This window comes from Hymenobacter cavernae (assembly GCF_014641455.1).
Lineage (GTDB): Bacteria > Bacteroidota > Bacteroidia > Cytophagales > Hymenobacteraceae > Hymenobacter > Hymenobacter cavernae.
The window spans coordinates 410470-468140 of sequence record NZ_BMHT01000003.1 but is presented as its reverse complement, the minus strand read 5'-3'; the positions used below and the strand labels follow the sequence as shown (position 1 = coordinate 468140).

The following is a 57671-nucleotide window of genomic DNA, read 5'->3' as shown; positions in this document are numbered from 1 at the left end:
GGGATGGCTGGGAAGCTAACCTCGCTGCCGTGCGCCAGGTGCTGGAACGACACAATTGTCCGGCTGAGCTGTGGATTACGGCCGCTGGTTTCTCGACTTGGCAACACGACGAATTCAAGCAGTTGCAGGAGTTCAGAAGCGTGCTCAGGGCGGAGGCTAGCCGAGTATATTGGCACAGCGCCTATGACCTAGCTCAACCTACAACAGGCGGTGTTGATGAGCGAGCTTATCATTTTGGCTTGAAGCACACTGATGGCACTTCCAAGCTGCTGTATCGGCTGTGGGCGCAACACGGCATTGCCGGACTTTACAACCCAAGCTACATTAAGCAGGACTTTTCTTTTGGTAGTGAGCCTTATACCCTGATAACCGGCGGTGCTGGCTTTGTGGGCACCAACCTAGCCAAGCGGCTGCTAGAAAGTGGCAAGCGGGTGCTGGTGTTCGATAGCCTAGTGCGGGAAGGAGTGGAGCGGAACCTGAAGTGGCTGCACGACACCTACGGCGACCGGCTGGAAGTATACGTGGGCGATATCCGCGACTTGCAAACGGTGAAGCGCGTGATGCACAACGCCGAAGCCGTGTTCCACTTCGCCGCGCAGGTGGCCGTTACGACTTCGTTGGACCTGCCAATCAACGACTTCGAAATAAACGCGCGCGGCATTATCAACGTGCTGGAAGCTATTCGGGCGCAGGATAACCCGCCGCCGTTGGTATTTACCTCCACCAATAAGGTGTATGGCGGCCTCGAAGATTTGCACTTTGTGCCAAACGGCTCGCGCTATCACCCAACTGATAAGAACATCAAAGCCAACGGTATCAGCGAGCAGCGGCCGCTGGACTTTCATAGCCCGTATGGGTGCTCGAAAGGCACAGCTGACCAGTATGTTATTGATTATGCTAGGTCGTATGGATTGCCGGCTGTGGTATTCCGGATGAGCTGCATCTACGGGCCGCACCAATACGGCAACGAAGATCAGGGCTGGGTGGCGCACTTCGCTATCCGTGCCATTGAAGACAAGCCCATCAACATCTACGGCGACGGCAAGCAGGTGCGCGACATCCTGTTTGTTGAGGACTTGGTTGACGCTTTCTTGCTCGCTCAGCAGTACATGCCACAGCTTTCGGGGCAGGCTTTCAACATTGGCGGTGGTGTTACAAATACCGTCAGCTTGCTGGAGTTGCTGGATACCATCGGCGAATACAAGGGCGAAAAGATTCCGCTCTCCTTTGGCGATTGGCGCACCGGTGACCAGCACTATTACGTGTCAGACATTCGCAAGTTCCGACAGGCCACCGGCTGGTACCCTAGGCACAACGTGCAGCAGGGCGTTGCCAAGCTTTACACATGGCTGTGCGAAAGCCGCGGCCTGGAAGCACCTAGGTTGCTGCCAGTGGAGATGATAGAAGAGAAGAAGGAAACAACCCAAAAAGTAGCCATAGTCTAATGCAAAGTACCCCCTCTGCGGCGCAGAATACGACAGCTGAAATAGGAGCAACTACGAGTCGAGCGGCTGTTATTACGTCGCCGCAACACGTTGATATAAAAGAAGTGACGTTGCCGGTGCCACAAGCCAGCCAAGTGCGTTTGCGCCTAGAAGGCTGCGGCTTGTGCGCCTCCAATATTCCGGTGTGGGAAGGGCGCGAGTGGTTCTCTTACCCCATCGAAGCCGGAAACCCAGGCCACGAAGGTTGGGGCGTTGTGGATGCGGTAGGCGAGGGCGTAACCGACCTAGCTGTTGGCGACCGAGTCGCCGCACTTTCCTACCACGCCTACGCTGAATACGACCTAGCCGACGCCGATAAGGTAGTGAAGTTGCCATCCGAGCTAGCCAATCAGCCTTTCCCCGGTGAGCCCTTGGGCTGTGCGATGAACATCTTTCGGCGGAGCAACATCGAGGCGGGTCAAGCGGTGGCTATCCTTGGTATCGGCTTTTTGGGTGCATTGCTCGTGCAGCTTGCCAAGCATGCCGGCGCCCGAGTCATTGCCGTTTCGCAACGCGAGTATTCGCTCGACATCGCCAAGAAATGCGGCGCTGACGAAGTGGTAAAAATGGATGACCACTATCAGATCATCGAGAAAGTAAAAACCCTCACCGACGGTACGTTCTGCGAGCGGGTCATCGAATGCACCGGTAAAGAGTGGCCGCTGAACCTAGCCGGCGAACTTACGGCGGAGCGCGGGCGCCTCATCATTGCGGGTTTTCACCAGGATGGTATGCGCCAAGTGAATATCCAGCTTTGGAACTGGCGCGGCCTCGACGTCATCAACGCCCACGAGCGCGACGCCCAGGAGTACGTGAAGGGCATTCGGGACGCGGTGGAGGCAGTCACTCAAGGCGTGCTGAAACCTAGCCTGCTATACACGCACACCTATCCGCTCAGTGACCTCAAGCAAGCTTTTGAGGACCTGACGGGTCGCCCCGATGGTTTTGTGAAAGCTCTTATTACGTTCTAATTGTGTCTGATTCTCCTTCTAACCTAGCGCAGCATACCACTGCCGCTTCCGTTACCAAGCCCAAGCTAGGTTTTCTAGGTGTGGGCTGGATTGGCCGTAGCCGCCTGGAAGCCATTACCAAACAAGGCTTAGCCGAGGTAGCCTACGTGGCCGACCCGGTACCGCAAAACACGGAGGCTGCTATCCAGAGTGCGCCCGCCGCCGTGGAAGTTGATTCACTGGACGCCATCTTGGCGCAGCCAGAGCTAGCCGGGGTTGTAATTGCTACGCCGAGTGCGCTGCACGCTGAACAAAGCATACAGGCATTACAAGCCGGCAAATCGGTTTTTTGCCAGAAGCCTCTAGGGCGTACCGCTGCCGAAACTCGCCAAGTTGTCGCTGCCGCTCGCGCCGCCAATAAGCTGCTTGGGGTAGACCTTTCGTACCGCTACATCCGAGCGATGCAGGAGGTTTGCCGCGTGGTGCAATCGGGTGAGCTAGGCACCGTATATGCGGTGGAGTTGGTATTTCACAACGCTTATGGCCCTGATAAGCCGTGGTTTTACGACCCCAAGCTTTCGGGTGGTGGCTGCGTGGTGGACCTAGGGGTGCACTTAGTGGACCTAGCTTTGTGGTCACTAAACTTCCCGCAGGTGCAAAGTGTAACAAGTGCACTTTTCTCCAAAGGCCAACCGCTAACGAATCCGGCGGAGCAGGTAGAAGATTATGCTACCGCTAGCATCGCCCTAGCCAGCGGTGCCCACGTGCAGCTGACTTGCTCTTGGAACTTGCCGGCCGGGCAGGAAGCCATTATTGGCGCTACGTTCTATGGGACGCAAGGCGGTGTTGCGTTCCGCAACCTCAACGGCTCCTTCTATGATTTTGCGGCGGAGCGCTACTATGGCACCCGTACCGAGCGCCTCAGCTCGCCGCCCGATGAATGGTCGGGGCGAGCTGGCGCGGTGTGGGCGGAGAGGCTAGCTCAGGGCGAGAGCTATAGCGAAGAAGCGGAAGAGTTTGTGCGCGTCGCTGAGGTGTTGGATAAGATCTACGGGCGGGCCTAGCATGAGCGCCGCGCTGCCCCGAAGCATCTTGATGACCGCTGATACGGTTGGCGGTGTGTGGACGTATGCCTTGGAGTTGATCAGAGGGCTGGCACCCTACGGAACGCACGTTGCTCTCGCCACGATGGGCGCTCCGCTCAGCGAAGCCCAACGTCAGCAGGTTGCCACCATCGAAAACCTGACCCTCTACGAAAGCACCTACCAGCTGGAGTGGATGGACAACCCTTGGGACGACGTGAGCCGCGCCGGGCAATGGCTACTCGACCTAGCCTCCAAGCTAAGTCCTGACTTGATTCATCTCAATGGCATGGCCCACGGCAGCCTAGCTTGGGGTAAGCCGGTGTTAGTGGTCGTGCATTCGTGCGTGCTGTCGTGGTGGCGGGCGGTGCTCGGCGAGGATGCGCCTATTAGTTGGGATACGTACCGGGAGTGGGTCAGCCGGGGCCTACGCGCTGCTAATCGAGTTGTGGCACCTACCGAAGCCCTACTTACCGAAGTAGAGAAGTTGTATGGCCCATTTCGTGCGTCATCAGTTGTCTACAATGGTTGCGACCCACAACACTTCCGCCCCAGCGCGAAGGAGCCGTTTATCCTGAGCATGGGGCGGGTATGGGACGAAGCCAAGAACATTTCCTTGTTAGCGAGCATCGCCGCTAACCTGCCCTGGCCCGTGTACATCGCCGGCGATGCTACACACCCTACTACGGGTGAAACACTCGCGCTGCCAAACGTACATGTCCTAGGTAAGCTCTCAGCCACCGAAGCCGCAGCGTGGCTTAGTCGCGCCGCTATCTACGTGATGCCCGCCAAGTACGAGCCTTTCGGGCTGACGCTGCTGGAAGCGGCTTTGTCGGGCTGCGCGTTAGTCGCTGGGCGGATCGGTACCCTGACCGAAGTGTGGGACGACGCAGCTGCTTACGCGAATCCGCAGGATGCGCAGGCGCTCCAAACGGTGCTGCTACATCTTATTGAGGATGATGCCTATAGAAAGAAGCTAGCAGACCTAGCTGCGAAGCGTGCCCAACGCTACACTGCTGCGCACATGGTGCAGGCGTATCATCACCTTTACCAGCAGTTGCTAGCTGGTGAAGCAACACCTGACTTTACAGAACCTAGCTTTTTGGCGCCACCCACGGTGTTCTAAACTGGAACTCAGTGAGGTTCAACTTTCTACTTCTTCCCCCATGAACATAACCCTATTCTACCACTCTATTCTTTCGGATTGGAACCACGGCAACGCTCACTTCCTGCGCGGCATCGTGCACGAGCTACAAAAGCGTGGTCACCAAGTGAAAGTGTACGAGCCGCAGGGCGGCTGGAGCTTGCAAAACCTGATTGAAGGCTACGGCGAGGAAAAGCTGGACGAACTCAAGCAGTATTACCCTAACATCAGCACCAACTTCTACACACTCGACACGCTCGACCTGGATGAAGTGCTGCATGGTGCTGACCTAGTGCTGGTGCACGAATGGAACGACCACGAGTTGGTACGGCACGTAGGCGAGCACCGCACCTCCCACAACTACCAGTTGCTTTTCCACGACACGCACCACCGCGCCGTGACCGAACGCGAAAGTATGGCCAAGTACGACCTCTCGCACTACGATGGTGTGCTAGCCTTCGGCAACGTAATTCGGGAGCTGTACCTGCGCGAAGGCTGGACGCAACGCGCCTGGACCTGGCACGAAGCCGCCGACACCAGCGTGTTCTACCCCCACGAGCGCCAGGGCGACTACGCCGGCGACCTAGTATGGGTTGGCAACTGGGGCGACGAGGAGCGCACTGCCGAGCTGCACGAATTCTTGATCAACCCGGTGAAGGAGCTAGGTTTGAAAGCCAAGATCTTCGGCGTACGCTACCCTGAGCACGCCCTCAAAGCCTTGGCTGATGCCGGCATCGAATACGGCGGCTGGCTACCCAACTACAAGGCGCCCGAAGAATTTGCCAAGTACAAAGTGACCGTGCACGTGCCACGCCGGCCCTACGTGGAGGCCCTACCGGGCATCCCGACCATCCGGCCGTTTGAGGCTCTGGCTTGCGGCATTTCGCTCATAACTTCGCCCTGGGATGATGCCGAACACCTGTTCGCGCCCGGCGAAGACTTTCTAGTGGTGCGCTCCGGCGCCGAAATGAAGGAGCAGTTGCAAAGCCTGCTCTCTGACCCGGAGAAAGCCGCCACGCTGGCGCAACACGGCTTGCAAACTATTCTAGGCCACCACACCTGCGCGCACCGCGTGAACGAGCTGGAAAGAATCTGCCTGGAGCTAGGTATCGACCAAGCCAAAGTTATCCTTCAAACCCCCGCTGTGGTATGAACTCCCGTAAACTGAACATTGCCTTTTTTGGCTCCAGCTTAGTATCGGCTTACTGGAATGGTGCCGCTACGTATTACCGCGGCATCGTGCGCGCTTTGCACGAGCGCGGCCACCAAATAACCTTCTACGAGCCCGACGCTTACGACCGGCAGCAAAACCGCGATATCCCCGACCCGGAGTACGCTAAAGTAGTAGTATACGAAGCCACGGAAGAAGCTGCGCACCGCTGCTTGACCCAAGCCGAAGCCGCCGACCTTGTGGTGAAAGCCAGCGGCGTAGGCGTGTTTGATGAGCTGCTAGAGCGTGAAGTGCTGAAGCTCAAAACTGATGAGCGGATGGTCATCTTCTGGGACGTCGATGCGCCGGCTACCCTCGACCGGGTGCACCACAACGCGCAAGACCCCTTCCTGCCGCTCATTCCGCAGTACGACCTCATCCTGACCTACGGCGGTGGCGACCCGGTTATTCAGGCCTACGAAGCTCTAGGTGCTCAGCGTTGCGTACCCATCTACAACGCCCTCGATACCACTACGCACCACCCTGTAGCACCTGAGCCGCGCTTCGCCTGCGATCTAGCTTTCCTTGGCAACCGCCTGCCCGACCGCGAAGTGCGGGTGGAGGAGTTCTTCCTGAACCCCGCTGCCGCCACGCCCGACAAGCGCTTTATCATCGGCGGGAGCGGCTGGGGCGATAAGCCGATGTCGTCCAACGTGACCTACATTGGCCACGTGTACACCAAAGACCACAACGCCTTCAACTGCACGCCTAAAGCGGTACTCAACATCAGCCGCGAGAGTATGGCGCGCTATGGCTTCTCGCCGGCTACGCGCGTATTCGAAGCGGCCGGTGCCGGCGCTTGCATCATCACCGATTATTGGGAAGGTATCGACTTCTTCTTTGAGCCTGAGCAGGAAATCTTGGTGGCAAAGAGTGGGACAGAGGTAGCCTCAATCCTAGCTGGTCTGACTGACGAACAAGCGAAGGCTATTGGACAGGCTGCTTACCAAAAAGTGCTGTCGGCACACACGTATAATCACCGCGCCGAGCAGCTGGAGCAGCTCCTATACACCAAAGTAAACCAGCAAGCCCTGGCTTTAAGCGGAGCTTCGGTAACTGACAAGTAGATGGTTAGTAGTGAGGGGTATACGTTCTTGGTCTTTATCAAGATATAAGCCCTTACTGCTAGATTCTAAGCTCTTTCTAAAGCATGAATATTGTAATCTTAGGCTTGTCGATTACCTCTAGTTGGGGCAATGGGCACGCGACTACTTTTCGGGGCTTGGTGCGCGAGTTGACCCGTAGCGGGCACGACGTTTTGTTCTTGGAACGCGACGTGCCGTGGTACGCCAGTAACCGCGACCTGCCCAACCCCGACTACTGCCAAATGGAGCTGTACGCCTCGTTCGATGACCTGAAAGCTAGGTTCACCGAGCCAGTGCGCGAAGCCGATATGGTTATCGTCGGCTCCTACGTGCCGGAGGGCGTACCCGTGGGTGAGTGGGTCGTGCAAACGGCGCAAGGCATCAAGGCGTTCTACGACATCGACACGCCCGTGACCCTAGCCAAGCTGGAGCGCGGCGACTTCGAGTACCTGCACCCTAGCCTTATTCCAAAGTACGACCTTTACCTGTCGTTCACTGGCGGCCCCACGCTCGACTTGCTGGAGCAGAAGTACGGCTCGCCTATGGCCCGTGCCTTCTACTGCTCCTTCGACCCGGCGCTGTACTTCCCCGAGCCGCAAGAAACCAAGTGGGACATAGGCTACCTCGGCACCTACTCCGACGACCGCCAGCCGCCCCTCGAAAAGCTCATGCTCGACGCCGCCCGGCAGTGGCCGGAAGGCCGCTTCGTGGTAGCCGGGCCGCAGTACCCCGCCTCGGTACAGTGGCCCGCCAATACCGAGTACATCAGCCACCTGCCCCCGGCTGAGCACCGCGCATTCTACAACGCTCAGCGTTTTACCCAAAATATCACCCGGGCCGACATGATCCGGGCTGGCTACTCGCCCAGCGTGCGTCTGTTCGAAGCGGCCGCGTGCGGCACGCCCATCATCTCCGATTATTGGGACGGGCTAGATTCGCTGTTTGCGTTCGATACTGAAATCCTGGTTGCCTACTCCGCCGCCGACACCCTTCGCTACCTGCGCGAAATGAGTGAGACGGAGCGGCAAGCCATGGGCAAACGAGCTCGGCAAAAGGTGCTGGCGCAGCACACGGCCGCGCACCGGGCACAAGAGCTAATCCAATATGCCCGCGAACTAATGACCGTATAAAGGTCAGAGTCAATCTAAAACGTCATGCTGAGCTTGCCGAAGCATCTCGCGTGCAGTGGTAATCTTAACCGCTTACACGAGCGAGATGCTTCAGCAAGCTCAGCATGACGTTCTAACAATACTACACTACCATGAACATTCAAGAAGAGATACAGCAGCTAGGTCCGTGGTTTCACAACCTGCACTTGCCCGGCGGCATGCAGACTGCACCCAACCACGCTCTAGGTAATTTTCCGGCTTTTAAGTGGCGGGATCTGGAAAACAGCATCCCCGCTGACCTTACCGGCTGGAACGTGCTGGATGTAGGTTGCAATGCCGGCTATTATTCCTTGGAGCTAGCCAAGCGCGGCGCCAACGTGCTCGGCATCGACGTAGACCCGCACTACCTGCGCCAAGCCGAATGGGCGGCCCGACAGCTAGGTCTGGAAGACCGCATTACGTTGCGCCAGATGCAGGTCTACGATGTGGCGCGCCTTGACCAGCAATTCGATCTTGTTTGGTACATGGGCGTGCTCTACCACCTGCGCTACCCGTTGCTTTCACTCGATATTCTGTCGCAGAAGACGCGCCGCATGATGGTCTTCCAAACGCTGACCATGCCCGGCACGGAAAGCGAGGAAGCGCCCGAAGACTTCGACTTAGATGATCGGGCCCGTATGCAAGCGCCCGCTTGGCCTAAAATGGCCTTTATCGAAAAACGAATGGCTGGTGACCGCACCAACTGGTGGGCACCCAACCACGCCTGCATCGAAGCAATGTTGCGCACTTGCGGCCTGCGCGTGACGCAGCGCCCCGGTCACGAGATGTACATCTGCGAGGTAGACGAACCGTTGCGCCAGTCGCAGCAGTGGAACGAGTCGGAATACCTATCGGCAGTAGGACTGGATTGGCATAACGCCGTGCAGGAAAAGGTAAAGAACAAAAATCTGTATATGGGAGGCTAGAATTTGGCGGCTGGCGAACAGCTACCTAGGTTGTTATCGGAAAAGCGCTGATGCTAATAAGACGTTGCCCCGTATTGGTGAACCAGGTGGTTCAGCCAGCACGGGGCAACGGATTTTAAATGCAAATAGGAGTGAGATTGGGTCGTCAGGCAGGCGCAACCCAGTAAGAGGTTTGCCGCAAGCGCTGACGGATGATGACGGACTTACGTCTTAGAAGATAAACCAGCGGTGCTTTTTAGCGGTCTTGTCTTTGGCACGGGGCACGAGGGTCATGTTTTCGGTAGTGCCGCCTTTTACTTGCACTTCCTCGTCGGTGTAGCCCCCGTAGCCGTATTGCAGCGTAACAGGCTGATTAGCTGGTACGCGCAGCAGGTATTCGCCCTTCGAATCGGTGCTCACGCCGTAGAAGCTGCCTTTTTGTAGTATAGTGGCGCCAACGAGTGGTTTGCCTTCTTCGTCGAGAATGCGGCCGCGCACCGTGGCTACGCGCAGCAAGCTGGCCGAGCTTTCCGTTTCAGCGGCTGCCATAGGTGCCGACGATTCGGCGGTGGGGCGGCTGGAACCGGCGAACACGGCGCTGCCTACGAGAGCGGCACCTACGATCATCGTAGCGGCGCGCTGACGGAAACGCTGCGGCTCGGTACGAATCAGGTCGAACTGGCGCTGCACCCAACCTACGGGTCTCACATCGTGACCTAGGTTCTTCATTTCGTGGAAGCGACGCAGTGTAGCATCGGCTTGCTGGCTGTTGGCTTTGATGTAAGCATCAACCAGCTCCGTGTTCTTGCTGGAGAGGTCGCCGCGCAAGTATGCGTCGCGGTAAGCAGGTAGAAGTTGGCCAGTAGTAGCGTGGAAGGGGGAAGCGTTGAGTTTCATTTTGGGAAAGTGCAAATAGAGTATGAAGAGAAGAGAAGGCAAACTAGTGAGAAGCAGTAAGTAGAAAGCTGCTGTTGTTATTATGATGATTCAAAGGTACTAAAAGTAATATTAAGCTGTATTTATATTCGACAAACTCTTGACTATTCCAGATGAGTGTACTCGTAATGCAGTTAAAGGCATGACGTATGATGGTTTAATTTCTTAAAAATAGAAAGTTTTTCTCTCAATGGGAATGTATATACGAAGAGATATATGGATCGGTTTTTTGTATAAAGAAAATAATTTAACAAAATGAATATTTAGACATAAGCATAAGCAACTGCCATTTTTTATTTCCAGAAGACTTATAGTTTATATTAGAAAAATCATAATAAGTAAACCTCTGGGCTGCTTGCTATGTTCTTTGGCGCCTCGTTTATAGCTGGCCGCTCTTATCTTAGTAGTACTACCAAATGCTCTTACTCTCATGTCAACGGACATTGCGCGTTGGAAAACGCTTAAATCGGATATCGTTTTTGACCATAAATGGTACACGCTGCGGCGCGACCATGTGGAACTTCCTACTGGGCAGGTGCTTGATGATTACTTCGTTAGTGTGCGGCGCAATGTAGCCCTGACCTTCGCCGTGACTGACGATAACCATGTATTGCTCGTGCGCCAATACAAGCATGCGGCCGGCGAAATTCTAATCGAGTTGCCTGGTGGCGTTATCGACGAAGGCGAAAAATTGCCCATTGAAGCTGCCAAACGCGAGCTGCTGGAGGAAACTGGCTACGCTCCCGAGAGCATTGAGTTGCTGCTGGAAGTGATGGACAACCCCACCAAAGACACCAACCGCATCTACTTCTTCCTGGCGCGCAACGCCCACCAAGTGGCTGGCCAGGATCTTGATGAAACGGAGAACATCGAAGTATTGCGCGTGCCGCTGGCTGAGGTAGAAGGAATGGTGCTCGGCGGGCAGATTCGGGTTGCAGGTTCGGTGGCGCTATGCCTGCTCGCGCTGCGCAAGCTACAAGGCTAGTTGCCTGATCCTGGGTTTTGGGTCGAAGAGGGGCCAAGAAGCTCCACGGCTAGGTCCCTCTTCACGTTTGAGCTTGTTTATTGCTCATAATTTAGTGAGTAACTGTTCGCGGTAATGAGCGTTGAAGACCTAGATATGCTGGCGCGGAAACTCTGCCGGAACCAGCTCACCTCTTACGTCTACGCCAATGCCACCTAAATTAAAACCACTTGATCAGCAAACGATTGTCATAACTGGTGCCACGAGCGGTATCGGGCTGGCCACGGCCAAAGGAGCCGCCGCAAAAGGAGCGAAGGTTGTGCTGGCTGCGCGCAGCGAACAGGAGCTTAGTCAGGCTGCCGAAGAAATCCGCAGCAAGGGCGGCCAGGTAGCCACCGTGGTAGCCGATGTGGCCGATAAAGCCGACATCGAGCGTATTGCTCAAGTTGCCAAGACGCAGTTTGGCGGCTTTGATACGTGGGTTAATAACGCCGCCGCTTCCATCTGGGGCCGCCTGGAGGAAATCAGCAGTGAGGATAGCCACCGGATGTTCGACACCAATTTCTGGGGCGTCGTGAATGGCTCCCTGGAGGCTGTAAAATACCTGAAGCAGCACGGCGGCGCCCTCATCAACCTAGGTAGTGTGGCTTCCGATATTGCCTTTCCGCTGCAAGGCATGTATTCGGCCAGCAAGCACGCCATCAAGGGCTTTACTGATGCGCTACGCATCGAGCTGGAAGAAGAAAACGCGCCCATCTCGGTGACGCTCATCAAGCCATCGGCCATCAACACGCCCTTTCCACAACACGCCAAAAACTACATGGACAAGGAGCCGAAGCTGCCACCGCCCGTGTACGAACCTGAGGAAGTGGCTGTGGCCATTCTGCACGCCGCAGCCCACCCCGAGCGCGACATCTACATTGGTGGGGGCGGGAAGATGATGAGCACTCTTAATAAGAATTTGCCCAGCCTCATGGACTTCGTGAACAAAAAGGTGACTATGAAGCTCCAGGCCCGCGACGAGCCGCCTCGCAACCCGTCCGGTTCGCTGCACCAGCCCAGCAACGATGGTAAAGTGCACGGCGACCATCCTGGCTACGTAATGAAGAAAAGCCTGTATACCCGCGCTACCATTCACCCGGTTTTGGCTGGTGTGGCCATGGCGGCGGTGCTCGGTACTACGGTGCTGGCCTTGCAGAACAACAAGGATAACAAGAGTGAGTAGCTGCTGGCCGGCCACTCGAAAATGAAAACGGCTGTCGTTCCAGATTTGGAGTGACAGCCGTTTTTTGTTGAAAGCATCTCTGAGCAACGCGTCCCACACGTTTTATGCTCTGACAATTGCCAAAGCTAGGTCGGCCCCGACAGCGGGCAACCCGATCATGAGGGCACCACCGGTAGCCTGCTGGTGTAGCTGACCTAGGTTTTGCCCCGCCAGCGTATCCCATAAATAGACAGTGTAGCCGCCGTCTTGCAGGCCTGGAACGGTTAGATGTACTGCCAAGGGCTTGACGTTCTTTTTGATAGTGCCGGGCCGCTTAGTGGTGCTGTCCTGGCGCAGCAGCCACACGACGGCTTGCTCGGCGTCGCCGCAGGCAAACTTGGCGAAGGCCGGCGAGGAAAGCTGTACTTCGTGGTTCAGGTTGCGGCGCCGAAACCTGGCCCAGTCGATCAGGTTCACAAAGCCGGCGAGGCTGCGCTGGGCGGCCCGCATGCCGTGGGTCAGCACGTGCGGGTGGCGGTTGGGCCAGCGCATGCCGCCGCCGGCTGCGCCCGAAGCTAGGTGCGACCACTGAATGTGCCGGAAATACTCATCGTCGAAGGCCTCAGAAAGGGTGCGGCGGCGGTCCTTGAAAGTGTGAATCGGGCCATGCTCACTATCGAAGAACGGCCTAGGTACGTGCAAGTGCTCCAAGGCTTCCCGCACCAAGACGCCCGTGCAAAGGGCTGAGCCAACTGTGTCTTTGGGGTTGTCGATGGTGGCCGCGTCGTAGAAGTGAGTCGAGGCAAAATCCAGCTGTGGGTGGCGGAAGATGACGTCGGCTACGGCTGGATGGTCGCGCAGCACGGGGCCGAACAGCGACACGGTTTGCGGGTGTGTGCGGCCGTAGCACCTCATCTCCACCGCACGCAAATGGCTGCTGATTTCGCTGACGAAGTCATAAAAGGCCGCAGTGCTGTTGCCAGCATGGGCCGGGTGAATCTCGTTCCACAAATCCCAGGCAAACAGCGCCCCGCTGCCACCCCAGCGCTCCGCCGCGAAAGTCAGGCGGTTCTTGATGGCCGCGAGCATATCAGGACTCAGCAGCCACTGCATGCGGTCGGCGCAGGGCCCACCATTAAGTTGATTATAAGGATGTTTGTGCCAGCGAATCCACATCCAGAACGTGTCGTAGGGGGTGAGCAGCACGCGCATGCCGTACTTTTCGCACAAGGCAAACAGATCGTCCCAGAGGCGCACCATGTTCGGCTGAAACTGCCCCACCGGCCGCTCGATGTAGCGGTTTTCGGTCTGGCAATACTCCAGCATGAAACGCAGGCAGTTTACCCCATGACGCGCCAGCCAAGCTAGGTGCCCCTCTACAGCCGCTAGGTTTTTGCGGCGAAACAAGCCCGCAAAGTCCGGCCACGTGATGGCATCGTTCTGCCCGATAGGCGTCCAGTTCTGGCCTTCTTCCGTGATGAAGTAGGGCGCGTTGGGGGCAACCTGAATCCAGGGTAAGCTAGCTTTTGGGAGTGGTTCTTTAGGTGCTGGAGCTTTAATGGCGCTAAGCTGCATCATTTAAAGGAGAGTGTTGAAGAGAAAGTAGCGCGAAGCTCCAGCTTGCGCATCGTTGAACGATAATTAACCGTGACGTTCTGACGATTGTCGTTCAACGATGCGCGAAGCTGGAGCTTCGCGCTACATGCTTACGCCTATTGCTTCCGTCGGCCTGCCAGGATGCGGAAGAAGGAGCGGGTATTGATTTCCTCCTTGCTGAGGCCCGTGGCTACAATTTCTTCCTCCGTGATGGCGCCGCAGTTCAGGGCTTTCAGGAAGAAGTTGAGCAAGCCCTGGCCCGTAGCCGCGTCGTCGAAAATGTCGCCGGTGAGAGTGGAAATGGCGGCGCGCTCCACGAAGGTTTTGAGGCGAAATACGGCGTCGTCGTAGCTGCTGAGGAAGAAGTTGTAGGTAGCGGCGTAGCGCATGGGCAGCTGCGCCGGATTCAGGTCCCAGCCTTGGTAGAGGCCGTTGATGAGCGAGTGGGTGGTGTGGTGAAAACCCTGGCGCCAGGCGTTGTGCACCGAGTCGCGGTTTTCCTTCTGCTGCTCAAAGCTCAGGTTTTCGCCCCGGTGCGGACCGATGGGCATCACATTAGTAGCCCCATCGGAGAGGAAGATGCCGGTGCCGCCGAGGGCCACTTTGGTCATGTGGTGGGCAAAATCGCAGACGGGGTGGGCCATAGTCTGATACTTGGCCGTGATGCCTGCCGACGCGGTGTAGTCGTAGGTGCCGAAGTGCGCGGCAACGCACCGGCCTTCGCTCGCCCGAACGATGCGCATCAGCGGATTGCGGCCTTCCTCGTCCATGATGATCTGGGTGGCTTCTACCATTGTCTCCATGCGTAAGGTGCCGGGAGCTAGGTTATTGGCTTTTTCCAGCAGCTCAAACAAACGCACCATCGTAGTCATCTGCTCGGGGATGGTCACCTTGGGCAGCATCACCACGAAGTTGGCGGGCAGCTTGCCGCCGGTTTTCTCTAGCAGCGTGGTCAGGAAGATGTCGAGCGTACGCACGCCGCGGTACTTTAAATCTTCCGTAAATGGCTTGATGCGAATGCCGATGAAAGGCGACAGGGTGCCGTTTTGCATGCCCACGGCAACTTCGTTGGCTGCTTGCACAGCGGTGGCGTCTTCCTCCGCGTCGGGGCGGTTGCCGAAACCGTCTTCGAAGTCAATCCGAAAATCCTCGACGGGCTCCGTCCGGAGCTTCTTCACAATCTTGTTATAGACCGAATAAGCCAGCCAAGCATGTTCTTTTTTGCGCTCCGCTTCGCTGATAGTATCTAGGCGGGAAGTCAGCTCAGCAATGTCTTTTTCCAGCGTGGGCAGGTGCTCGTAGTTCTTCAGCTGCAGCACTTTAGCTAGCTCTACGAAGTTGGGGGCGTACGTTTTGAGATTATTTAGGGCAATGTCGCCCATGCGCACGCACGTATCCGCCTTGAACAGGTTGGCACCGCCGTACACCGTATGCACCGGCTGACGGTCGGGCTTGTCGCCGGGGTAGGTTTGCTGAAACTTGAGGTTGGCAACGCCTAACTGATTAAGTAATTGCTCTTTATCAGAATCTTGTATGCTGAGCTTCATGGGAGGGAGAAATGTAGAGACGCTATACTTTGCGTCTTTTCGTTGCTGATGTTGTTTGCCTAGGTCACTCTAGGTCGAGTTGTTCAACGTAGAGACTTCAATTGTTACGCCTCTACATCGTTCAGGAGCCACGGTAAGTGGAATAGCCGAAGGGGTTCAAGAGCAACGGCACATGGTAATGCTCCTGCGTCTGAACCGAAAAAACGATTTCCACAAAGGGGTAAAAGGTAGTCGTGCCTAGCTGGTCGAAATACGCTTGGGTGAGAAACTTCAGCTTGTAAGTCCCAAAAGCTAGGAGCTCGTCCTTGGGCAACAGGTCCGTGATGCGACCATCCTGGTTCGTGGTGCCACGGGCTAGCTCTTGCCAGGTGTCTTCGGGTTGGCTGTATAGAATGATGGAAATGCCTTGGGCTGGTTTGCCGCGGGTCGTGTCCAAGATGTGGGTCGTGAGTTGGCTCATGCGGCTAACAGCTTTTCGAGGCGAATCTGGGTAATTTTAGCTTGCTCGCCCATGGCAATCTTGATTTCATCCGCAGGCAAATTCGGGAGCCTAGCTTGGAGCAGCGCCAGCATTTCCGCCGCCGATTTGCCCGTGGCACACACAATAAAGATGTAGCCGAACTTCTCCTCGTAGCCCCGGTTGCCTTCGGCCAGCGCCGCTAGCACTTCCTGCGACGCTTGCTTCACGGCACCTTGCTCGCCAGCGGCCCAGGTGCTGGTGCTGGCAAACTTCTCTTTCAATGAGTTGATGTCGCCAATTTTGGGGTGATGCATGAAGGCTTCGAACCAGTCGCTTTCGGCTAAGTTGTACCAGATTTCGCGGGCTTTATTGAACAGCGCTTGTTCGTCAGATACAGGAAAGAGCTGGCACATATCTTCTATCCAGGCCGTGGCGCCGCAGCACTTGCCGAGTGTAAGAGCTAGGGTGGGCCTGTCGAGTTGGTTGAGTTCGGCGAGAGTCATAGGTCTTCGGTTACACCACCGTCGGGAAGCGGTTGACGTTCTTGTAGTAGATGTACACCGAAGGCTCCTTGCCCATCGTCGTGGCCCACTGTTGGCAGTAGGGCGCCATCCAGATCGAGTCGCCTTTCTTCACCGGATACCACTCCTGATCAAGCATATACACGGCCTGGCCTTGCAGGTAAAGCAGGCCGTGCTCCATGATGTGGGTTTCAACCATCGGCAGGTGCCCACCTAGGTCGTAGGTGAAGATGTTCACGGCCATGTCGAAACCTGGTTCATTGGGCAGCAGCTCCTGAATGCGCAAGGCCTCATCGTTCATATAGATAGGCGCTTTCGAGTCGTCCTTCTCGCCGAAGAAAACGCCCGGTACCGCGTAGCCCTCCAGCGGCTCATATACTTTGTGGAAAGTCAGAATCTGAGTGCCTTCCGTCGGGTTCTGAAAAAGGTATTCTTTGCCAATTGGCACGTACAAGAACTGGTTCTGGGTCAGAGTCTTCGTCTCGCCCGATACACTGACTTCAAGCTGGCCCTCTACCACGTAGAAGAAGATTTGCGAAGCCAGGGTTTTGCCCTCCAATCGGCCGCCAGCACGCAGGCTGATGATAGTTTGGCACAGACGGGCGCCCATCTGCTCGTTGATGATGACGTTGACCGTGCAGTTGGTCCAGCCCGGCACGTTGCTGTTGATATAACCGTCGGGACTGATAACGGCGTGGTTGCGCTTGACGACGGAGCGGGTCAGGGCGGAAATTTCCATAGGGTAGGAGAGTGGGAGATTATCAGTCCAAGCAGAGTCGCGGAATCGGGGTTACCAACCTAGGTGATTGTTTCAGATTTCCCGCTCAACTCGGACTGACAAGTAAGAGGAAATGAGTGAGGAAAGAAAACGGTCGGTGACGTGCAGCGCGGCGGCCAGGTCGCGCTCCTCCACGTTTTCCAGCGGATTATGGCTGATGCCCTTGAAGCAGCGCACAAATAGCATCGTGGCCGGCGCAACCGCTGAGATGGGCACTGCATCGTGGCCGGCGCCGCTCACCAAGGACACGACTTCGTAGCCGGCTTCGGTAATGGCCTGAGCCAGCAGGTTGTTCATTTCCGCATTGCAGGCCACGGGGGCGGTTTGCTGAACGAGGTTCCAGACTAGACCTAGGGTGCGGCGCTGCGCAATGGCTTCGGCGTGCGTGCGTAGCGCTTCGTAGGCGCTGGTTAAGCGCATGGCGTCGGGGCTGCGCAGGTCCAGGCTGCACGTTACGTCGCCGGGAATGACGTTGCTGGCGGCGTTGCGCACGTCGAGCTTGCCCACCGTCGCGACGATGTGCTCTTGGCGGGCGAGGCCAAACTGCTCAACGGCCAGCACGAACTCCGCCGCGCCGGCCAACGCATCCTGGCGCATGTTCATGGGCACCGTGCCCGCGTGGCCGGCCATACCGCGGAAGGTGACTTCCACGCGCTGCTGCCCGGCAATGGCCGTAACTACCGCCACCGGAATATCCCGCTCCCATAGCACCGGCCCTTGCTCGATGTGCGCCTCAAAGTACCCGAGCCAGTCGGCCGCCGGAATAGCATCGAAAGCTAGCTGCTCCACGTTGCCGCCCATTGTGGTGATGGCATCGGTGAGCGTAATGCCTTTATTGTCTTGCTTTTGTAGTAAACTTTGATCGAATGAGCCGGCCACCACTTTGCTACCTAGGTAGGTGGTGTGATAGCGCACGCCTTCCTCGTCGCTGAAGGCAATCAGCTCGATGTGGAACGGCAGCTGCACTTGCTGCTGCACGAGTTGCTCCAGCATATCCAACCCGAGTAGCACGCCAAGCGGACCATCGAATTTGCCGGCATTCACCACCGTATCGATGTGCGAAGCCAGCACGAAAGTTTTGGCCGCTGGGTTCTGGCTCACGAGTCGGGCGCGCAGGTTGCCGATGCTATCCACGCGCACGGCCAAGCTGGCGCCTTCCATCCAACTTTGCACCAAGGCACGACCCGTCAGAAACGCCGGTGTGCCGAACCTGCGCGTTATACCCTGCGTGTCTTCGCTGATAGTAGCCAGCTCCTGAATGCGCCGCATGATGCGGGTGGCGCGGGTGGTGTAGGTATCCACTTAGTGCTTGATTGTGCAGACGTTGGTTCGCGCAGAAGGCGCGGAAGATGTTCTAGAACGACTCAGCGCCCTCCGCGAAATCACTGCGCCCTCTGCGGGAACCAACGTCTGCCTTTTAAATACGGGTGATGATTTCGCCCTGGTTAAGCTGCAAGAACGTCGGACGGTGGTACACAAGTTGGCCTTTCAGAAAGGTTTGCTCCACTACGCCGCGCAGCTGCTGACCAATATAAGGCGACACGTTGTGTTTATGGTGAATCATGTCGGCCGTAACTTGAAAGGATTGCTCGACATCCAGCACAACGAAGTCAGCATCATAGCCTTTCGCGATTCTGCCTTTGCGGTGTGCCTGCCCAATGAGCTTCGCGGGGTTTTTGCTCAGCCACCGAGCTAGGTCGGGGAGCGTAGCGCCACGCTTTTGGGCCGCAGTCCAGAGGACTGGCAAAGCGAGTTGGAGCGAAGCAATGCCGCCCCAGGCCGTCGTGAAGTCACCGCTTTCGAGTTGCTTCAGATCAGGAGGCGCGGGAGAGTGGTCGGTGGCTACGAAGTCGATTATACCAGTTTGTAGCGCTTCCCAGAGCTGGTCGTTGTTGGCCTTCTCCCGAATGGGTGGGGCGCACTTAAACTGCGTTTGGCCGTCTCGAATATCCTCAGCATTGAAAAACAGATAGTGCTGCCCCGTTTCTACGGTCAGTGGCAATCCTATGGCTTTTGCCGCTGCAATGGGCGCAATGGAGTTGGCCGATGACAAATGCACGATATGCGTGGGACAGTTGTACTCCTCGCACAACTGAATCATCAGCGCCACCGCTTCGTCCTCCCAGGCTTTAGGCCTAGAGGCTAGGTAGTTCTGGTAGGAGCGTTTGTTGCCTAGCTTCCAGGTATTGTCGTCTGTGGTCAGCTCGCAGTGCACCAGCAGCGGCAGGCCGTGGCGCGCCAAGATCGGCATCACTTGCCGCAAGTCCTGCTCGGTAGCATTGGGGAAATCGTCGATGCCGGAGTGGGTCAGGAAGGCTTTAAAACCTAACACGCCGCGGGCAATCAGGCCTTCCACTGCGCCCGCATTGCCGGGTACGATGCCACCCCAAAAGCCGCAGTCCGTGTGTAGTTGACCTTTCGTAGCAGCTAGCTTCTGCTCAAGATTAGCCACGGAAGTCGTTACGGGAGCCGAGTTCAGCGGCATATCCACGAGTGTTGTGACTCCGCCGGCCAGGGCGGCGCGGGTGGCCGTGTTGAAGCCTTCCCATTCGGTGCGGCCAGGCTCGTTGATGTGCACATGCGGGTCAATCAGGCCAGGCAACAGGGCCCGGTCTTGCACGTCGAGCACGGGGCAATTCACGGCGGTGCCAGTGGGCACTACGTCGACAATGCGGCCATTTTCCACCAGTACCAACGCTTCTTGTATTCCTGCGGGCGTGACGACACGCGTACTTTTTATTCCTGCCTCCGGCATGTGGTGTGCGCTTTTTCTCTAGATTGAGAGCCTTCTCTTTAAAAGAAAGCTGAACAAAATGAATATAAAATTGGGAATCAATGCCTACGGCAAAAATGCGGTTAACCTGTCCAAAATCATCCGGCACGCCGACCACCACGAGTTCCGGCAAGTGTCGGTGAGCGTAGCGCTGGAGGGGGATTTCGACACCGCACATACCCTAGGTGACAATTCTAAGATTTTACCCACTGATACTCAAAAAAACACGGTGTACGTGCTGGCCAAAGAGCATTTTACCTCTACCATTGAAGAGTTCGGCTTGTACCTGGCTAATTATTTCCTCACCAACAATCCACAAGTCAGCAAAGCCAGAATCGAGATTCTTGAACACGCCTGGCAGCGCATGACCTTCGATGGCAACGCATACACGCACGCTTTCACGGGGGGCAGCACCGAAAAGCGCCGCACCATTGTGACGCAAACGGCTACCGGCGTGCAGGTATCATCTGGTTTGCAAGATCTACTTCTGCTGAAAACCACCGACTCAGCCTTTGAGAACTACATCAAAGACCAATACACGGTGCTGAAAGAAACCGCCGACCGCATCCTGGCTACCAAGTGCGAGGCTATGTGGGAGTACACCACGACTGGCCTCGATTTTGAAGCTACTTACCAGAAGATCCACACATCGTTGCTGCACACCTTCGCCCACCATAAAAGTCTTTCGGTGCAGCAAACCTTATATGCCATCGGCGAGCAGATTTTGCTCGATAATGCAGTGGTGAAGGAAGTCAGCCTCATTATGCCCAACAAGCATCACATTCCCTTCAACCTAGAGCAGTTTGGGGTGGAAAACAAGAATGAGATTTTTATTGCCACTGATGAGCCGTTTGGCTACATCACCGGTACAGTGGTGCGAGACTAGGTGTGGCGCGCAGCGCTGCTTTGCATATCGTTGTACGACTTGACCTAGGTTGTAGAGTATAGTTCAGTGATACGCGCAGCGCAGGCTTCGTGCTACAGTCCGTTTTTCACCGCAATAAGCTGCGCGGCGATGCTAATGGCTATTTCCTCCGGCGTCTGACTCTTAATCGGCAAGCCAACCGGCGCGTGTAGTCGCTCCAGCTGCTCCGGCGAGATGCCTTCAGTTCGGTAGTCACTTAGCATCTTCTCAATCTTTTTCTGGCTGCCGAGCACGCCCAGAAACTTTAGGTTTTTGTTCAGCAACGCCCGAAGCGCCACATCATCCGTGCGGTAGCCGAAAGTCATAACCACAACATATTGGTTTTCTCCTTCGGGCACCAGCGTAGCTAGGTCGCTGTAGCTGTCTACCACGGCCTTTTTGTGAGCGTAGTTATTGGCTAAGAAGGTGTTGAGCTCGGGCCGGTCTTCGTAGAGCCGGATGTGGAAGTCGAGCGGGCGCATGAGGCGGGAGAGAGCCAGCGCACAATGCCCGCCACCAATGATGTGCAGTTGGTTCTTATACCCTAGCTTTTCCTGGTAAAGCCAATCTTCTTCCGACGCTTGCGAGAAGATATAATCCTGACCTAGGTCCTGATCAAGCTCAAAGGCTAGCCCTGCCGGCGACAACGTGAGCCCGCCCGCCTGCTCCAGTTCCAAAGCGTTGATAATTCTCTGTACCGCAGCCTCATCAGCCGGACGCACCGGATAAAGCAGGATGGTCTGCTCGCCGGAGCAAATCATGCCGCTCTGGTCTTTGGAAGCCGTTTTGTTGTGAATTTGGCGGTGGAGGCTAGATTGCGGCGCGGGTTGCGCGAGCCGCTCGTGGGCGAGCTGCACCAGCTTGTGCTCCATAATGCCGCCTCCGATAGAGCCCTGCATGGCGCCGGCCGCATTCACGATCATCCGAAAACCCTGCCGGCCTGGACTGCTGCCGGTACTTTGCACCACATAAAGCAGCATCGCCGGTACGCCTCGCCGCAGACTTTCGCTAAGAAGTTGCCACGCGGCTAAGGCTCGTTTCATGCAAGTTGGTAGCGCCCGTGCCCGTTGGCGGATATAAGCCCAGCAATACCTTTTCGGGCGTCAGCGGGGCATCAAAAGCGAGGGGAGAAGCAGGGTTGAAGGCTTTAATGGCGTTGCGCAGAGCGAAGTACGTTCCGATGCCGTACATAAACGGCGGTTCGCCCACTGCTTTGGAGCGCAAAATAGCTAGGTTGTCTGTATCGGTATCCAGTGCATCAATGGCTATTTCCTGCGGCACCGAGTAGATGTCCGGGATTTTATAGGTCGACAGCGTATTGGAGCGCAGACGACCAGCTTGGTCATAAAGCAGCTCCTCCAGCGTCATCCAGCCAATACCCTGCACAATCCCACCTTCAATCTGCCCGCGGTCGATGGTTGGGTTCATACTGGCGCCGAAGTCGTGTACTACCTTCACCGCATCCACCGAGTAAGTGCCACGCACGCAGTCGACCGTAGCAACTGTAATGGCCGTGCCATAAACGTGGTAGGCAAACGGATGGCCTTTCTCAGTCTTCTTATCAAAGTGTACCTCCGGCGTGGCGTAGTGTGCATGCTCTGAGAGACTTACGCGCTTCAGGAACGCCGCCGTTACCAGCTTTTTCCAATCCAGCGCCGTTTCTTCGCCATGCAGCAGCACTTGCTCATTCTTCAGCTCGATGGCTGTTTCGGGTGCTTGTAGCTCCTGCGCAGCCACTTGCTTCAGGCGTTCTACAATAGCCAGGCAGGCGAGTTGCACGGCTTTGCCGTTGAGGTCGGCGGTGGCGCTGGCGGCGGAAGGTGAGGTGTTGGCAATACGGTTGGTGCTGGTGGTCTGCATGCGCACCTTCGCCGGATTAATCGAAAATACCTGCGCGGCCACCTGCAACATCTTGGTATTCACGCCCTGACCCATCTCTACCGCCCCGGTGCTCACCTTCACGCTGCCGTCGTAGTAGACGTGTACCAAGGCCCGCGCCTGGTTCATGGAGGTGTTGGTGAACGAAATGCCAAAGCAGATCGGCATGAACGACAAGCCTTTCTTAAGCAGCGTATTGCTGGCGTTGAAGCGTTGCACTTCCTGGCGCAGCGTTTCTACATTGTATAAACTTTCCGCTTTGTGCCAGCAGGCGTGCGCCTCACTCACAGCCTTTTGCCCAAAAGGAAACTCGTCGCCGGTCTTGTTCAGGTTTTTCTTTTGAATAACGCAAGCGTCAATACCTAGCTCCTCCGCCACTTTCGCAATAGCCGACTCCATCACAAACTTGGCCTGGGGGCCACCAAAGCCACGAAAAGCAGTATTCGGTGGCAAGTGCGTGCGGCAGCTGTAGGCCGTAGCGCGCACATTCGGAATGAAGTAGGTGCTGGTCGTATGAAACAAGGTCCGCTCCATGATGGCCGGTGACAAGTCAGCCGCGGCCCCGGCATTCTGGTAGAAGTCTACTTCGTAAGCTAGGATGTTGAGGTCTTTGTCGAGCCCAATCTTGAAGTCAGAGGAATACGGGTGACGCTTGCCGGTCATCTGCATGTCTTCAAGCCGGTCGAGCACGTACTTCACGGGTTTACCTAGGTGATACGCAGCCAAAGCACACAACGCCACCCACGCATTGGCCTGATCCTCTTTGCCACCAAACCCCCCACCCAGGCGAATCACGTCGACTTCTACCTGGTGCATAGGTACTCCGAGCACGCGGGCCGCCGTGCGCTGGCTGGCCGTAGGGCTTTGCGTTGAGGAGTAGATCTTTAGTTCGCCGTTCTCCTGCGGAATAGCGTAGGCACATTGCGTTTCGATGTACAGGTGCTCCTGGCCATTTGTATCAGCGGAGCCCTCCACCACGTATTCACAGTGCTCCCAGGCTAGCTCGGGCGCACCTAGCTTGAAGGTGCGCGGCGGCACAATCAGTTCGCCCTGGGCATGCGCCACGCGCGGATCGGTAATAACGGGCAACGGCTCAATGGCTGCTTTGATCTTGCGCACGGCAGCTCGTGCCGCGTGGTCAGAAGTAGCTACCACGAAAGCAATTGGCATTCCGCAGAAATCTACCTCGTGCTCAGCCAGAAGCGGCTCGTCGGGAATGATGCCGCCGATCTGGTTTTCGCCAGTGATGTCCTTGTGCGTGAAGATGCGCACCACGCCCGGCTGTTGCATGGCTTCCGCTAGGTACAATTGCTCAATATGCCCGTGCGCCACGGGCGAGATAAACGCCGCCCCGAACAGCGTGCCCGCGACGAGCGGAATGTCATCCAAATAGAGTGACTGACCCTTGACGTGGGTGCTGGAATCAATGTTCTTCATAGTAGTACTCGAAATCGAAGAGGTAGAGACACCTACCTTGAGTCTGTCTCAGTCGTTGCTGATCTTGTTTGCCCCCACGCTACTCTGAATCTGGCGTTCCACGATGAGACACAAGTAGGTGTCTCTACACGTGCCTACCGCAGCAATTTCGTCGCATTCAGCTGCGGAAACAGTGTTAGGAAATGTGCCTTGATTAATTGACTGAGTAGAAGTCGCTTGTATGTCTCAGTGCCTCGCGCATCGCTGATAGGTGCGATTTCCAACTGGGCTAGCGCTACCGATTCTAAAATTATCTCTTCCGAAATCTCCCTGCCGACCAAATAGGTTGAAGCCTTAGGTAGCAACCTCGGTGTGGGACCCACCCCACCAGCCGAAAGGCTAGCTGCCGTGATAAAGCCGTCAGAAACGGTCAGGTGGCAGGCTGAATTGACACTGGCAATATCCAGGTGCGTGCGCTTGCTAACCTTCTCGAAGTTGAACTTTGTGTGCGCATCGGGTAGCTCAAACCAGATAGCTGTGATGCTCTCCTGCGGTGTTTTGACCAACTGTTTATAGCCTTGATAAAACTCCCGCAACGCCATTTGCCGCGCCATTTCGCCATCACTAAGCACCAACTGTGCATTCAGCGCCAAAAACATAATCGTCAGGTCACCAATGGGCGAGGCATTAACGAAGTTGCCTGCCACCGTAGCCATGTTCCGGATGGGCGTGGATGACACTAGGCGCAAAAAGCTACGAAACTCAGGGAAGAACTCGCGCAGCACCGTCGATTCAGCTAAGTCCGTTACGGTAGCTGCGCCACCAATTACGCACCGATTACCTTCTCGTGTAATACCTCGTAAGCTAGGTTGATCGAAAAGAAACTGAGCGGTCAGCTCCCGCATTGTTTCATGCTTTTGCACGTAAAGGTCCGTGCCGCCACCTACAAACTGGGGCACGCCATCAGGCACGCGACCGTTTAGCCTAGCTTCCGCAGCCAGGGCCCGCAACCTAGGTTTAATGCCAGCAAAGTAGTCAGGCAAGATCTGCCGCTGAGCCACAAATGTTGTGGGTTCCTCCCCATTGCGCTCTTCCAGCAAATGTGCCACGCGGGCCGCCGCCCGCTCAATGGACTTGTAGCCGGTGCAGCGGCAAATATTGCCGTCCACAGCCGCAACCGCATTTTGGCAAGTAGCTTCTTTTTCGCTCAAGCAAAAGCCTGCCAGCGACATCACAAAACCTGGCGTGCAGAATCCGCACTGCGTCGCCGATTCGTCCACTATCGCCTGCTGAATTGGGTTAAGTCCTTTTTGGTTAAGGCCTTCCACCGTTACCACGTGCTTGCCTTGCAGGTTGCCGAGGGGGGTGAGGCAAGAGGTAAAGGAGCGGTACCGTAGCTGGGCGCCAGTAAGTTCGCCTACCAACACTGTGCACGCGCCACAGTCGCCTTCCCGGCACCCGATCTTAGTTCCTTTCAGATGCTGGTCGTAGCGGATGTAATCGAGCAGCACGGTGCCTGTCGGTAGCGTTGTGCTTACTTCCTGGTTGTTGAGAATGAACTTTAGCAAGAGGAAAAAGTATCAGGTTTCGTCTAAGATACCTAGTTTACTCTATACTAATGACAGGCAATGTGTGAAAATTTTCCGAACCAGGTGCTACTGATAGCTATTTTGGCCAGCCATCATAGATTGCCTGATTCGGCAGCAAAACCTAGCCTTCTATATGGTCAAGGTAAACTGAGAGCCTTTGCCTTTCATCGACGACTTGCGAATGACTAGGTCACCGGATATAACGAACGTACGAGGCTGAAAATCTTCCTTTTGCCGTACTTGCTCCAGAAAGAGACGGGCCGCTTGTTGGCCAATCCGGTAAGGGTGTAAATTTACCGTTGTCAGGCCTGGCTCAATCATAGAGGCCAGAAATTCGTCGCCGAATCCAACTACCGCAATATCTTCCGGAATCCGGATGCCGCGTTGCTTTAACGACTGAATCACGTCCAACGCATTGGTATAATTAATAGCAAAAATTGCATCTGGCGGTTCTGGCAGAGCCAGCCAGGTATCTAAAGCTGCCACTGCCGATTCCGTCCGGAAGTTGATGTGCGTTTGGTACTCTTCTTGGATGGGCAATCCATATTTACGCAATGCGCTTAAGTAGCCAGCCTTCCGGTTTTTGCTGATGAGCAACGACTCCGGGCCAGCCAAAATGGCAATCCGGACGCAGCCTTCCTGAATTAGGTGTTCCGTCACAGCAAAGGCGCCATCCCAGTCATCCAAGATTACTTTCGCGCTGTTCACCTCATCGCACACCCGGTCAAAGTGCACGATTGGAATGCCCCGGCACGCATCCTGCTTGACATGATCGAAGTTTTCGGTTTCGCGTGAGTGGCAAATCAACAGGCCGTCTACGCGGCTGGCGATAAGTGCCTGCACGTTGCTCACTTCTGTCTGGTACGACTCCTTCGACTGGCAAATCATGACCCGATAGCCTTCTTCGGCAGCTACCTGCTGAATGCCGCTAACAGCCGTAGCGAAGAAAGGACGCTCAATATCTGGTATAATCACCCCGATTGTGTGCGTTTCACTTCGCTTTAAGCTTTGCGCGAGCAGGCTAGGTTGGTAGTCGAGCTGGCGCGCGACTTCCAGAATTGCTTGCCGGGTAGTAGGGCTAATGTCGGTGTGCCCATTGAGAGCCCGCGAGACGGTGGAAGAAGCTACCCCCAACGCTTTAGCCACGTCCCCAATGGTCGTTTGGTGCCGCTTACGTTCAGGCGCCGGCGCCGATTTAGCATCTGTGAAATGGTAATCACAGGTTTTACAAAAAAAACGTTGCCGGCCACGGATAAATCCTGCACGCATGACACCATCGGCCAATCCACACTTCGTACACTTAATCATATAGTGATTGTATTATCTACGTGCAGAGGCGAAATCCTACGCAAAAGGCACACATTACATCGTTTCATTATTCGAAGATAATCTTCTGAATATTTTTTGAGAAATTATTGCGATATTTACCTATCACAAACGTTTCCGAAAACGTTTGTGATCTTTTTGTTTCGAAAACATGAGTTTCAGTATGCTCTGTGCTAGTTTTGGATGTGATTACTCCCTTATCTTCGGATAAGAAATCACGATCAATAGCGATAGAAGGTAGCCTGCCTTCAACAAAACTTCTGTTCGCTTTTGCAAGCGATTTATAATTTTTCTTAGATAAAGTAGAGTATGCTGCACACAATGCGCTGGTTTGGGCCGCACGACCCAGTGTCACTATTTGCCATTCGCCAGGCTGGCTGCACCGGCGTAGTAACGGCATTGCACCAGTTGCCAGTAGGCGCCGTTTGGTCGGTAGAAGATATCAAGGCGCGTCAGCAACTCATTGAGGCTGATAACCAAGAATATTCGCCCTTGCATTGGGCGGTGGTAGAGAGCTTGCCAGTGCATGAAGATATTAAAAAAGGCCTGCCTACTCGTGCTACGTACATAGCTAACTACAAGGAGTCGCTACGTAATCTGGCAGCCTGTGGCATCCGCACAGTATGCTACAACTTTATGCCAGTGTTAGATTGGTCACGCACCAATCTAAACTACGTAATGCCAGATGGCTCGCGGGCCTTACGGTTTGTGTGGCAGGATTTTGCCTTATTTGATCTGTTCATTCTTCGGCGTCCGGGTGCCGAAGCTGATTATGAGTCAGAAGTAATTGCTGCGGCGCGTCATCAATATAACCAGATGAGTGCTGAGCAAATAGCTGAGCTAACCAACACGGTATTGTTAGGGCTGCCTGGTTCCGAAGAAGCCTTTGAGCTAGCTAGCTTCCAATCGCTGCTTGATCAATACGCCAGCATCGATAGTCAGGCGTTGCGCCAGAACCTGTATTACTTCATTGAAGAAGTTGGTCCAGTTGCGACGGAGGTAGGAGTGAACCTTTGTATACACCCCGACGACCCACCTTACTCGTTGCTAGGTCTTCCCCGCGTAGTAAGTACCGAAGCCGATTTGGTGGAGTTGATGAAGGCATATGATGCCCCCGCAAATGGCATCACCTTCTGTACTGGTTCGCTAGGCGTGCGAACAGATAACGATCTAGCAGGTATCGTGCGGCGCCTGGGTGAGCGTATTCACTTCATCCATCTGCGAGCTACCAAGCGCGAGGAAAATCCGCGTAACTTCCACGAAGCCGACCACCTGACTGGCGACGTGGATATGTATGCCGTAGTGCGGGAACTTGTCTTAGAGGAGCAGCGTCGTGAGCAAACAGGACAGAGCATCTCAAACGTTCCCATGCGCCCTGATCATGGGCATCAGATGCTCGATGATTTAAATAAGAAAACCTATCCTGGCTACTCTGCTATTGGTCGTCTGCGCGGCCTAGCTGAGTTACGCGGCTTAGAGTTGGGTGTCCGCCGTTCTCTTGCTGCTCATACTACGCCAGCTGAACTCATCATTGCTCCTAATTCCTAATTCAGTGTCTAGTTCTATCAACCGGTCCTTTCTTCTGGCGAAGTTGCTTCTGCTGCTACTCGTCGTTGCTGCGCATCCTAGCGTAGCCGACGATGGGTATCGGTTATGGCTGAAGTATGACTTGATTCAAGATGCAGCTCAGCGAAAAGGCTACCAACGTGCTGCTCAGTTTGTTGCTATTGAGGGCACAGCGTCACCGGTGTTGCAGTCAGCAGCAAAGGAACTGCAGCTCGGATTGAAAGGGCTGCTCGGCCAGCCGGTGCCAGTAGTAGCAGCTAATGCCGGAAAAAAGCAGGGCGGCATCATTTTACGCGTTGCAAATGCTGCAAACGTTTCCGTAACCGATCCTACAGCTCAGCAAAATCGGGAAGGTTATCGGGTGTTTGTAGAACAGCGCAATATCGTAGTGAGCGGCCCAACAGATGCCGCCGTTCTCTACGGAACGTTTGCCCTGCTACGCCAAATCCAAACACGTCAACCGCTTACAAACCTAGCTCTTACGAGCACTCCCAAAATACAGTACCGTCTACTGAACCACTGGGATAATCCAAATGGTACTGTAGAGCGCGGATACGCTGGCTCATCGATCTGGAAGTGGTATGAGCTGCCGGAACTGCTCGACCCTCGCTACGAAGATTATGCACGCGCCAATGCTTCTATCGGGATCAATGGTGTGGTTATCAATAATGTGAATGCTAGTGCTAGGTATCTTACCCCGGAATATCTGCGGAAGGTAGCCGCTCTGGCTGGTGTGTTTCGCGCTTACGGTATTCGGGTGTATCTATCCGTATTCTGGGCTGCACCTAAAACAGTAGGCGGGCTGCCTACTTCTGATCCGCTCGATCCACGCGTACGGCGCTGGTGGACCGATAAGACGAATGAGATTTACCAGACAATCCCCGATTTTGGTGGCTTTCTGGTGAAAGCTAACTCCGAAGGTGAGCCAGGTCCGCAAGACTACGGCCGCAACCATGCCGAAGGGGCCAACATGCTGGCGGAAGCTCTAGGTCAGCACGATGGGATTGTGATGTGGCGTGCATTTGTATACAAGGCTAACTCCAATGGAGACCGGTTCAAGGAAGCCTACGAGGAGTTTAAGCCACTTGATGGTAAGTTTGCCTCAAAAGCGTTGGTACAGGTGAAAAATGGCCCTATCGACTTTCAGTCTCGTGAACCATTTCATCCTTTGTTCGGTGCCATGCCGAGCACACCTTTAGTGTTGGAAGTACAGCTTACACAGGAATACCTAGGTTTTGCTACGCACTTGGTTTACTTGGCACCACTTATTAAGGAATGCCTGGAAGCTGACACGTACGCAAAAGGGAAGGGTTCAACAGTAGCTAAGGTAGTCGATGGCAGCTTAGATAATCATAAAATCAGTGGTATTGCTGGTGTTGCCAACATCGGCTCTGACCGCAATTGGACCGGGCACCCGATGGGCCAGGCAAACTGGTACTCCTTTGGGCGACTTGCCTGGGATTATACCTTGTCAGCAGAAACGATTGCCCAGGAGTGGACCCGCATGACCCTGACTACGGAGCCGCAGGCGGTAAATACCATCGCGGATGTGCTGGTGAAGTCGCGTGATATCTATGTGCGCTATACTACACCCTTAGGTCTGCACCACATCATGGGGCAAAGTATTCACTTCGGACCAGAGCCCTGGCTGTCAAAAAGTGCCCGTCCCGACTGGACCGCCATCTACTACCACAAAGCCGACTCAATAGGGCTAGGTTTCAACCGCACGGCAACCGGCAGCAATGCCTTAGCCTTATATAAGCCTGAAGTGCAAAAGGAGTGGGGCAACCCGCAGACCTGCCCGCCAGACTACCTGCTTTGGTTCCACCATGTGCCGTGGAAGCAAACAATGAGCACCGGCCGCACCCTCTGGAATGAGATCTGCTACCGCTACTACACCGGCGTCGACTCGGTGACGTGGATGCAGCAGCGCTGGGAACAGGTGAAGCCTAGCATCGATCCGGTGCTGCACGCCGACATAACTGCTCGTTTGCAAATCCAGCACAAAGAAGCCATCTGGTGGCGTGATGCCTGTGTGCTCTACTTTCAGAGCTTCTCCCGGCAGCGCATTCCGGCACCTTTCACCCAGCCTGACCGCTCACTCGAGGCAGTTAAGCAGATCGTAGATATCTACCAGATGAGATAATCATTTGACAAATAAGTAACTGCATAGCATACACAACATGGATCATCTGGAAAATCATACAAATCATACGGAAACCCTGGCTCAGCAGAATCCTTTTTCGCTGGAAGGCCGACTAGCCTTGATTACAGGTGGCGGCAGCGGCATTGGGCTTGAAATTGCCCGTTGCATGGTGCAAGCAGGTGCTACTGTGGTTATTACAGGCCGCCGGGAACAACCCCTAAAAGATGCCGTAGCTGCCCTGGGATCTTCAGCTGAATACCTGGTGAACGACGTTGGCGCGCTGGACTCGCTTGAGGGTTTGGTCGAGCAAATTGAGCAGTCGTGGGGACCTCTGGATATCCTAGTAAACAATGCCGGCATCAACCTGAAGAAGCCGGCACTGGAGGTAACGGACGAAGAGTTTAACCGCATCATTCATACCAACCTAAACTCGGTATTTGCGCTTACTCGTGCCTGTGCCAAGCGCATGGTAGCACGTCGCAATGGTGTTATCCTGATGATTTCTTCGATGGCCGCCTACTACGGTATTGATCGGGTAGTAGCTTACGCTGCTTCTAAATCGGCAGTGGAGGGTATGGTAAAAGTGCTGGCTTCCGAATTCTCAGGTGCCAACGTCCGGGTTAATGCTATTGCGCCGGGCTTCATCGAGACCGAGATGAGCCGTACCGCTATGAACAACGACCCTGACCGCCGTGACCGCGCCATGCGCCGCACGCCGATGGGGAAATTTGGTCAGCCTCAAGACATTGGCCACGCTGCTGTTTTTCTTTCCTCCGATGCTGCCCGCTACATCACGGGAGCTTCTCTGCCGGTCGACGGCGGTAATTCAATTGGCTTTTAACTTATTTCTCAACAACATTTCCCACCTATTATGAAAGCACCTTTATATGCTGCCATGCTACGCTTCGGGCAACCTGTAGCGCGCGGTGCAGTAGTTCTGTCCCTCCTCGGCTTGACGCCGACTCTGGTGATGGCCCAAACGGGTCGGACGGTTACAGGTCGAGTCACCGGATCTAACGGCGAAGGAATACCCGGCGTAACTGTAGTAGTAAAAGGTACGAGCCAAGGTACCGGCACTGATGCCAGCGGTAATTTCAGCCTAGCTGTACCAAACGACAATACCGTTCTGGTAATTAGCTCTATTGGCTTCGTGAAGCAGGAAGTGCCCGTAGGTAGCCGCACGACCCTCGATGTGAAGCTTGCCACTGAAACCACCGCCCTGAACGAAGTTCAGGTAGTAGGTTACGGTGTACAGAAGAAAAGCCAGGTAACAGGCGCTATTTCGTCGGTAACGGAAGAGCAGCTGCGCGATGTACCGGTTGCTAACGTTGGTCAGGCCTTGCAGGGCCGCGCTGCTGGTGTTACTATCTCTAGCACCAGTACTACACCTGGGCAGAGTCCAGTAATTCGTATCCGCGGTAACCGCTCGATTTCAGGAAGCAACGATCCGCTGCTGGTAGTAGATGGCATCCCCTTTGATGGTAACCTCAACGACTTGAACCCAGATGACATCACCTCGCTGGAAGTATTGAAAGATGCTTCTTCGACGGCTATCTACGGTGCTCGTGGTGCCAACGGGGTCATCCTGATTGCAACCCGCCGTGGTAAATCGGGTGCTCCTCGTGCAACCTACAGTGGCTATTATGGCACGAAGAAAGCCTATGGACTCTACGATTTGCAAAATGGGCAGGAGTACTACAACTATCGCCTCGAAGCTTATCGTACTCAAAACCCGAACTACGACCCGAACACGGCTAGTACGTTCCTGACGACCGACGAACGAGCTAACTACGCAGCTGGCCGCACTACCGACTACCAGGATCTGCTGTTCCAGAATGGTCACATCCAAAACCACGTTATTGGCGTATCGGGTGGCAATGACCAAACGCAGTATTCGACTTCGCTCGGCTACTACGATGAAACAGGTATTATCCCGGTGCAGCGCTACCAGCGTTATTCGCTACGCGGAACGCTCGACCAGCAGATTGGCAAACGGGTGAAAATTGGGGTGAACACGTTGAATACCTACAACGTCTCCGATGATCCGAACGTCAACATTCTAAACCAGATTCTGACGACCAGCCCACTTGCTTCTACTACTGATGCTAATGGGAATCAGATTCTATACCCGAACGGAGATACTGCCGGATCTAACCCTTTGACCCTGTACACTACGGATGCACATAAAGACCAAAACCGTCGGATCCGTACCTTCAACAGTCTCTACGGGCAAGTAAACATCCTGAAAGGCCTAGACTACCGACTCAACCTAGGTTTGGATGTTCGCTCTGAAAACAACGGCACCTTCTACGCTGCTAATACGCCGCAAAACGGTGGTGGGCAAAGCACGGCTTCGCGCTCGAGCAACCTCGCTTTCAACCTGCTAACTGAAAACATTCTGACGTATAACCGTAGCTTCGGTAAGCACGACGTGAATTTCACGGGCTTGTACAGCTGGCAGGGCTATCGTTTCGATAATTCGAGCGTTGGAGCACGTAACCTGTTGGCTAACTACCAACTTTATAACAACCTAGGTGCTGGTACGCCTAACTCGGCTAGTAGCAGCCAACAACGGTGGGACATTATCTCCTACATGGCCCGCGCGAACTATGCCTACGACAATCGCTATTCGGCTACTCTGACCGTGCGGGTTGACGGCTCGTCGCGTCTGGCACCCGGTAACAAGTACAAGGCTTTCCCTTCAGCCGCCGTAGCGTGGAACATTGCCAACGAGTCATTCTTACAAGATCAGGCGTGGCTCAGCAACCTGAAATTCCGGGCTAGCTTAGGTCGCGTAGGTAGCACGGCGGTAAACCCCTACCAAACCTTGGGTGCCCTAGGTTCTGGCATCGGTAACGGCTACTATAACTATGGCCCGACTGGTGCAGTAGGTGTGGTGCCAAACAGCATTCCGAACCCTAACCTAGGTTGGGAGTACACGACTACAACGAACTTTGGCTTGGACTTCGGCTTCTTCGAGAACCGCGTAACGGGTTCGGTGGAAGTATATCAGCAGCGTACCAGCGACCTGCTGCTGCCTGATGCGCTACCAACCGCCAGCGGTTATGGCTCGTTTGTTCGCAACGTTGGTCAGACCCAGAACCGCGGTATTGAGCTTTCGCTCTCCACGGTGAACGTGCGCACAGCAAGCGGCTTTGAGTGGTCAACGGATTGGAACTTTACTGTAAACCGGGAGAAAGTACTTGACCTAGGTTTGAGCGATGCCAATGGTAATAAAATCAGTGATATCGGTAACCAGCGCTTCGTCGGCCAGCCACTCTATGTCTTTTTTGACTACAAGAAACTAGGTATCTGGCAGACGTCGGAGGCTGATGAAGCAAGAAAATATGGTTCTAAGCCTGGTCAAATCAAGGTGCAGGATACGGACAACAACGGTGTTATCAACTCCAATGACCGTGTGATTGTAGGAAACCGCCAGCCCAAGTTTGAGGCTGGTCTGACCAACCGCTTCCGCTTCAAAGGGTTTGATCTGACTTTCGTAGCGCTTACCCGCGTAGGAGCTACTGTAGTGGATCCAACGCTGTTCGGGCCAAACTACTTCACGACCAACACCGGTCGTCGTAACCAGGTTAACCTCAATTACTGGACGGCAACCAACCCCTCGAATGAATACCCACAGCCTGACCAGTCTTCTCGTGCAACCGAGTGGCCAACGTACGGACAGACACTGGCTTACCGGAACGGCACCTTCATCAAAGTGCGTAGCATCGACCTGGGTTATGCGCTACCGGCAACTTGGGCGAAACGAGCCTTCTTAAGCACAGCGCGCGTTTACGTGCAAGTACAAAATCCCCTGCTCTGGTCGAAGGATCAGTTCTTCAGGGATAACAAAGCCATCGACGTGGATGCCTTGTCCTATTCCACTCGCCTCGATGCAGGCCAACCTGGCGGTATTGCGTTTACGGGCGGTAACCCCAACAACACTACCGGTGGCACATCTGGTGGCAATGGCGTGAACTATCCTTTCACGCGAGCCTTCATTGTCGGCCTCAACCTAGGTTTCTAGGAGTGACGGAGTAGGTGAGTAACGGAGCATAGTATTGAATTATGTTGCTTAATTACTCTGTTACTCACCTACTCAGCTATTACCCTCACCTACTCAGTTAACCACTTAACTTTTCAGCGCACTGCGCTACTTGTATATGAAAAAAGTAGTATTAGTTACGTTAGGAACCTCCTTGCTCTTCGCTACAGCGAGTTGCAACAAGGACATCCTGGACGAAAACCCACAATCTATAACAACACCTAGCTTCTTGGGTACCCCACAGGGGATAGAAGCAGGCGTAACGGGAGTGTACTCGGGTCTGCGCATAATCCACGGCAATGACGCGGCGTTCTTCTCCACGGAAGCAGGAACGGACCTGTGGACAAATGGTATTTCGTCTAGCAGCGGACTAAACGATTACAACCTAACGGACCTTACTCCGGCCAATGCCTCCTCTACCTCGTTCATCTGGACCGCTTGCTACCAGTACATCAACGACGCGAATGGCGTGTTGCAGTATTCAACCACGGTGCAGGGCATGGACCCGGCTCGTCTGAAGCAACTAGTAGCCGAGGCCAAACTGCTACGGGCACACTATTACTTCGTGCTGGTACGGCACTTTGGAGATGTGCCGCTGATGTTGAGCTTCATTGACCAGCCCACCAAGGATATCAGCCGGGCGCCTCAGGCGGACGTGTACAATGCCATCATTGCGGACCTGACGGATGCCATGAATAACATTGCTGATAAGCCCGCACAGCCAGGTCGCGTCACACGCGCCACTGCCCTGCACATGCTGGCTAAGGTGTACCTGGAGCGTGCTACCTCGTCGTCTAAGCAAGGAGAGGACTACGCCAACGCCGCTAAGTATGCCAAGGAACTTATCGACAATCAGAGCCGCTACGGCCTAGGTCTGGAATCTGATCCGGCTACCGTGTTTACCGAAGGCAATGAGAATGGGAAAGAAGTACTCTTCAACGCTCAGTTCAGCGGTGACGCAAGCTTCAACCGAATTGACGGCTTCACCTTTGGTGGGGAAAACGTAGCTGCCTTCAACTTCCGCAGCCGCTATGATCTAGTAGCTAACATGGCCCGTGATGTCAACTATGGCCGTCCTTTTGCCCGCCACAGCACGACGTACTATCTGGAGAATTCTTACATCCTGCGCGATGCTAGCGGCAATGCATTAGAAACGGGTGCCCAGCTGCGTACGACCGATACCCGCTACAACAAATGGTTTACGACGCTTTATCGGGTGAATTCGCCTGGTGCTAACGCCGGTAGCGCCAGTGCAGTAGTAGGTGATACGGCTCTTTGGTATCCAGGTCGTGAGCTGCCAGCGGCTGTGCTGTCCCGCATTGCGGCCCGCAGGCCCGTACCATACCGGGTTATCCAGCCTAGCCAGTATACCACGGAGTACTTCCCGACGCTCAGCAAGTTTGACTCGCGCAACCGTACGTCGGTTAATGGTTTCTCAACTCGGCCGAACATTATCTACCGCTTGGCCGAAACCTACCTGATTGCGGCCGAAGCCTACTACTACCTAAGTAATCCAGGACAAGCCCGCGACTACATCAATACTGTACGGCGCCGGGCCGCAGCAACGGGTAAAACCACCCAAATGGAAATTACCGCTAATCAGGTCAATATCGACTTCATCCTCGACGAGCGTGCGCGTGAGCTATGCGGTGAGATGCTGCGTTGGTACGATCTGAAGCGTACTGGCAAGCTGCTAGAGCGGGTAAAGCTTTATAACCCACCGCTGACGAACCGCGCCAATGGTGTTTATGGCTCTAATGCTGCTGCCAACATCAAAGATTACCACGTATTGCGTCCTATTCCGCAAACGGAAATTGATCGTACTGGTCAAAAGATCACCCAGAATCCTGGGTACTAAATCAAACATATTTCTTCAGGAACGGCCAGTTATGCTGGCCGTTCCGCTTTTTGCTACTGTACGGCCGTAGCTAACTCGTTCTGTCAACATCTGCCGTTATTATTGTATACACGTTACTGCACTTCAATGAGAACCAGGTTCCTGCTGGTATATCTGTTTTCTTTAAGCCTCATAACAGGTCAGGCGCAGCAGAACGCCGCAAGTAGCATACCCCGACTCGTGAAGAATGAGACAAGTACCCAGGTGCTCGTCGACAACAAATCCTTCTTTATTTTGGGGGGAGAGCTAGGTAACCCCTGTTTATCCCCGAGCATCGCTTCGAGAATGGCGTCGATGCTAAAGCATTATTTGCGTTCGGTAACTATAATTGCCTTTCTCGCCCTTCGCTATTGAGGGTAGCGACAACCTGCAAGGCGCACCCATTGGTAAGGCCAACGAGCTTTTGCAACAAGTAAGTTTCCTGCTGGCCAAGCACCAGCCGCAAAATCAAGTGCGCGGCTTCCTGCTTGAAAAGGACTAAGTTGCTCGCACTACTACGCTCGGCGACTATCGTTTTATCGCCAAGCACGAGTACACCCTAGGTTGGTCGCTAGGGGCAAAGAAGAGGCAATGGTCGCCGAGAGGCGGGATGATCATTGCTGTAGCGCCCGATGAATTTTACGTAGTAGGCACTGGCGTTGTACTTACCTGTGAGCCTACGGTCAAGGGTAAGCGCGCCGGTTACCTGAGCGTAGATGAAGGGCACCTTGAAGGGGAGAAATGGATAGCTGGGCGGCGCATGAACGGCGACCTGGACCACCAGGGCCGCCACGTGCGGATACCGGGTGAAGAATACGAAATTCAGTAAATTAAACTCTACACGTATTAGCGCAATACACCGCATGAACAAGAGTAAAAACACGAAAGCGCTAGCTTCTGGTCCACGATCTGGGCGCTTTCTCCTAGTAGCAATAACGAGTAATTTGCTGTTATCTGGACAGCAAGCCGCGGCGGAAGTGCGCCTGCCTCGTTTGGTAAGCGACGGCATGGTATTGCAGCGCGAAACGGTAGTTCCTGTGTGGGGATGGGCCAAACCAGGGGAAGCCGTGAAGGTGTCCTTCGCGGGCCAGACGCAGCAGACGAAAGCCGGTGCTGATGGAAAATGGGTAGTTAAACTAAGTAAGCTAAAAGCCGGCGGACCATTCCAGATGGAGGTGGCGGGGACGAACCACCTCACCCTGAAAGACGTGTTCGTCGGTGACGTGTGGCTGTGCTCGGGGCAATCGAACATGGAAACGCCGATGAGCCGCGTGCGCGACAAGTACCCGCAGGAGTTTGCACTGCCTGCCAACCCTCGCATCCGGCAGTTCAATGTACCGTTAACGTACGCCTTCAACGGTCCCAAATCTGACGTAACGGGTGGCTCCTGGATAGGCGTTGATCCGCAGAGCTTGCCACAATTCTCGGCCGTAGCGTACTTCTTTGCCAAAGACCTCAGCACCAAGTACCAAGTGCCGGTAGGTATCATAAAGGATGCGGTAGGCGGCTCACCAATTGAGGCCTGGCTGAGTGCCGACGCGCTGAAGAAGTTTCCGACCTACGAGCAGCAGGGAGCAAAGTACAAAGACAGCACGCTGGTAGCCGGCATCAAGCAACGCGAAGGTGCGGCCGTCGCCGACTGGTACAAGCGCCTGCACCAAACGGACCTAGGTGAAGCACCCGGCCAACTGAAGTGGTCGGCTACGGGCTACGATGCCAGCAGCTGGGCGACCATGAATGTGCCCGGCTATTGGGCCAACCAGACGCCGCTCGGCCCGGTGAACGGCGTGGTATGGTTCCGGAAGGAAGTAGAGGTGCCCGCCAGTATGGTAGGGCAGCCCGCTCGTCTGGAGCTAGGTACGTTGGTCGATGCTGATTCTACCTACATCAATGGCCAGTTGGTGGGCACTACTGGCTACCAGTACCCGCCGCGCAAGTACGACTTCAAACCGGGCGTGCTCAAGGCGGGCAAGAACGTGATAGTGGTGCGCCTCATCAGCAACGGTGGTCGGGGCGGCTTTACGATGGGTAAGAATTATCAGCTCACGGCCGGCGGTCAGATGCTGGACCTGCGTGGCCCTTGGCAGTACAAGCTAGGTGCTACCATGCCACCTACACCGGGCACCACTACCTTCCAGTACCAGCCGGGCGGCCTCTACAACGGCATGATTGCGCCGGTAATACCGTACGCTGTAAAGGGCGTGCTGTGGTATCAGGGCGAGTCGAACACCGGTCATCCGGAGGATTACCAAGCGCTGCTCACCAGCCTCATCAACGACTGGCGAAATCAGGCTAAACAGCCAGCGCTGCCCTTCATCTACGCGCAGTTGCCTAACTTCATGGCGGTGAAAAAAGAGCCTAGCGAAAGTGGCTGGGCGGCGCTACGTGACGCGCAACGTCGCACACTTGTCGTGCCGCACACAGGTATGGCAACGCTGCTTGATGTGGGCGAATGGAATGACATTCACCCCCTCGACAAGCAAACAGTGGGGCACCGCTTGGCCCTGGCTGCTCAAAAAGCAGCCTATAGCGACAAAAGTGTGATAGCGTCGGGACCCTTATACCAAAGCATGCAAGTAAACGGCAATAAGGTGACGATTACCTTCGCTAGCACCGGTAGCGGCTTGGTTGCCAAAGGCGACGGTGACCTGAAGTACTTCGCTGTGGCCGGCGCTGACAAGAAGTACGTGTGGGCTAACGCTAAGATTGAAGGCAACAAGGTAGTCGTCTGGAGTGACCAAGTAACAAATCCAGTATCTGTGCGCTACGCCTGGGCCGACAATCCGGAAGGCACTAAGCTCTACAATAAGGAAGGATTGCCGGCTTCTACCTTCCAGGCTGAGGTATCTAATCCTAAAAGCTAGGTGTCACTGCTATAACGCTGTATTCCCTAGCCCAGGGCTTACTCCCTGGGCTATTCGGGGACCTAGGGTCGTGCACCCATCCACATTTCTGCTCCTGCCTCCACTACCAACCTAATTCACGCTCTTTCATCTCCCACTGCATGCCAAAACGCCTACTTCTTTCTTCCGCGCTGGTTCTACTCAGCCTACAAGGTGCTCGGGCTCAGCAACAAGCGTTGTATCTTAATCCGAATCAGTCGCTCAGTGTGCGGGTTAATGACTTGATTTCGAAGCTAACGCTGGAAGAAAAAGTAGCCCAAATGCTGGACCAGAGCGCGCCCATTCAGCGGCTGAATATACCGGCCTACAGCTGGTGGAATGAAGCCTTACACGGTGTAGGGCGCTCCGGACCGGCAACCGTATTCCCGCAAGCCATTGGCTTAGCCGCTACCTTCGACGACGACCTAGCTCAGCGCGAGGCCAATGCCATTTCCGATGAAGCCCGCGCCATGTACAATGCAGCCGTGGCCCAAAACCACTATGTAAAATATGGCGGCCTCACCTTCTGGACGCCCAACATCAACATCTTCCGCGACCCGCGCTGGGGCCGCGGTCAGGAAACCTACGGCGAAGATCCATACCTGACCTCGCGCATGGGTGTCGCTTTCGTGAAAGGCTTACAAGGCAACGACCCGAAGTACCTGAAAGTGGCAGCCTGCGCCAAGCACTACGCCGTGCACAGCGGCCCCGAGAAATTGCGCCACGAGTTCAATGCCCAAGCTAGCCCCCAAGACTTACGCGAAACCTACCTGCCTGCTTTTCACGCGCTGGTGAATGCCAAAGTGGAAGCCGTAATGTGCGCCTACAACAGCACCAACGGCGAACCGTGCTGCGGCAATGCCTTCCTGCTGCAAGACGTGCTGCGAAAAGAATGGGGTTTCCGCGGCCATGTGGTGTCCGACTGCGGGGCGTTGGATGATTTATACCAGGGGCATAAAGTCGTGAAGAACCAGACCGAAGCCGCCGTGCTAGCCTTGCAGCGGGGCGTTAACCTTAACTGCGGTGATACCTACACGGCGCTGGTGGGAGCGGTGAAGCAAGGTTTGCTGAAGGAAACTCAGCTCGACAGCTCCCTGGCCGTGCTGCTGCGCACGCGCTTCAAGCTAGGTCTGTTCGACCCGAAAGGCGCGACGCCCTACGATCAGATTCCAACCTCTGTCATCAATAGTGCCGAACACCGGCAACTAGCCCGAGAAGTGGCTTTGAAGTCGGTGGTGCTGCTGAAGAACAACGGCGTGCTGCCGTTGCGCAACGACCTAGGTAAGTACTTCGTGACGGGCCCGAATGCTACCAGTGTCGATGCGCTGCTCGGCAACTACTACGGCGTGAGTGGTCAGATGACAACCATTCTGGAAGGCCTGGTGGCGGGCGTACAACCCGGCAGCCAGATCGAGTACAAACAAGGCATGCTACTGGATCGGCCCAACGTGAACCCCATTGACTGGACCACTGGTGAGGCCAAGCAAACCGACGCCACCATTGTGGTAATGGGCATCACGGGTTTGCTGGAAGGCGAAGAAGGTGAGTCCATTGCCTCCGCCCATGCCGGCGACCGGCTCGACTACAACCTGCCCCCAAACCAGATCGACTTCCTGCGCAAGCTGCGCAAAGACAACAAGCGCCCCATCATTGCCGTCGTGACGGGTGGCAGCCCCATGAACCTGGCCGAAGTGCACGAGCTGGCCGACGCCGTCGTGCTGGCCTGGTACCCCGGTGAGGAAGGTGGCAACGCCGTGGCCGACATCATTTTCGGCAAAGCTTCGCCTTCGGGTAAGCTGCCTATCACCTTTCCTAAGTCGCTTGACCAGCTGCCGGCCTACGAAAGCTACGGCATGAAGGGCCGCACCTACCGCTACCTGGAGGCGGAACCTATGTACCCGTTCGGCTACGGCCTGAGCTATGCCAAGTTTGAGTATCCTGGCGTAAAACTATCGGCCAGTAAAGTGGCTAAAAACAAGCCCGTTGACGTAGAAGCTATCATCACGAACACCGGCAAGATGGAAGGCGAAGAAGTAGTGCAGCTTTACCTGACCCACCAGGCGCGCCCCAGCCGCCAAACGCCCTTGTATTCGCTCAAAAGCTTCAAACGGGTAAAGCTCCAGCCAGGCGCCAGCACCACCGTCAAGTTCACCCTGACGCCTGCTATGCTGGCGCTTATCAATGAAAAAGGCGAAGCCGTAGCGCCTTCAGGGCCGGTGAAGATCTGGGTTGCCGGCTCCCTGCCTACGCAGCGCAGCCAGGACCTAGGTGCTGCTAAAGCGGCTATGGCTACGCTCGTCGTGCGATAAACCTAGGGCTTTCTTGCGTTAAAATAAAAGTCAGTCAATCCAGACCATCTTGTCAAATGCCTGAAGGACAGCAACCTAAAAGAGTAGCTAAACCACGTCAGTCAGTGGATGCTGTAAGTAAAAAAGTGGACAGAAGTAAGGAGCGCATCCTTCAGGGAAACGCTAACCTGAGTCAAATACTGCCCGGCGGGAAATAAGCTAGCCACCAAGCTAGGTACACGTATTAGGAAGATTGACTTGGGTATTTAACTATTCTAAGAAAGCTAGCTGAAAAGTTTTTTCATAAACGTCTTCGAGTGTCACCTATCGAAACCGTTTCCAGAAACGGTTTCGATAGGTTTAAATCAAGGATCGAGGTAAGAACAGGATTTTGCTTGTTTCTGGAATGCAATAGTGGTTCTATCTTCAGGCTGGCTTCGCTGTAATTAACGGCCCTAGCTTCTGCTTCAGTACGAAATACAGTGAAATACGCATATTGGACTTTTTAGGTTTTTTGTCTGTTCCCTCGGCCCCTCAGAATTATCTCCCACCACCCAATCAACCGCTGGCGTTGAGGCGCCTCACAACCTAGTATGAAATACCTGCTCGGGTACGACATTGGCAGCTCGTCGGTAAAGGTTTCTTTGCTCGCCGCTGAAACGGGCAAAGCCCTGGCCACGGCCATGTCGCCCAAAAAAGAAATGGAAATCGAGGTGGCTTTTCCCAACTGGGCCGAGCAACGCCCCGAACGCTGGTGGCAGGAAGCCATCAACGCCACCCACCAGCTCAAAGAAACCTACGGCTTCGATCCGACGCTGGTAGCGGGCATCGGCATCACCTACCAGATGCACGGCCTCGTGCTGATTGATAAGGAAGGCAAGGTGCTGCGCCCCGCCATCATCTGGTGCGATAGCCGGGCCGTTGACCTAGGTAATGAGGCATTTACGAAGCTAGGAGAGGAGTTCTGCCTGAGCAACTTCCTCAACTCGCCGGGCAACTTCACGGCTTCCAAGCTGAAGTGGGTGAAGGAGAATGAGCCCGAGCTTTTCGCGCAAATCCATAAGATTCAGCTGCCCGGCGACTACATCGCCTTCAAGATGACCGGCAACCTGCAAACTACCGTTTCGGGGTTGTCGGAGGGCGTGTTCTGGAACTTCAAGCGGCAAGCCATAGCGCAGGAGCTGCTGGATTACTACGGTATCAGCAACGAGCTGCTGCCCGAGGTCGTCGATACCTTCTCGGTGCAGGGGCAGCTATCCACGGAGGCGGCGCAGGAGCTAGGTTTGCACGCGGGTGTGCCAATCAGCTACCGCGCCGGCGACCAGCCCAATAATGCCTTCTCCCTGAATGTATTGCAGCCCGGCGAAATTGCCGCTACAGCGGGCACCTCGGGCGTGGTGTACGGCATCAACGAAACCGCCACGGCCGACCTGAAGTCGCGCGTCAACACGTTTGTACACGTTAATAATACGGCCGAAACCCCGCGCAACGGCGTGCTGCTGTGCGTGAACGGCACAGGTATTCTGAATAGCTGGCTACGTAAGCTAGTAGGCGAAATCCCGTACGACCAGATGAACCAGCTGGCTGCCCAGGCGCCGATAGGGGCGGAAGGACTCGTGTTTCTACCCTTCGGCAACGGTGCCGAGCGGGTACTGGAAAACCGCCTGACCGATGCTAGTCTGTCGGGCATCAACTTTAACATCCACACGCAAGGCCACGTGCTGCGGGCGGCGCAGGAAGGCATTGTGTATGCCCTGAACTACGGCATGGACATCATGCGTGAGTCGGGCGTGCAGGTGCAGAAGGTGCGCGCCGGCAATGCCAACATGTTCCTGAGCCCCTTGTTCCGCGAAGCTTTCGTGAACAGCGGCAACGTGGAGCTAGAGCTTTACAACACTGATGCTGCCCAGGGCGCTGCCCGTGGTGCCGGCGTGGGCGCGGGCGTGTACGCCAGCCCGACCGAAGCCTTCATCGGCCTAGAGCGTATCCTGACCGTTGAGCCCACGCCCGAATTGCAAGAGCAATATCAGGCTGCCTATTCTCGCTGGAAAGACGTATTAACTCAAACAGTTCTTTAAACTCACCCAATCCATACATTTATGTCAACCACCACCTTGAGTAAAACGGAGTTTTTCAAAGGCATCGGCACCATCAAGTTTGAAGGTCGCGAGTCGGATAACCCCCTGGCTTTCCGCTGGTACGATGAGAACCGCATCGTAGCTGGCAAAACGATGAAGGAGCATTTGCGCTTCGCTACCTCGTATTGGCACACGTTCACCGGCACTGGCGGCGACCCGTTCGGTCCCGGCACGAAGCTGTTCCCCTGGGATGCGCAAGGTGATATCCTAGGTCGGGCCAAAGACAAGGCAGATGCCGCGTTCGAGTTCTTTACCAAGCTCGGCACGCCTTACTACTGCTTCCACGACATCGACTTAGTTGACGAAGGCTCGTCGCTGCAAGAGTACGAGCGCAACCTTCAGTCGATTGTAGACTACCTGAAGGGGCACCAGGCCGAGAGCGGCGTGAAGCTGCTGTGGGGCACGGCTAACGTCTTCTCGAACCCGCGCTACATGAACGGGGCCAGCACCAACCCGGAGTTCGGCGCCCTGGCTTTCGCCGGCACGCAGGTGAAGAATGCGCTGGATGCTACTATCGCCCTGGGCGGTGAGAACTACGTGTTCTGGGGGGGCCGCGAAGGCTACATGACCCTGCTGAACACCAACATGAAACGCGAGCTAGCCCACATGGGCCGCTTCCTGACGATGGCCCGCGACTATGCCCGCAAGCAAGGCTTCCAGGGCAAGTTCTTCATCGAGCCCAAGCCGGCTGAGCCCACCAAGCACCAGTACGACTTCGACTCGGCTACCGTAATCGGCTTCCTGAAGGAGCACGGCCTGGAGAACGACTTCATGCTGAACCTGGAAGTGAACCACGCCACGCTGGCCGGCCACACCTTCCAGCACGAGTTGCAGGTAGCCGCCGACGCCAACATGCTAGGTTCGATGGACGCCAACCGCGGTGACTACCAGAATGGCTGGGATACCGACCAGTTCCCCAATAACCTCAACGAGTTGACCGAGTCGATGCTCATCATCCTGGAGCACGGCGGCATCAAGCCCGGCGGCATCAACTTCGACGCCAAGACGCGCCGTAACTCGACCGACCTGGAGGACATTTTCGTGGCCCACATCGGCGGCATGGACACCTTCGCCCGCGCCCTGGTGGTTGCCAATGACATCCTGGAGAAGTCGCCTTACAAGCAGTTCCGCAAGCAGCGCTACGCCTCGTTCGACAGCGGCCAGGGCAAAGCCTTCGAAGACGGCCAGTTGACGCTGGAAGATCTGCGCACGTATGCTCTCGGCAACGGCGAGCCGGAGCAGAAGAGCGGCAAGCAAGAGTGGCTGGAGAATATCATCAACCAGTATATCTAAGGTTGTGATTTAGGTAACTCCCCGTGGTTGGCTGTAATTCAGCTGATTACGGGGAGTTTTTTTTGTGGTAGTTAGTTGTGGCCTCATAGCTTCTGCCTGTTTCCGGCGTGTGGCCTTACGCGTATCAAACCACCTAGCATTGTAATCATCCTCTAAAATGAAGAATAAAAAACCTCTAATTTACCTGGCCCTGGCCGGCTTTGCCCTCGGTTTTGTGCAGAAGTCGGAACTCACGCTGAAAGATGCGTTTAAGAAGGACTTCTACGTTGGGACGGCTCTTAACTACCGGCAGATCAGTGGTCAGGATGCCAAGGCCACGGAACTGATCAAGCAGCAGTTCAATACTATCAGCCCCGAAAACTTGCTCAAGTGGGAGCCGGTGCACCCACAACCGGGCAAGTACAACTTCAAGCCGGCCGACGACTACGTGGCCTTTGGGCAGCAAAATAAGATGTTCATCATCGGGCACACACTGATGTGGCACCAGCAAACGCCCAAGTGGGTGTTTGAGGATGAAGCCGGCAAACCCGTAAGCCGGGAGGTGCTGCTCAAGCGCCTGGAAGAGCACATTAGCACTGTGGTCGGCCGCTACAAAGGTAAGATCGGCGGCTGGGACGTACTAAACGAGGCCATCGACGATCAGCAAGGCGACCTGCGCAAAACCAAGTGGCTGGAAATCCTCGGGGAAGATTTCGCCGCCAAGGCCTTCGAATACGCCCACAAAGCGGACCCGAAAGCCGAGCTCTACTACAACGACTACAGCCTCTACCGCCCCGAAAAGCGCGAAGGCGTGATCAAGCTGGTGAAGAGCTTGCAGGCCAAAGGCATCAAGGTGACGGCCATCGGCATGCAGGGCCACTACGGCCTGACGAAACCTAGCATCGAGCAGATTGAGGCGAGCCTCGTGGCTTTCTCGAAGCTAGGTGTGCACGTTAACTTCACGGAGCTGGACATCGACGTGCTGCCCAACCCCAGCCGCCGCCAGGGCGCCGACATTGCCGAGACCTTTGCCGCCGACCAGAAATACAACGTGTACACCGCCGGCCTGCCCGATTCGGTGCAGCAGAAGCTGACGCAGCGCTACGCCGACATCTTTGCCCTGTTCCACAAGCACCGCGACGTTATCGACCGCATTACCCTTTGGGGCGTGACCGATGCCGACTCCTGGCTGAATGACTGGCCCATCAGAGGCCGCACCAGCTACCCGTTGCTATTCGACCGCAATTACCAGCCAAAACCAGCGTTTCAGGCGGTAATTCAAACGGCAAAGAATAAACTCTAATAGACTTCATCATGATGGTTTTGCTGCGTATTGGTCGGCTGTTACCCCGACCTAGGTTTCTATCCTTCTTACTGATGACGGGGTTAACCGTGGGTGCCTCGCAGGCTGCGTGGGCCATCGACGGCGCTTCCTACGTCACCTCGAAAAAGCAAAAAGCTAGCTTTACGCTGGAAGCCGCCGGCAAAGCCGCGCCGCTTTACGCCAGCGCCAGCGACTGGCCCGGCGTGCTGCGCGCCGCCAAGGACTTGCAGGCCGACATTAACCGCGTGACCAGCGTCACGCCCACACTGACGACCGATAAAGCGCCCACCGGCAAAGAAGTGGTGCTGATTGGCACCATTGGCAAGAGTCCGCTCATCGACCAGCTCGTGCGCGACAAGAAGCTCGATGTGTCGGGCGTGGCCGGCAAGTGGGAGGTATTTGTGGAGCAGGTGGTGGAAAAGCCGATGCCGGGTGTCGACCGTGCGCTGGTCATTGCTGGCAGCGACAAGCGCGGCACCATCTACGGCATCTATGATTTGTCGAAGGAAATGGGCGTGTCGCCCTGGTACTGGTGGGCCGACGTGCCCACGCCGACGCAAAAGGCGCTGTACGTGTCGGCCGGGCGACACACGCAGGGCGAGCCCAAGGTAAAGTACCGCGGCATTTTCATCAACGACGAGGCTCCCGCGCTGTCGGGCTGGTCGAAGGAGAAGTTTGGGGGCGTGAATTCGAAGATGTACGTGCACATGTTCGAGCTGATCTTGCGCCTGAAGGGCAATTACCTGTGGCCCGCCATGTGGGGCAACGCCTTCAGCGACGACGACCCTCAGAACCCGGTGCTGGCCGATGAGTACGGCATTGTGATGGGCACTTCGCACCACGAGCCGCTCACGCGCGCCCACGACGAGTGGCGCCGCTACGGCAAAGGTCCCTGGAACTACCAGACCAACCCCGAGGTGTTGCAGGAGTTCTGGCGCGGTGGCATGAAGCGCATGGGCATCCGCGAAAACGTGGTGACCGTGGGCATGCGCGGCGACGGCGACGAGCCGATGAGCGAGGGCAGCAACATTGCCCTGCTGGAGAAAATCGTGGCCGACCAGCGCAAGATCATTGCCGAAACCACCGGCAAGCCCGCCGAGCAGACGCCTCAGATGTGGGCCCTCTACAAAGAAGTGCAGGACTACTACGACAAAGGCATGCGCGTGCCCGACGACGTGACGCTGCTGCTCTGCGACGACAACTGGGGCAACATTCGCAAGCTGCCCAAGCTGGGCGACAAGCCGCGTAAAGGTGGCTACGGCATCTACTACCACTTCGACTACGTGGGCGGCCCGCGCAACTACAAGTGGCTCAACACCAATCCGCTGCCGCGTATCTGGGAGCAGATGCACTTGGCCTACGAGTACGGCGTCAACCAGATCTGGATTGTGAACGTGGGCGACCTGAAGCCGATGGAGCTGCCCATCAGCTTCTTCCTCGACTACGCCTGGAACCCCGACAAGATCAAGGCCGACCAGGTGGCGGCGTACACCCGGCAATGGGCGGCCCAACAATTTGGTGAGAAGCACGCCACAGAAATCGGCGACATTCTGGCCAAGTACGCCAAGTACAATGCCCGCCGCAAGCCCGAGCTGCTCGACGCCAACACCTACAGCCTGGCGACTGGCGAGTGGGCTACCGTGGTGGCCGAGTACAACCAGCTGCTCGCCCGCGCCGAAGCCATCAACCAGAAGCTGCCCGCCGCTGATCGGGATGCTTATTTTGAATTGGTGCTGCACCCCATGCTGGCCTGCGCTAACCTCAACGAGCTGTATTACACCGTAGCGCTGAACTGGGAAGCCGCCAAGACCAACCAGGCTAACACGAACGAGCTAGCCGCTAAGGCGAAGGCGCTGTTTGCCAAGGATGCCGAAATCTCAAAGCGCTATAATGCTATTGCCGGCGGCAAATGGAACCACATGATGGACCAGACGCACATCGGCTATACCTACTGGCAACAACCAGAGGTAGACAAAATGCCGCAGGTAGTGACCTTGCCCGCCGGCACCACTCCGGCGCCCGTGCCGCCTACGCCGAGCCAGCCGGCTACTGGTTCTTTCGTTTCGATAGAAGCCGAGCATTACACTCAGGCCATCAACGCTGGTTCCGTCACCTGGCAGCGCCTGCCCGACCTAGGTCGCACGGCGGGCGCCGTGACGACGTTCCCGGTCACGGCCGCGCCGACGGAGACGCCGGGCGGCACGAGTCCGCACCTGGAGTACCGCATCACGCTGCCGCAGGCCGGACCCGTAACGGTGCAGGCCTACCTGGCTCCGACGCTGAACTTCACCAACGGCCAAGGGTTGCGCTACGCCGTGTCGATTGACGATGAAACCCCGCAGATCATCAATCTGCATACCGGCATGACCGCCGATAACGGCAACCGCCCCTGGGAAAAGGCCGTGGCCGAGAACATCATCCTGAAAACCTCGCAGCACACGCTCAGCAAACCTGGCGAGCATGTGCTCAAGTTCTGGCGCGTTGACCCGGCCGTGGTGCTGGAGAAACTGGTAGTCGACCAGGGCGGCCTGAAACCGAGCTACCTAGGTCCGCCGGAAAATGCGACGGGTGGTAAGTCGAAGTCAGCTGAGGCGAAAAACAGTCTGGGCCAGCGCTAACGCTGCCGCTTGCTGCTGTCTATTCTGTTGAAAAATAGCAGTATAAGTCTTGGCGCACCCTGGAAGCCTTTAAGTCGGTACTACTCGGACTAGTCCGGTCCGGACCGTGGCTTTCAGGGTGCGCTTCTTGTTACATCCTGGGTAGAGGTGGAACCTAGCTAGCTGAGTCACCAGCACAGAATACCGACTACAAATTCTCCCCACATCCTCACCGCATGAAATTACTTTCCAAACTTCTTCCACATTGCAGGTACGGGGCTTTGCTGCTGCTCTGCCTGGTGCAGGTTGGCCTGACCAGCGGGGTGGCTCAAAGCAAGCCCAAGCAGGGGCAGGTAGCCCAAAAAGGAGCCTTTTACACCGGCGTATATCCTAGCTTGCTGCGGGAAGCGGGCTACAGCCAGGCCGCCATCGACCAGAAAGTAGCCGACGCCTACCACGACATCTTCGAGGGGCCTAACAAGGTGTACTTCGAGGTCGGCGATTCGATGGCTTATGTATCGGATGTCAAAAACCACGATGCCCGCACCGAAGGCCTTTCGTACGGGATGATGATAGCCGTGCAGCTGAACAAGAAGGAGGTATTCGACCGCCTCTGGCGCTGGTCGAAAAAGTACCTGCAACACCAAAGCGGCCCGTTGGAAGGCTATTTTGCTTGGAGCATCAATACAGCCACGATGAAGCGCAATTCGGAAGGTCCCGCCTCCGATGGAGAACTGTACTTCGTTACTAGCCTGCTCTTTGCGTCCAACCGCTGGGGCAATACCACCGGCATCAATTATTACCAGGAGGCCCGCCGCATCCTGGATGCCTCGTGGAAAAAAGACGGCACTGGCGACGTGTATAACCTGATCAACACCCAGCATAAGCAAATCAGCTTCGTGCCGGTCGGAGATATGTACAACTGGACCGACCCTTCCTACCACCTGCCCGCCTTTCTGGAGGTGTGGGCCACCTACGCCAAGGATGGGCACGAGCAGTTTTACCGGACGTGCGCCGATACGTCGCGGGCGTTTCTGCACCGCGCGTGCAGCGCCCCCACGGGCCTCAACTACGACTACACCGAGTTTAGCGGCAAGCCTCACGCCACCAGTTGGGCGCCGCCGGCTTTCCGCTACGACTCCTGGCGGGTGCCCATGAACATTGCCATGGACTACGTGTGGTTTGGCAAAGACAAAGCCTGGCAGGAGCAGTATGCGCGGCGTTTTCAGGGATTTCTGCGCGGCAAGGGCCTGAACACCTTCGACGACCAGTTTAACGTGGATGGCTCGCGGCCCGATTTCATTCTGCCCGCCGGCGACGTCAAGAAGCTGCGGCACTCGCTGGGACTCGTGGCCACCAGCGCGTCGGCTTCGCTCATGCGGCAAGACCAGAACCTAGCTTTTGTGCACGCGCTCTGGAACGCCAAGCTGGCGCCCTACGAGGATGGCTACTTTGACCCGTATTACGACGGCATTTTGTACTTATTCAGCTTGCTGCACCTGAGTGGCAAGTATCAGGCTATCAAACCTCAACCGCACTAACTAACATGCAACCTAGCTCGAAGAGCATCATCGGAATGGCAAAAATCAAGCTGCGTTGCTGGCTGAGTGCACTCGCCGCTGTTGTTATTACCACAGCCAACGCGCAAAACCCGCTCATTACCAACCAATTCACGGCCGATCCGTCGGCGCGGGTGTTCGGAGATAAGGTGTACGTGTACCCGTCGCACGATATTCGGGCCCAGCCCGGGCACGGGCGGGCCGGCTGGTTTGTCATGGAGGATTATCACGTGTTTTCCTCCGCCAACCTGACGGACTGGACCGACCACGGCGTGATTGTGACCCAGAACAAAGTGCCCTGGGTGAAGCCCGACAGCTACAGCATGTGGGCGCCGGATTGCATCTACCGCAACGGTAAGTACTACTTCTACTTCCCGACCACTCCGAAAGACACGACGGTCAGCAAGGGCTTCACCATTGGAGTAGCCGTGTCCGACAAGCCCACGGGGCCGTTTGTGCCGCAGCCGCTGCCCATCAAGGGCGTGCGCGGCATCGACCCCAACGTGTTTATCGACAAGGATGGGCAAGCGTATCTCTACTGGTCGCAGCAGAATATTTACGCCGCGAAGCTGAAAGACAACATGTTGGAGCTAGCTTCCGAGCCGGTAACTTTGGGCGAGCTGCCTACGCAGGGCTTGAAGGAAGGCCCGTATCTGTTTGAGCGAAAGGGGACTTACTACCTGACGTATCCGCACGTCGCGAACAAAACTGAGCGCCTCGAATACGCCACCAGTACTAGCCCCCTGGGGCCGTTCACCGTGAAGGGTGTGCTGATGGACGAGTCGCCGACGGGCTGCTGGACCAATCACCATTCCATTCTGGCGTTCAAAAACCAATGGTACCTGTTCTACCACCACAACGACTTGTCGCCCGCCTTCGACAAGAACCGCTCTATCCGCCTGGACAGCTTGTTCTTTGAGCCCGATGGCCGCATCCGCAAAGTGGTGCCCACCCTGCGCGGCGTAGGCCTGACCGATGCGAAGCAAAAAATCCAGCTCGACCGATACAGCCGCCTGAGTAACAGCGGCGCGACCATTGCCTTCCTGGATACCGCGAACAAGTTTCAGGGCTGGAAAACGGTGTTGGCCAGCAACCTAGCTTGGGTGCAGTACAACGGAGTAGCTTTCGGCAAACAGGCGCTTAAGACCGTGACACTCCGCACGATGGCGCCGGCTGGTGGCACCGTGCAGCTGCGGGCAGATGGGGCCACCGGCCCGCTGCTGGCCCAGGTTACCGTGCCGAAAGGCGGCCAGTGGCAGGAGGTGAAAGCGCCGCTATCCGCGTTCAAGCCAGGGATTCACGCCGTAGTGGTAGCATCAAAAACGGATACGCCCGTTGAAATTGACTGGATAAGATTTGAGTGAGCAGGCTCAATATTGAGGCGAAACAACCAAACCCCGGCTGTCATCCTGAGGAACGAAGGACCTTCCTCACGTACGTAGAAAGTCCTATTTAAAAACCGAAAAGCCCCTGATTAACCACCTAGGTTAGTCAAGGGCTTTTCGGTTTTAGAAAGTTGGTTGCTTTTAGAGGGAGGTCACGCCGCTTGATGCGCGGAATCTTCGTCAGGATGACAAACGGGTTTTCGGCCCGAAAGAGTTTGCGCTACTCACATCCTGGTCACTGAACGACCACTTTGCTGAAGAAAGCTCCTTTACCTGAATGAATCCTTAGAACATAAACTCCCGTGGTAACGTGTTGAAGATCAAGCTGCTGATCGGTAGCGCCGGGACCTAGGTTCGTAGCCGCGACAATCCGGCCCTGAAGATCCTGCAATAACAGGCGCGCACCGTCGCCAAACGGAGTTTGGCTCTGCACCCGCAAGGTGTGACTAGCCGGGTTAGGGAAGATGGTAAAGCTAGCCGTCTGCGGCTGCTTGCTGGCCGTCGGAAGCGTGGGCGCCAGCCACTGGGTGGCATTCAGCTCATAGAGCCGGGCCGGAATGGTGAGCGAGCCGACCAGCACCTGCTCATTCGACAGCAGCATGGTGTAGCGGCTCGTGAAAGCCAGCCCTTCGGCCTGCCCGATGAACAGGGCATTCGGCAGCTCAATTCTTCTTTTGTTGCCCTGCAAAAAACCGTTGCTCGGAAAGTCAAACAACAGCCACAGGAAGGTCGCGCCGTTGGTCTGGTTGTAGCCCAGCAAGCTAGCTTCCGTGCCGGCCGCGTTGAGGTCGGCGGCGGTAATCAGGCCGTTCACGTTGAAGCTGGCCCGGCGGCGGGCAACGTGGGTGCCGGGCGTGGCAGGCACGGTGTAGTAGGTGGTTTTCAGGTCGGCCCAGTTCTTTGTGAACAGGTGCAGCGAGTCGTTGGCGAAGAAAAAGGCCTCGCAGTCGAAGTTGTGGTTGTTGGTGCCGGGGTTGAAGTTCGTCTGATCGGGGTAGCTGAACTGGATGGCTTCGGCCGATACCGTGGTAGCCGCGTCCGCGCCGATGTCGGCTTTGCGGATGCGCAGAATGCGCAGGTCGCGCCGGTCGCCGTTGTTGTTGCCGAAATCGCCGATGTAGAGGAACTGCGCGTCGGTGGCAATATCTTCCCAATCGGCGTTACCGAAATTGCTGATGCGCACCTGCTGCTGAATGGTACCTAGGTCGGGGTCGAGGCGGTAGAGGATGGGCTCGTTGCCGCTGTCGTTGAACGTCCACAGGCGCTGGTCGGTGTACTGCAAGCCGGAGCTTTCCACTACTTCGCTAGGGAACTGCGCTTTGGTGGTCAGCGGGGTCGTGGTGGCGGCATATTGGCAGGAGCCATCATTGAAAACCGCGCCCGAATTGTAGTTGCTGGCTCTGGGGTCGGTGCAGCCGTTTTGGGCGCTGGCCCGCAGGCAAACGGCGGTGACGAGCAAGAAAAGCAGGGGTAGACTTTTTAGCATAGAGGTAAATATAATATGGCTACTATGAGGCTGTTAGAAAGTTATAAAATGTTCATACTAAGCTTGTCGAAGCATCTCGTGTGCTTCGTTGTAAATGCTGGAACGAGGTAGAGACGCAAAGTTTTGCGTCTCTACCTCGTTGCGGATGTTGTTCATGCTATCCTCTTCTACCTAGGTTGTTCAACGAAGAGACGCAAAATATTGCGTCTCTACCTCATTCCAGTCCTTTCGGCTTTTGTGTTGACTGCTATTTAGCACTCGCTGCTTGCTTTTTCTGCTTCCGCTTGCGTCGGCGCTTGGCGAGTTGTTCCCGCTCCGCTTTTCGCTCGGCGCGGTTCTGAAGCCGTTGGGGCATCCGGGCAATGAGCCGTTCACGAACGTAGTGCGCAAGGCCCGAAAGGGGTATGGAATGCGTCTGGGCCAGGATGCGAAACAGCTCCCGCCGCCGCAGCTGGCTGGCGCCTTTCAGACCTAGGTTCATCAAGTATTGCTGCACTTCTTCGCGCAGCAGCAAACCCGCCAGGTGCACCCGCTCGACCGTCGAATTGTACAAAGCCGGCCGGTGCGTGCGCAATCCTTCCGTCGAAGCCACCAGCACGCCCACCCAATCGGGTAGCAGGGGCAGGAGCTTTTCCACGTGCTTTTCCGTGACTACGAACGTGACCAGATCGTAGACCACGCCGTAGCACTTGAGCTGGGCCAGCACCCGCTTGAGCGTGTCGCCGTCGCCCTTCACCTCGTAGCCGTGCATGAACGTGGGCGTGATGTGCACCACATCGGCGCGGGTAGTGCCGGTGGGCAGCTCATCCACGTACACGCCGCCTTGCAGCAGCGGATAGAGCAGGGCGCGGATTTCGGGGTCGTTCACGACTTGGTACTTAGGGGATTATATAAACAATCCCGTCGAGTTGTTGCTATCCAACTGCCGCAGAATTTCGTGCAGACGAACGACCAACGCGAGCTGCTCGGACGTTAGCTCGGTTTCTTCCAGCTTCTTCAGAAGCTCCTCGGCCTCCCGAATTTGGTCGCCGGAAGACAGATTGGTGAAGGTGTCAAGCAAGCTCATGTGTGGGAGTAGCGGTTGAAGGTGGAAAGCTCAGATTTCAAAAGTAAGAAATAGGCGGTAGTGGTAAAGGTGCGCACGGATAGTAATAGGTCTTTTCAATCTGGTGCGGCCCCTTATCTTACCGCCCGATTCATCACCGCTCAACGACCGGCCGAATGCTGTCGGACCGGAAATAACCCCCAACCAAAACGCGTATGACCTACCTCGCCAATCCTGCCCGTTATCAACACATGCAATACCGCCGCTGCGGCCGAAGTGGCATAAAGCTGCCCGCCGTTTCGCTGGGTCTTTGGCAAAACTTCGGCGACGTAGACGTGCTGGCCAACGCCCGCCGCATTCTGACCCTGGCTTTCGATAGCGGCATCACGCACTTCGACCTGGCCAATAACTACGGCCCGTCGCCGGGCTCGGCGGAAGAGACGTTTGGGAAGGTGCTGAAGGAGGAGTTTCGCGCCCACCGCGACGAGCTAATCATCTCCAGCAAAGCTGGTTATACCATGTGGGAAGGCCCGTACGGCGACTGGGGCTCGAAAAAGTACTTGGTGAGTAGCCTCGACCAGAGCCTGAAGCGCATGGGCCTCGACTACGTCGACATCTTCTATCACCACCGCCCCGACCCCGAAACGCCGCTGGAAGAAACCATGAGTGCCCTCGATTTGATTGTCCGGCAGGGCAAAGCCTTGTACGTGGGCATCTCCAACTACCGGCCCAAGGAAGCCGCCGAAGCCATCAGAATCCTGCGGGAGCTAGGTACGCCGTGCCTGATTCACCAGCCCAAGTACTCCATGTTTGAGCGCTGGGTGGAAGGCGGTTTGCTCGATTTGCTGGGGCAGGAAGGCGTGGGCTGCATTCCGTTCTCGCCGCTGGCCCAGGGCATGCTCACCGACAAATACCTGCGCGGCATTCCGAACGACTCGCGCGTGGCGAAAAAGCTAGGTTCGCTGCCTGAAAGCCAACTAACGCCCGAGCGTATCTTGCAGATTCAGCGCCTGAATGACATTGCTAGAACTCGCAATCAAAGCCTGGCTCAGATGGCCTTGGCCTGGGTGCTGAAAGATGAGCGCGTAACGTCGGTGCTCATCGGCGCCAGCAAGCCCGAGCAGCTCGCTGATTCGCTGCGTTGCCTGGAAAACACGCAATTCAGCCCTGAGGAGCTGGTAAATATTAACCAGATTTTGGGCTAAGTAGCGGTGGCCTAGGTTTGTAGAGACGCAATAGTTGGAGTCTACTCGTTGAACAATTGCGCTAGAGCAACCTAGCTAAATAACATCAGCAACGATTGAGACGCAAAATATTGCGTCTCTACCTCGTTCCAACGTTTACCACGAAGCACGCCTGAGGCTTCGACCTGATCAGCATGACACGTTCCTGCATGCTGCAACTAACCTAGCTTTTTCCGGTACACACAGGCATCACCGAAGGTCGAGTATGAAATTGCTATTGGTTGAAGACGAGCCCAAGCTAGCTTCTTTTATTAAGAAAGGGTTCGAGAACGAAGGCTACGAGATTGAAGTGGCTTATGATGGGCGCATGGGCCAATCCTTGCTGCGCCAGCATAAATACGAGCTGATTATTCTGGACGTCAACTTGCCTTATGTAAACGGCTTCGAGCTGTGCCGCCAGGTTCGCGCCGACGACCCGTTGGTGCCCGTGCTGCTGCTCACCGCCCTCGACAGCCTCGATGATAAAGTAACCGGCTTCGAGGCCGGTACCGACGATTACCTGGTCAAACCCTTCGAGTTCAAGGAATTGCTGCTGCGCGTGCGGGTGTTGCTTAAGCGCAGTACGGAAGCGGCCGGCGTGAAGCGCATCTTGCGCATAGCCGACCTGGAGCTAAACCTGGAATCCAAAGTCGTGACGCGCGGCGGGCACCGCATCGACCTGACTACCAAGGAATACGCGCTGTTGGAATACTTGCTGCTAAACCGCGGCAAGGTCATTTCGCGGGTCGATATTGCCGAGAAGGTGTGGGAGTTGAATTTCGATACCAACACCAATATCATCGACGTGTACGTGAGCTACTTGCGCAAAAAGCTCGACAAAGGCTACGAAACCAAGCTGATTCATACGGTGGTAGGAATGGGCTACGTAATGCGGGAAGGCTAAAGTGGTGAGATGGCGAGGTGTGAATCAGTGAGTTTGCACCTAGCTTTACCACGCTCCACCTCACTGCTCACCACCTCACTATCTCACCGTTTTGTTGATTCGCAATAAGCTGATTCTGCGGTTTACGTTGCTGGTGGTCGCCATTCAGCTGTGCCTGTCTGCGTTCGTGTACTACTACAGCGCGTTGTCGCGGGAGCAGCGCTACTATCACCGGCTGGAAGCCAAAGCCATTCTGGTCGGGAGCATCTTGATTAAGCGTGGGAACCTGGCAGAGAACAAGTTGCGCAACTTTCACCGGAAAGATCTGCTCACGATGCACGACGAGCGCATCAGCATCTATGACCAAACCGGGCGCGTACTGTACACGACCGCGCCCGGTAGTCAATCCGCCCTCGACCCCGTCTATTTCGCGGTAATCAAAAACAACAAGCCCGCGCATTTCCGGCAGGGCCCTCTGGAAACGGCCGGGATACTTTATCAGCACAAAGGCCAGTCTTACCAGATTTTCGTGTCGGGGCGGGATGAGTTCGGTAACCGGGAGTTTGAGAAGCTCCGATTGATTTTGCTGGTCGGCAACCTAGGTACGCTGGTGCTCATCATCCTGGCCGGCTGGTACTTCGTGGAGCAGTCGTTGCAGCCGATTTCGCGCATCGTGACTGAAGTGGAGGGCATTACGGCTCGCAACCTGAGTCTGCGCGTGCACGAAGGCAACCGCCGCGACGAAATAGCGCGGCTCGCCATCACTTTCAATCAGATGCTCAGTGGCTTAGAGCTAGCTTTTGAGTCGCAAAAGAGCTTCTTGTCGCACGCCTCGCACGAGTTGCGCACGCCGTTGGCCAACCTGCTCGGCACCCTGGAAACCTCCGCCGCCTACGATACCGACCTAGCCGAAGCCAAGCAAAGCATCAACTCGGCCATCGAGGAAATCAGGCACGTTATTGAGCTGACCAACGGCCTGCTGGCCTTAGCTAAAGCTGACGATACGTCGTTCCGGCGCGTGCCGGTGCGCTTTGATGAGTGCGTAACCCAAGCCAT

43 protein-coding genes and 1 pseudogene (2 of these 44 only partly in view) are annotated in these 57671 nt (G+C 55.8%); 29 read left to right on the top strand and 15 right to left on the bottom strand.

Translation table 11 applies throughout. From position 1 onward, the window contains the following. From IEX74_RS10195 to IEX74_RS10160, 8 genes are all read left to right on the top strand, one after another. On the top strand, positions 1–1445 hold the 3' portion of the coding sequence (locus tag IEX74_RS10195; protein ID WP_188813702.1) for an NAD-dependent epimerase/dehydratase family protein. Its footprint begins 607 nt before the window's first position; 1445 of the gene's 2052 nt are visible here — the last part of the coding sequence; its start codon lies off the left edge, out of view; it ends in the stop codon at positions 1443–1445. Beyond that, positions 1445–2455 (top strand): MDR/zinc-dependent alcohol dehydrogenase-like family protein, encoded by a 1011-nt coding sequence (locus tag IEX74_RS10190; RefSeq protein WP_188813700.1) that lies wholly within the window; start codon positions 1445–1447, stop codon positions 2453–2455. Before IEX74_RS10195 ends, IEX74_RS10190 begins: the two co-directional genes overlap by 1 nt. 2 nt (positions 2456–2457) lie before the next feature. Continuing rightward, the gene (locus IEX74_RS10185) at positions 2458–3498 is read left to right on the top strand and encodes a Gfo/Idh/MocA family protein (RefSeq protein WP_188813698.1); all 1041 of its coding nucleotides are present in this window, start codon (positions 2458–2460) and stop codon (positions 3496–3498) included. Positions 3499–3529: 31 nt separating this feature from the next. Next, positions 3530–4642, top strand: coding sequence for a glycosyltransferase family 4 protein (locus IEX74_RS10180; protein ID WP_188813696.1), 1113 nt, complete (start codon positions 3530–3532; stop codon positions 4640–4642). Positions 4643–4682: 40 nt separating this feature from the next. Continuing rightward, positions 4683–5813, top strand: a complete 1131-nt coding sequence (locus tag IEX74_RS10175) for a CgeB family protein (RefSeq protein ID WP_188813694.1) — start codon at positions 4683–4685, stop codon at positions 5811–5813. Beyond that, positions 5810–6937: a CgeB family protein gene (locus IEX74_RS10170; RefSeq protein ID WP_188813692.1), complete on the top strand. Its 1128-nt coding sequence runs from the start codon at positions 5810–5812 to the stop codon at positions 6935–6937. Before IEX74_RS10175 ends, IEX74_RS10170 begins: the two co-directional genes overlap by 4 nt. 83 nt (positions 6938–7020) lie before the next feature. Next, positions 7021–8085 carry a CgeB family protein gene (locus tag IEX74_RS10165; protein ID WP_188813690.1) on the top strand — a complete coding sequence of 355 codons (1065 nt, stop codon included), beginning with the start codon at positions 7021–7023 and terminating at the stop codon, positions 8083–8085. 131 nt (positions 8086–8216) lie between these two features. Further along, positions 8217–9029 carry a TIGR04290 family methyltransferase gene (locus IEX74_RS10160; protein ID WP_188813688.1) on the top strand — a complete coding sequence of 271 codons (813 nt, stop codon included), beginning with the start codon at positions 8217–8219 and terminating at the stop codon, positions 9027–9029. A 210-nt stretch (positions 9030–9239) separates the two neighbouring features. Here the strand turns inward: IEX74_RS10160 and IEX74_RS10155 are convergent, their stop codons facing one another. Then, positions 9240–9905, bottom strand: coding sequence for a carboxypeptidase-like regulatory domain-containing protein (locus tag IEX74_RS10155; RefSeq protein ID WP_188813686.1), 666 nt, complete (start codon positions 9903–9905; stop codon positions 9240–9242). Positions 9906–10374: 469 nt separating this feature from the next. Here IEX74_RS10155 and IEX74_RS10150 point away from each other — a divergent pair, with 469 nt between their 5' ends. Together IEX74_RS10150 and IEX74_RS10145 are read left to right on the top strand one after the other, a co-directional pair. Further along, on the top strand, positions 10375–10929 hold the full coding sequence (locus IEX74_RS10150; protein ID WP_188813684.1) for an NUDIX hydrolase: 555 nt from the start codon (positions 10375–10377) through the stop codon (positions 10927–10929). Between the two features lie 187 nt (positions 10930–11116). After that, entirely contained in the window at positions 11117–12133 is a 1017-nt protein-coding gene (locus tag IEX74_RS10145) for an SDR family oxidoreductase (RefSeq protein WP_188813682.1), read from the top strand. A 102-nt stretch (positions 12134–12235) separates the two neighbouring features. Here the strand turns inward: IEX74_RS10145 and IEX74_RS10140 are convergent, their stop codons facing one another. The 7 genes from IEX74_RS10140 to allB form a co-directional block, all read right to left on the bottom strand. Beyond that, complete coding sequence (locus IEX74_RS10140) at positions 12236–13690, bottom strand: glycoside hydrolase 5 family protein (protein WP_229755192.1); 1455 nt, start codon at positions 13688–13690, stop codon at positions 12236–12238. Positions 13691–13824: 134 nt separating this feature from the next. Then, on the bottom strand, positions 13825–15255 hold the full coding sequence (locus tag IEX74_RS10135) for a DUF6986 family protein (protein WP_188813680.1): 1431 nt from the start codon (positions 15253–15255) through the stop codon (positions 13825–13827). Positions 15256–15376: 121 nt separating this feature from the next. After that, positions 15377–15715, bottom strand: a complete 339-nt coding sequence (gene uraH, locus IEX74_RS10130) for a hydroxyisourate hydrolase (RefSeq protein ID WP_188813679.1) — start codon at positions 15713–15715, stop codon at positions 15377–15379. Further along, positions 15712–16218, bottom strand: a complete 507-nt coding sequence (gene uraD / locus IEX74_RS10125) for a 2-oxo-4-hydroxy-4-carboxy-5-ureidoimidazoline decarboxylase (protein ID WP_188813678.1) — start codon at positions 16216–16218, stop codon at positions 15712–15714. The genes uraH and uraD overlap by 4 nt, the downstream gene beginning before the upstream one ends. A gap of 10 nt (positions 16219–16228) precedes the next feature. Next, positions 16229–16975 carry a (S)-ureidoglycine aminohydrolase gene (gene allE / locus IEX74_RS10120; RefSeq protein WP_188813677.1) on the bottom strand — a complete coding sequence of 249 codons (747 nt, stop codon included), beginning with the start codon at positions 16973–16975 and terminating at the stop codon, positions 16229–16231. A 72-nt stretch (positions 16976–17047) separates the two neighbouring features. After that, a complete protein-coding gene (locus IEX74_RS10115; RefSeq protein ID WP_188813676.1) occupies positions 17048–18316 on the bottom strand; it encodes an allantoate amidohydrolase in 1269 nt (422 codons plus the stop codon). A 115-nt stretch (positions 18317–18431) separates the two neighbouring features. Continuing rightward, the gene (gene allB / locus IEX74_RS10110) at positions 18432–19769 is read right to left on the bottom strand and encodes an allantoinase AllB (protein ID WP_188813675.1); all 1338 of its coding nucleotides are present in this window, start codon (positions 19767–19769) and stop codon (positions 18432–18434) included. 58 nt (positions 19770–19827) lie between these two features. Between allB and pucL the strand changes: the two genes are divergently transcribed. Next, positions 19828–20673, top strand: a complete 846-nt coding sequence (pucL, locus tag IEX74_RS10105) for a factor-independent urate hydroxylase (protein WP_188813674.1) — start codon at positions 19828–19830, stop codon at positions 20671–20673. 92 nt (positions 20674–20765) lie between these two features. Here pucL and IEX74_RS10100 read toward each other — a convergent pair whose 3' ends face one another. From IEX74_RS10100 to IEX74_RS10085, 4 genes are all read right to left on the bottom strand, one after another. Next, entirely contained in the window at positions 20766–21734 is a 969-nt protein-coding gene (locus tag IEX74_RS10100; protein ID WP_188813672.1) for an XdhC family protein, read from the bottom strand. Further along, complete coding sequence (locus IEX74_RS10095; RefSeq protein WP_188813670.1) at positions 21700–24006, bottom strand: xanthine dehydrogenase molybdopterin binding subunit; 2307 nt, start codon at positions 24004–24006, stop codon at positions 21700–21702. Before IEX74_RS10095 ends, IEX74_RS10100 begins: the two co-directional genes overlap by 35 nt. A gap of 134 nt (positions 24007–24140) precedes the next feature. After that, complete coding sequence (locus IEX74_RS10090; protein WP_188813668.1) at positions 24141–25553, bottom strand: FAD binding domain-containing protein; 1413 nt, start codon at positions 25551–25553, stop codon at positions 24141–24143. Positions 25554–25703: 150 nt separating this feature from the next. Continuing rightward, entirely contained in the window at positions 25704–26720 is a 1017-nt protein-coding gene (locus IEX74_RS10085) for a LacI family DNA-binding transcriptional regulator (protein ID WP_229755191.1), read from the bottom strand. Positions 26721–27209: 489 nt separating this feature from the next. Between IEX74_RS10085 and uxuA the strand changes: the two genes are divergently transcribed. From uxuA to IEX74_RS10010, 15 genes and pseudogenes are all read left to right on the top strand, one after another. After that, a complete protein-coding gene (gene uxuA, locus IEX74_RS10080; RefSeq protein WP_229755190.1) occupies positions 27210–28448 on the top strand; it encodes a mannonate dehydratase in 1239 nt (412 codons plus the stop codon). 4 nt (positions 28449–28452) lie between these two features. Further along, positions 28453–30612: an alpha-glucuronidase family glycosyl hydrolase gene (locus tag IEX74_RS10075; RefSeq protein WP_373285557.1), complete on the top strand. Its 2160-nt coding sequence runs from the start codon at positions 28453–28455 to the stop codon at positions 30610–30612. A gap of 37 nt (positions 30613–30649) precedes the next feature. Then, positions 30650–31453, top strand: coding sequence for an SDR family NAD(P)-dependent oxidoreductase (locus IEX74_RS10070; RefSeq protein WP_188813664.1), 804 nt, complete (start codon positions 30650–30652; stop codon positions 31451–31453). Between the two features lie 30 nt (positions 31454–31483). Beyond that, entirely contained in the window at positions 31484–34639 is a 3156-nt protein-coding gene (locus IEX74_RS10065; RefSeq protein WP_188813661.1) for a SusC/RagA family TonB-linked outer membrane protein, read from the top strand. 136 nt (positions 34640–34775) lie between these two features. Beyond that, positions 34776–36515 carry a RagB/SusD family nutrient uptake outer membrane protein gene (locus IEX74_RS10060; protein WP_188813659.1) on the top strand — a complete coding sequence of 580 codons (1740 nt, stop codon included), beginning with the start codon at positions 34776–34778 and terminating at the stop codon, positions 36513–36515. Positions 36516–36882: 367 nt separating this feature from the next. Beyond that, positions 36883–37035 (top strand): hypothetical protein, encoded by a 153-nt coding sequence (locus IEX74_RS10055; protein WP_188813657.1) that lies wholly within the window; start codon positions 36883–36885, stop codon positions 37033–37035. An 18-nt stretch (positions 37036–37053) separates the two neighbouring features. Beyond that, a pseudogene (locus tag IEX74_RS10050) lies at positions 37054–37362 on the top strand (DUF5597 domain-containing protein); the annotation flags it as partial. Between the two features lie 115 nt (positions 37363–37477). Further along, positions 37478–39397: a sialate O-acetylesterase gene (locus IEX74_RS10045; protein WP_229755187.1), complete on the top strand. Its 1920-nt coding sequence runs from the start codon at positions 37478–37480 to the stop codon at positions 39395–39397. 140 nt (positions 39398–39537) lie between these two features. Continuing rightward, the gene (locus IEX74_RS10040; RefSeq protein WP_188813653.1) at positions 39538–41724 is read left to right on the top strand and encodes a glycoside hydrolase family 3 N-terminal domain-containing protein; all 2187 of its coding nucleotides are present in this window, start codon (positions 39538–39540) and stop codon (positions 41722–41724) included. Between the two features lie 572 nt (positions 41725–42296). Then, a complete protein-coding gene (locus IEX74_RS10035) occupies positions 42297–43781 on the top strand; it encodes a xylulokinase (protein ID WP_188813651.1) in 1485 nt (494 codons plus the stop codon). A gap of 21 nt (positions 43782–43802) precedes the next feature. After that, on the top strand, positions 43803–45134 hold the full coding sequence (xylA, locus tag IEX74_RS10030; RefSeq protein ID WP_188813649.1) for a xylose isomerase: 1332 nt from the start codon (positions 43803–43805) through the stop codon (positions 45132–45134). A 157-nt stretch (positions 45135–45291) separates the two neighbouring features. Next, positions 45292–46416 carry an endo-1,4-beta-xylanase gene (locus IEX74_RS10025; RefSeq protein WP_188813647.1) on the top strand — a complete coding sequence of 375 codons (1125 nt, stop codon included), beginning with the start codon at positions 45292–45294 and terminating at the stop codon, positions 46414–46416. 11 nt (positions 46417–46427) lie between these two features. Next, positions 46428–49055 (top strand): glycosyl hydrolase 115 family protein, encoded by a 2628-nt coding sequence (locus tag IEX74_RS10020; RefSeq protein WP_229755186.1) that lies wholly within the window; start codon positions 46428–46430, stop codon positions 49053–49055. Between the two features lie 215 nt (positions 49056–49270). Further along, complete coding sequence (locus IEX74_RS10015) at positions 49271–50575, top strand: family 8 glycosyl hydrolase (RefSeq protein ID WP_188813646.1); 1305 nt, start codon at positions 49271–49273, stop codon at positions 50573–50575. A gap of 5 nt (positions 50576–50580) precedes the next feature. Then, complete coding sequence (locus IEX74_RS10010; protein WP_229755185.1) at positions 50581–51957, top strand: family 43 glycosylhydrolase; 1377 nt, start codon at positions 50581–50583, stop codon at positions 51955–51957. Positions 51958–52213: 256 nt separating this feature from the next. On the opposite strand, the gene IEX74_RS10005 is transcribed toward IEX74_RS10010, so the two are convergent. The 3 genes from IEX74_RS10005 to IEX74_RS09995 all read right to left on the bottom strand — a co-directional run bounded on the left by IEX74_RS10005 (position 52214) and on the right by IEX74_RS09995 (position 54530). Beyond that, positions 52214–53464, bottom strand: a complete 1251-nt coding sequence (locus IEX74_RS10005; RefSeq protein ID WP_188813645.1) for a T9SS type A sorting domain-containing protein — start codon at positions 53462–53464, stop codon at positions 52214–52216. Positions 53465–53711: 247 nt separating this feature from the next. Then, complete coding sequence (locus IEX74_RS10000; RefSeq protein ID WP_188813644.1) at positions 53712–54332, bottom strand: sce7726 family protein; 621 nt, start codon at positions 54330–54332, stop codon at positions 53712–53714. An 18-nt stretch (positions 54333–54350) separates the two neighbouring features. Beyond that, complete coding sequence (locus tag IEX74_RS09995; protein WP_188813643.1) at positions 54351–54530, bottom strand: hypothetical protein; 180 nt, start codon at positions 54528–54530, stop codon at positions 54351–54353. A 194-nt stretch (positions 54531–54724) separates the two neighbouring features. On the opposite strand from IEX74_RS09995, the gene mgrA reads away from it, so the two are divergent. The 3 genes from mgrA to IEX74_RS09980 form a co-directional block, all read left to right on the top strand. After that, a complete protein-coding gene (mgrA, locus tag IEX74_RS09990; RefSeq protein ID WP_188813642.1) occupies positions 54725–55714 on the top strand; it encodes an L-glyceraldehyde 3-phosphate reductase in 990 nt (329 codons plus the stop codon). Positions 55715–55958: 244 nt separating this feature from the next. Then, positions 55959–56636, top strand: coding sequence for a response regulator (locus IEX74_RS09985; RefSeq protein WP_188813640.1), 678 nt, complete (start codon positions 55959–55961; stop codon positions 56634–56636). Between the two features lie 91 nt (positions 56637–56727). Beyond that, positions 56728–57671, top strand: the 5' portion of a protein-coding gene (locus tag IEX74_RS09980; protein WP_188813638.1) for a sensor histidine kinase. The gene runs 430 nt beyond the window's last position; 944 of the gene's 1374 nt are visible here — the first part of the coding sequence; it begins with the start codon at positions 56728–56730; the stop codon falls past the right edge of the window.

What these genes read in the sequence shown, in the direction of transcription:
- IEX74_RS10190 (WP_188813700.1), top strand. Translation starts at nt 1,445, where the DNA reads ATGCAAAGTACCCCCTCTGCGGCGCAGAATACGACAGCTGAAATAGGA.
- IEX74_RS10180 (WP_188813696.1), top strand. Translation starts at nt 3,530, where the DNA reads ATGACCGCTGATACGGTTGGCGGTGTGTGGACGTATGCCTTGGAGTTG.
- IEX74_RS10175 (WP_188813694.1), top strand. Translation starts at nt 4,683, where the DNA reads ATGAACATAACCCTATTCTACCACTCTATTCTTTCGGATTGGAACCAC.
- IEX74_RS10170 (WP_188813692.1), top strand. Translation starts at nt 5,810, where the DNA reads ATGAACTCCCGTAAACTGAACATTGCCTTTTTTGGCTCCAGCTTAGTA.
- IEX74_RS10165 (WP_188813690.1), top strand. Translation starts at nt 7,021, where the DNA reads ATGAATATTGTAATCTTAGGCTTGTCGATTACCTCTAGTTGGGGCAAT.
- IEX74_RS10160 (WP_188813688.1), top strand. Translation starts at nt 8,217, where the DNA reads ATGAACATTCAAGAAGAGATACAGCAGCTAGGTCCGTGGTTTCACAAC.
- IEX74_RS10155 (WP_188813686.1), bottom strand. Translation starts at nt 9,905, where the DNA reads ATGAAACTCAACGCTTCCCCCTTCCACGCTACTACTGGCCAACTTCTA.
- IEX74_RS10150 (WP_188813684.1), top strand. Translation starts at nt 10,375, where the DNA reads ATGTCAACGGACATTGCGCGTTGGAAAACGCTTAAATCGGATATCGTT.
- IEX74_RS10145 (WP_188813682.1), top strand. Translation starts at nt 11,117, where the DNA reads ATGCCACCTAAATTAAAACCACTTGATCAGCAAACGATTGTCATAACT.
- IEX74_RS10140 (WP_229755192.1), bottom strand. Translation starts at nt 13,690, where the DNA reads ATGATGCAGCTTAGCGCCATTAAAGCTCCAGCACCTAAAGAACCACTC.
- IEX74_RS10135 (WP_188813680.1), bottom strand. Translation starts at nt 15,255, where the DNA reads ATGAAGCTCAGCATACAAGATTCTGATAAAGAGCAATTACTTAATCAG.
- uraH (WP_188813679.1), bottom strand. Translation starts at nt 15,715, where the DNA reads ATGAGCCAACTCACGACCCACATCTTGGACACGACCCGCGGCAAACCA.
- uraD (WP_188813678.1), bottom strand. Translation starts at nt 16,218, where the DNA reads ATGACTCTCGCCGAACTCAACCAACTCGACAGGCCCACCCTAGCTCTT.
- allE (WP_188813677.1), bottom strand. Translation starts at nt 16,975, where the DNA reads ATGGAAATTTCCGCCCTGACCCGCTCCGTCGTCAAGCGCAACCACGCC.
- allB (WP_188813675.1), bottom strand. Translation starts at nt 19,769, where the DNA reads ATGCCGGAGGCAGGAATAAAAAGTACGCGTGTCGTCACGCCCGCAGGA.
- pucL (WP_188813674.1), top strand. Translation starts at nt 19,828, where the DNA reads ATGAATATAAAATTGGGAATCAATGCCTACGGCAAAAATGCGGTTAAC.
- IEX74_RS10100 (WP_188813672.1), bottom strand. Translation starts at nt 21,734, where the DNA reads ATGAAACGAGCCTTAGCCGCGTGGCAACTTCTTAGCGAAAGTCTGCGG.
- IEX74_RS10095 (WP_188813670.1), bottom strand. Translation starts at nt 24,006, where the DNA reads ATGAAGAACATTGATTCCAGCACCCACGTCAAGGGTCAGTCACTCTAT.
- uxuA (WP_229755190.1), top strand. Translation starts at nt 27,210, where the DNA reads ATGCTGCACACAATGCGCTGGTTTGGGCCGCACGACCCAGTGTCACTA.
- IEX74_RS10070 (WP_188813664.1), top strand. Translation starts at nt 30,650, where the DNA reads ATGGATCATCTGGAAAATCATACAAATCATACGGAAACCCTGGCTCAG.
- IEX74_RS10065 (WP_188813661.1), top strand. Translation starts at nt 31,484, where the DNA reads ATGAAAGCACCTTTATATGCTGCCATGCTACGCTTCGGGCAACCTGTA.
- IEX74_RS10060 (WP_188813659.1), top strand. Translation starts at nt 34,776, where the DNA reads ATGAAAAAAGTAGTATTAGTTACGTTAGGAACCTCCTTGCTCTTCGCT.
- IEX74_RS10040 (WP_188813653.1), top strand. Translation starts at nt 39,538, where the DNA reads ATGCCAAAACGCCTACTTCTTTCTTCCGCGCTGGTTCTACTCAGCCTA.
- IEX74_RS10035 (WP_188813651.1), top strand. Translation starts at nt 42,297, where the DNA reads ATGAAATACCTGCTCGGGTACGACATTGGCAGCTCGTCGGTAAAGGTT.
- xylA (WP_188813649.1), top strand. Translation starts at nt 43,803, where the DNA reads ATGTCAACCACCACCTTGAGTAAAACGGAGTTTTTCAAAGGCATCGGC.
- IEX74_RS10025 (WP_188813647.1), top strand. Translation starts at nt 45,292, where the DNA reads ATGAAGAATAAAAAACCTCTAATTTACCTGGCCCTGGCCGGCTTTGCC.
- IEX74_RS10020 (WP_229755186.1), top strand. Translation starts at nt 46,428, where the DNA reads ATGATGGTTTTGCTGCGTATTGGTCGGCTGTTACCCCGACCTAGGTTT.
- IEX74_RS10015 (WP_188813646.1), top strand. Translation starts at nt 49,271, where the DNA reads ATGAAATTACTTTCCAAACTTCTTCCACATTGCAGGTACGGGGCTTTG.
- IEX74_RS10010 (WP_229755185.1), top strand. Translation starts at nt 50,581, where the DNA reads ATGCAACCTAGCTCGAAGAGCATCATCGGAATGGCAAAAATCAAGCTG.
- IEX74_RS10005 (WP_188813645.1), bottom strand. Translation starts at nt 53,464, where the DNA reads ATGCTAAAAAGTCTACCCCTGCTTTTCTTGCTCGTCACCGCCGTTTGC.
- IEX74_RS09995 (WP_188813643.1), bottom strand. Translation starts at nt 54,530, where the DNA reads ATGAGCTTGCTTGACACCTTCACCAATCTGTCTTCCGGCGACCAAATT.
- mgrA (WP_188813642.1), top strand. Translation starts at nt 54,725, where the DNA reads ATGACCTACCTCGCCAATCCTGCCCGTTATCAACACATGCAATACCGC.
- IEX74_RS09985 (WP_188813640.1), top strand. Translation starts at nt 55,959, where the DNA reads ATGAAATTGCTATTGGTTGAAGACGAGCCCAAGCTAGCTTCTTTTATT.